This window comes from Streptomyces sp. NBC_00223, assembly GCF_036199905.1.
GTDB lineage: Bacteria > Actinomycetota > Actinomycetes > Streptomycetales > Streptomycetaceae > Actinacidiphila.
In genome coordinates this window covers 2526019-2583689 of record NZ_CP108109.1, presented here as the reverse complement: position 1 = coordinate 2583689, position 57671 = coordinate 2526019, and the positions used below count along the sequence as shown (strand labels likewise).

General features: G+C 73.3%; 40 protein-coding genes (2 of these 40 only partly in view). 15 read left to right on the top strand and 25 right to left on the bottom strand.

Translation table 11 applies throughout. The annotated features are described in order from the left end of the window. The 6 genes from OHA30_RS10765 to OHA30_RS10740 all read left to right on the top strand — a co-directional run. A protein-coding gene (locus OHA30_RS10765) for a dynamin family protein (RefSeq protein ID WP_328913595.1) crosses the window boundary here: on the top strand, window positions 1–1327 show its 3' portion. It extends 551 nt beyond the left edge of the window; 1327 of the gene's 1878 nt are visible here — the last part of the coding sequence; its start codon lies off the left edge, out of view; its stop codon occupies window positions 1325–1327. A gap of 124 nt (window positions 1328–1451) precedes the next feature. Beyond that, a complete protein-coding gene (locus tag OHA30_RS10760; protein WP_328913594.1) occupies window positions 1452–1877 on the top strand; it encodes a single-stranded DNA-binding protein in 426 nt (141 codons plus the stop codon). A 245-nt stretch (window positions 1878–2122) separates the two neighbouring features. Continuing rightward, on the top strand, window positions 2123–3541 hold the full coding sequence (locus tag OHA30_RS10755) for a Cys-Gln thioester bond-forming surface protein (protein WP_328913593.1): 1419 nt from the start codon (window positions 2123–2125) through the stop codon (window positions 3539–3541). Between the two features lie 189 nt (window positions 3542–3730). Continuing rightward, window positions 3731–5395 carry an energy-dependent translational throttle protein EttA gene (gene ettA, locus OHA30_RS10750; RefSeq protein WP_328913592.1) on the top strand — a complete coding sequence of 555 codons (1665 nt, stop codon included), beginning with the start codon at window positions 3731–3733 and terminating at the stop codon, window positions 5393–5395. Further along, window positions 5395–5814 (top strand): acyl-CoA thioesterase, encoded by a 420-nt coding sequence (locus tag OHA30_RS10745; RefSeq protein WP_328913591.1) that lies wholly within the window; start codon window positions 5395–5397, stop codon window positions 5812–5814. The genes ettA and OHA30_RS10745 overlap by 1 nt, the downstream gene beginning before the upstream one ends. Further along, complete coding sequence (locus tag OHA30_RS10740; RefSeq protein ID WP_328913590.1) at window positions 5811–6536, top strand: hypothetical protein; 726 nt, start codon at window positions 5811–5813, stop codon at window positions 6534–6536. Before OHA30_RS10745 ends, OHA30_RS10740 begins: the two co-directional genes overlap by 4 nt. A gap of 7 nt (window positions 6537–6543) precedes the next feature. Here the strand turns inward: OHA30_RS10740 and OHA30_RS10735 are convergent, their stop codons facing one another. From OHA30_RS10735 to OHA30_RS10720, 4 genes are all read right to left on the bottom strand, one after another. Beyond that, a complete protein-coding gene (locus tag OHA30_RS10735; RefSeq protein ID WP_328913589.1) occupies window positions 6544–7614 on the bottom strand; it encodes an ABC transporter ATP-binding protein in 1071 nt (356 codons plus the stop codon). After that, window positions 7611–10523, bottom strand: a complete 2913-nt coding sequence (locus tag OHA30_RS10730) for an ABC transporter permease (protein ID WP_328913588.1) — start codon at window positions 10521–10523, stop codon at window positions 7611–7613. The genes OHA30_RS10735 and OHA30_RS10730 overlap by 4 nt, the downstream gene beginning before the upstream one ends. 1 nt (window position 10524) lies before the next feature. After that, window positions 10525–13956 carry an ABC transporter permease gene (locus tag OHA30_RS10725; RefSeq protein WP_328913587.1) on the bottom strand — a complete coding sequence of 1144 codons (3432 nt, stop codon included), beginning with the start codon at window positions 13954–13956 and terminating at the stop codon, window positions 10525–10527. Between the two features lie 129 nt (window positions 13957–14085). Continuing rightward, complete coding sequence (locus tag OHA30_RS10720; protein ID WP_328913586.1) at window positions 14086–14490, bottom strand: globin; 405 nt, start codon at window positions 14488–14490, stop codon at window positions 14086–14088. 73 nt (window positions 14491–14563) lie between these two features. Here OHA30_RS10720 and OHA30_RS10715 point away from each other — a divergent pair, with 73 nt between their 5' ends. Next, entirely contained in the window at window positions 14564–15433 is an 870-nt protein-coding gene (locus OHA30_RS10715; protein ID WP_405785622.1) for a methyltransferase domain-containing protein, read from the top strand. 208 nt (window positions 15434–15641) lie between these two features. Here the strand turns inward: OHA30_RS10715 and OHA30_RS10710 are convergent, their stop codons facing one another. The 14 genes from OHA30_RS10710 to OHA30_RS10645 all read right to left on the bottom strand — a co-directional run bounded on the left by OHA30_RS10710 (window position 15642) and on the right by OHA30_RS10645 (window position 34248). Then, window positions 15642–16622: an FHA domain-containing protein gene (locus OHA30_RS10710; protein WP_328913585.1), complete on the bottom strand. Its 981-nt coding sequence runs from the start codon at window positions 16620–16622 to the stop codon at window positions 15642–15644. A gap of 77 nt (window positions 16623–16699) precedes the next feature. Then, window positions 16700–18028 (bottom strand): vWA domain-containing protein, encoded by a 1329-nt coding sequence (locus tag OHA30_RS10705; RefSeq protein ID WP_328913584.1) that lies wholly within the window; start codon window positions 18026–18028, stop codon window positions 16700–16702. A gap of 66 nt (window positions 18029–18094) precedes the next feature. Continuing rightward, complete coding sequence (locus OHA30_RS10700; protein ID WP_328913583.1) at window positions 18095–19300, bottom strand: protein phosphatase 2C domain-containing protein; 1206 nt, start codon at window positions 19298–19300, stop codon at window positions 18095–18097. A gap of 4 nt (window positions 19301–19304) precedes the next feature. Beyond that, on the bottom strand, window positions 19305–21779 hold the full coding sequence (locus OHA30_RS10695; protein WP_328917814.1) for a serine/threonine-protein kinase: 2475 nt from the start codon (window positions 21777–21779) through the stop codon (window positions 19305–19307). A gap of 174 nt (window positions 21780–21953) precedes the next feature. Next, on the bottom strand, window positions 21954–23243 hold the full coding sequence (locus tag OHA30_RS10690) for a hypothetical protein (protein ID WP_328913582.1): 1290 nt from the start codon (window positions 23241–23243) through the stop codon (window positions 21954–21956). A gap of 147 nt (window positions 23244–23390) precedes the next feature. Further along, window positions 23391–24392, bottom strand: a complete 1002-nt coding sequence (locus OHA30_RS10685) for a glutamate ABC transporter substrate-binding protein (RefSeq protein ID WP_328913581.1) — start codon at window positions 24390–24392, stop codon at window positions 23391–23393. 44 nt (window positions 24393–24436) lie between these two features. Beyond that, a complete protein-coding gene (locus OHA30_RS10680; protein ID WP_405785623.1) occupies window positions 24437–25849 on the bottom strand; it encodes a hypothetical protein in 1413 nt (470 codons plus the stop codon). A 306-nt stretch (window positions 25850–26155) separates the two neighbouring features. Then, window positions 26156–27220, bottom strand: coding sequence for an N-acetylglucosamine kinase (locus tag OHA30_RS10675; protein WP_328913580.1), 1065 nt, complete (start codon window positions 27218–27220; stop codon window positions 26156–26158). Continuing rightward, window positions 27211–28473 carry a 6-phospho-beta-glucosidase gene (locus OHA30_RS10670; RefSeq protein WP_328913579.1) on the bottom strand — a complete coding sequence of 421 codons (1263 nt, stop codon included), beginning with the start codon at window positions 28471–28473 and terminating at the stop codon, window positions 27211–27213. Before OHA30_RS10670 ends, OHA30_RS10675 begins: the two co-directional genes overlap by 10 nt. After that, entirely contained in the window at window positions 28470–29375 is a 906-nt protein-coding gene (locus OHA30_RS10665; protein ID WP_328913578.1) for a carbohydrate ABC transporter permease, read from the bottom strand. Before OHA30_RS10665 ends, OHA30_RS10670 begins: the two co-directional genes overlap by 4 nt. 7 nt (window positions 29376–29382) lie before the next feature. Then, window positions 29383–30330: a carbohydrate ABC transporter permease gene (locus OHA30_RS10660; protein WP_328913577.1), complete on the bottom strand. Its 948-nt coding sequence runs from the start codon at window positions 30328–30330 to the stop codon at window positions 29383–29385. Beyond that, complete coding sequence (locus OHA30_RS10655; protein WP_328913576.1) at window positions 30330–31661, bottom strand: ABC transporter substrate-binding protein; 1332 nt, start codon at window positions 31659–31661, stop codon at window positions 30330–30332. The genes OHA30_RS10660 and OHA30_RS10655 overlap by 1 nt, the downstream gene beginning before the upstream one ends. Before the next feature lie 156 nt (window positions 31662–31817). Next, a complete protein-coding gene (locus tag OHA30_RS10650) occupies window positions 31818–33029 on the bottom strand; it encodes an ROK family transcriptional regulator (RefSeq protein WP_328913575.1) in 1212 nt (403 codons plus the stop codon). Window positions 33030–33165: 136 nt separating this feature from the next. Next, on the bottom strand, window positions 33166–34248 hold the full coding sequence (locus tag OHA30_RS10645; protein ID WP_405785624.1) for a mechanosensitive ion channel family protein: 1083 nt from the start codon (window positions 34246–34248) through the stop codon (window positions 33166–33168). Window positions 34249–34520: 272 nt separating this feature from the next. On the opposite strand from OHA30_RS10645, the gene OHA30_RS10640 reads away from it, so the two are divergent. After that, window positions 34521–35057 carry an HNH endonuclease gene (locus OHA30_RS10640; protein ID WP_328913574.1) on the top strand — a complete coding sequence of 179 codons (537 nt, stop codon included), beginning with the start codon at window positions 34521–34523 and terminating at the stop codon, window positions 35055–35057. 49 nt (window positions 35058–35106) lie between these two features. Here OHA30_RS10640 and OHA30_RS10635 read toward each other — a convergent pair whose 3' ends face one another. Then, window positions 35107–38541, bottom strand: a complete 3435-nt coding sequence (locus OHA30_RS10635) for a beta-N-acetylglucosaminidase domain-containing protein (RefSeq protein WP_328913573.1) — start codon at window positions 38539–38541, stop codon at window positions 35107–35109. A gap of 289 nt (window positions 38542–38830) precedes the next feature. Here OHA30_RS10635 and pepN (OHA30_RS10630) point away from each other — a divergent pair, with 289 nt between their 5' ends. Beyond that, window positions 38831–41401 (top strand): aminopeptidase N, encoded by a 2571-nt coding sequence (gene pepN / locus OHA30_RS10630; RefSeq protein ID WP_328913572.1) that lies wholly within the window; start codon window positions 38831–38833, stop codon window positions 41399–41401. Window positions 41402–41690: 289 nt separating this feature from the next. Next, window positions 41691–43118 (top strand): alkaline phosphatase family protein, encoded by a 1428-nt coding sequence (locus OHA30_RS10625; protein WP_328913571.1) that lies wholly within the window; start codon window positions 41691–41693, stop codon window positions 43116–43118. Window positions 43119–43235: 117 nt separating this feature from the next. Here OHA30_RS10625 and OHA30_RS10620 read toward each other — a convergent pair whose 3' ends face one another. The 5 genes from OHA30_RS10620 to pepN (OHA30_RS10600) all read right to left on the bottom strand — a co-directional run bounded on the left by OHA30_RS10620 (window position 43236) and on the right by pepN (OHA30_RS10600) (window position 53164). Continuing rightward, on the bottom strand, window positions 43236–43469 hold the full coding sequence (locus OHA30_RS10620) for a hypothetical protein (RefSeq protein ID WP_328917811.1): 234 nt from the start codon (window positions 43467–43469) through the stop codon (window positions 43236–43238). Between the two features lie 54 nt (window positions 43470–43523). Beyond that, window positions 43524–45611, bottom strand: a complete 2088-nt coding sequence (gene malQ, locus OHA30_RS10615) for a 4-alpha-glucanotransferase (protein WP_328913570.1) — start codon at window positions 45609–45611, stop codon at window positions 43524–43526. Window positions 45612–45847: 236 nt separating this feature from the next. Then, window positions 45848–49210, bottom strand: a complete 3363-nt coding sequence (locus OHA30_RS10610) for a S8 family serine peptidase (RefSeq protein ID WP_328913569.1) — start codon at window positions 49208–49210, stop codon at window positions 45848–45850. A gap of 129 nt (window positions 49211–49339) precedes the next feature. Next, on the bottom strand, window positions 49340–50359 hold the full coding sequence (locus OHA30_RS10605) for a hypothetical protein (RefSeq protein ID WP_328913568.1): 1020 nt from the start codon (window positions 50357–50359) through the stop codon (window positions 49340–49342). A gap of 210 nt (window positions 50360–50569) precedes the next feature. Further along, complete coding sequence (gene pepN, locus OHA30_RS10600; RefSeq protein ID WP_328913567.1) at window positions 50570–53164, bottom strand: aminopeptidase N; 2595 nt, start codon at window positions 53162–53164, stop codon at window positions 50570–50572. 195 nt (window positions 53165–53359) lie between these two features. Here pepN (OHA30_RS10600) and OHA30_RS10595 point away from each other — a divergent pair, with 195 nt between their 5' ends. The 5 genes from OHA30_RS10595 to OHA30_RS10575 all read left to right on the top strand — a co-directional run bounded on the left by OHA30_RS10595 (window position 53360) and on the right by OHA30_RS10575 (window position 56933). Beyond that, window positions 53360–54001 (top strand): mycothiol-dependent nitroreductase Rv2466c family protein, encoded by a 642-nt coding sequence (locus OHA30_RS10595; protein WP_328913566.1) that lies wholly within the window; start codon window positions 53360–53362, stop codon window positions 53999–54001. Window positions 54002–54017: 16 nt separating this feature from the next. Next, the gene (locus OHA30_RS10590) at window positions 54018–54404 is read left to right on the top strand and encodes a VOC family protein (protein WP_328913565.1); all 387 of its coding nucleotides are present in this window, start codon (window positions 54018–54020) and stop codon (window positions 54402–54404) included. A 326-nt stretch (window positions 54405–54730) separates the two neighbouring features. Next, window positions 54731–55333 (top strand): biotin transporter BioY, encoded by a 603-nt coding sequence (locus OHA30_RS10585; RefSeq protein ID WP_328913564.1) that lies wholly within the window; start codon window positions 54731–54733, stop codon window positions 55331–55333. A 269-nt stretch (window positions 55334–55602) separates the two neighbouring features. After that, window positions 55603–56091 carry a ribose-5-phosphate isomerase gene (locus OHA30_RS10580; RefSeq protein WP_328913563.1) on the top strand — a complete coding sequence of 163 codons (489 nt, stop codon included), beginning with the start codon at window positions 55603–55605 and terminating at the stop codon, window positions 56089–56091. 8 nt (window positions 56092–56099) lie between these two features. Then, window positions 56100–56933: an Fpg/Nei family DNA glycosylase gene (locus OHA30_RS10575; RefSeq protein ID WP_328913562.1), complete on the top strand. Its 834-nt coding sequence runs from the start codon at window positions 56100–56102 to the stop codon at window positions 56931–56933. A gap of 18 nt (window positions 56934–56951) precedes the next feature. Here the strand turns inward: OHA30_RS10575 and OHA30_RS10570 are convergent, their stop codons facing one another. Then, a protein-coding gene (locus tag OHA30_RS10570; protein ID WP_328913561.1) for a GNAT family N-acetyltransferase crosses the window boundary here: on the bottom strand, window positions 56952–57671 show its 3' portion. 510 nt of this gene lie beyond the right edge of the window; the window shows 720 of its 1230 coding nt (coding positions 511–1230); its start codon lies beyond the right edge, outside the window — the gene reads right to left on this strand; the stop codon is at window positions 56952–56954.

Here is a 57671-nt window from a genome sequence, read left to right as displayed (position 1 = left end):
CCCCGACCACGACTCCGCCGCCACCGGTCACCGCGAGCAGGTGGACCGCCTGCTGCGGCTGGTGGACGTCGTCGTCTGGGTGCTGGACCCGGAGAAGTACGCCGACGCGGCACTGCACGAGCGCTATCTGCGCCCCCTGGCCGGGCACGCCGATGTGACCGTGCTGGTGCTCAATCAGGTCGACCGGCTGCCGGGGGACACGGCGGACCTGGTCCTCGACGACCTGCGACGGCTGCTCGACGAGGACGGACTCGCGGTCGGCGAGCACGGCGAGGACGGGGCCGTCGTGCTCGCCGCCTCCGCACTCACCGGGCAGGGCATGCCGGATCTGCGCTCCGTGCTGGGCCAGATCGTCACCGAGCACACCGCGGCCGGGCGGCGGCTGGCGGCCGATCTGGACCACACGGCGAGCAGACTCCAGCCTCTCTACGTCGGCGAGGGCGGTGCCGGGCTCACCGATCCGGCGCGCGAGGACTTCATCGACCGGCTCGCGGACGCGGTGGGAGCGGCCGGGGTCGGTCAGTCGGCCCAACGGGACTGGGGACGCGCCGCGCGGGACGCGTGCGGCACACCGTGGAGTCGACTGATCGGGGAACGGACCGCTCCGGCGCACTGTTCCCTTTTCGGCCGGAAAATGCCTAGTTCACCCGTTCGAGGGATCGATGGGAGGTCCGGAGCACTGCCCGCCGGGGCCGCCGCGAGGCGACCCGCCGGCCCGCCCGCAGCCCGGACAGGAGGAGAGCGGAACCGCCGGCCCGGCCCGGCCGGGACCGCGTCGCGGCCGGTGATCGACGAGGCGGTCCGCGGACTGACCGCCGACGCCGCCCGCGGACTGCCGGCCCCGTGGGCCCGGGCGGTCCGGGACGCGGCGCGGCGCGGCGGTGAGGGGCTGCCGGCGGCGCTGGACGGCGCGGTGGAGCGGGCCAGGCCCGGCGAGCCCGAGCCGCCCGGCTGGTGGTCCGTGGCCAGGGCCGTGCAGTGGCTGCTGATGGCGCTCGCGCTGGCGGGGGCGGTCTGTCTGACCGCGGTCGTGACGGACTGGATCGCCCTGCCCTGGTGGCCGCCGCTGGTCATGATCGCGGCGGGTGGGGCCGGCGGGCCGCTGGTCACGTGGATCTGCCGGATCGCCGCCCGCGGTCCCGCCCGGCGTTACGGACAGGCCGCCGAGCGGCGGCTGCGGGACGCGGCGGCGGACTGCGGCAGGGCCCGGATCCTTGAGCCGGTCGCCGCCGAGCTGATGCGGTACCGGGAAGTGCGTGAGCAGTACGCCGTCGTCGCCGGGTCCGCGCCACGGCGTTCCTGTCTGCCCGGTCACTCGTCCGAGTGACCGAGTTATCCACAAGCGACCGTTTTTCCACAGATTTCATTTTCCCGCTCTGCGGCTCCCGGAATTCCCGCACGATGTCATCAACGCGTTCCGCACGGGAGCGCGATTGACAGAGGAGTGCGTGATGAACGAGACCCTGGTGACCGTCGTAGGAAATGTCGCCACCGAGCCCGAGAGCCAGGTGACCGCGGCCGGTGTCACCTGCACCCGATTCCGGCTGGCCACCTCCTCGCGCCGCTGGGACACGGAGCGCGGGGCGTGGACGGACGGCGCGACGAGCTTCTACACGGTGCGCGCGTGGCGCAATATCGGCGTCAACGTCAAGGAATCCGTCGGTCTGGGTGAACCCCTCGTCGTCCAGGGGCGGCTGAGGATTCGCGAGGACGAGAAGGAGGGCCGCCGCCATGTCTCCCCGGAGATCGACGCGGTGGCCGTGGGACATGATCTCGCCCGCGGAGTGGCCCGATTCACCCGCGCGAGGTCGACCGGAGGCGCCGTGCCGGCGGAAGCGGCGGCTCCGCCACCGCCTCTGGCGGCCGCGGCGTCCTGAGTATCCGGAGTATCCGTATTCAGCGGTATTTCCCAGGAGGAAGCGAACCGGGGACTTATCGACAATCACGGAGACATGCCCGCCGCGGCATAACGATTGAGATTCGAAAACCGCGCACGGTGTCCTCGATGGTGAGTGTGTGACGCATGGTTTCTAGGATTTCGACGTTCGCACGCGCGGGGGCTCGGAAATGCAGGCGAGGCGACCCTCCTATCGACCGTATGCCTCGCCCGGAGGGGAAATACATGTTCAGGACCTACAGGCGGAGCGCTGCCCGCCTCGCGGCGGTCGGCATCGCGGCCGGCCTGCTCGCGACGGGCGCGCTGACCGGAGCGGTGTCAGCCGTCGCCGACGACGCGCCGTCGTCGAGCGGGGCGACAGCGACTCTCGACGGCCTTCAGAAAGACCTGTCCGACGGCTCCACCTACATCGAGAACGGCGTCAAGCACCCGGAACCCGCCGGACTGTTCAAGATGACCCTCGACGGCGGGGGCAGCATCCTCACCTACTGCATCGACTTCCACAACTCGACGCAGTCGAAGGCGAGTTACCAGGAAGTGCCGTGGAGCGCGACCTCGCTCTACGGGCCCGACCGGGACAAGGACAACGCGGGCAAGATCACCTGGATACTCCAGCACTCCTTCCCGCAGGTCAGCGACCTCAAGGCGCTGGCGGAGACGGCCGGGACCGATCCGCTGACCGAGAAGACCGCGGCGGCGGGCACCCAGGTCGCCATCTGGCGCTACTCGGACAACATGAACATCACGGCCAATGACCCGGCCGCCGAACAGCTCGCCGAGTACCTCTACAAGTCCGCGGTCGTCGTGGCCGAGCCCGCGCCCTCGCTGACGCTGGACCCGGCCGCCGTCTCCGGCAAGTCCGGCGACCGGCTCGGCCCGGTGACCGTGCACACCAACGCGGACTCCGCGCAGGTGTCGCTGGCCTCCGACGCGCCTTCCGGCGTGAAGCTGACCGACGCCGACGGCCAGCCCGTCACCACGGTCAAGGACGGCGCGAAGCTGTACTTCGACGTGGCCGCGGGCACCGAGGACGGCAGCACCTCCGTGGACGTCACCGCCACCACCGCCGTGCCGGTCGGCCGCGCCTTCACCGGCGTGGGCAACAACAAGGCCAGCCAGACCCAGATCCTCGCGGGCTCCGAGTCCACCCCGGTGAGCGCCTCCGCGACCGTGTCGTGGGCCAAGAAGGGCCCGATACCGGCGCTGTCCGCCGAGGTCGTGTGCGCCAAGAACGGCGTGGACGTCACGGCGGCCAACGAGGGCGACGAGGACTTCACCTTCCAGCTGGAGGGCAAGGAGTACACCGTCGCGCCGGGCAAGTCGCAGACGATCACGGTCCCCGTCGCGGAGGACCAGAAGTACAAGATCGACATCGAGCTGCCCGACAAGTCGGTGAAGACCTTCGAAGGCGTGCTGGACTGCAAGACGGCCGCCACGCCCGCCCCCAGCACCCCCGCGGCCTCGACCCCGCCGGCCAACCAGCCCAGCCCGGCCACCTCGGGCGGCAGCGGCGACAACCTCGCCGAGACCGGTAGCAGCAGCGCCACCCCGCTGATCGCGGGCATAGCGGTAGCCCTCGTCGTGGTCGGCGGCGGCGCGGCCTTCTTCTTCCGCCGCAAGAAGAGTTCCGCCGTCTCGGAGTAACTCCGTCATCCGGGCCACCCCGCCCGCCCCGCCCCGGTCCGCCGGGGCGGGGGCCGGGTCCCGACGCGCCCGCGCCGCGCGCCGGGACCCATTCGCCCGGGTGGGTGGACGTACGGCAAGATGGGGTGTATCTGCCCTCACGCGGCGGAGCCGCACATTGGCCCTTCTCGATCTGCCGGACGGTTTCTCTTGGCTGAGTACATCTACACGATGCGCAAGACGCGTAAGGCGCACGGCGACAAGGTCATCCTCGATGACGTGACGCTGAGCTTCCTGCCGGGCGCGAAGATCGGTGTGGTCGGCCCCAACGGTGCCGGTAAGTCCACGGTGCTGAAGATCATGGCGGGGCTCGAGCAGCCGTCGAACGGTGACGCGTTCCTGTCGCCGGGCTACAGCGTCGGGATGCTGCTGCAGGAGCCGCCGCTGGACGAGTCCAAGACGGTGCTGGAGAACGTGCAGGACGGCGTCGCGGAGATCAAGGCGAAGCTGGACCGGTTCAACGAGATCGCCGAGCTGATGGCGACCGACTACTCCGACGCGCTGCTCGACGAGATGGGCCAGCTCCAGGAGCAGCTGGACCACGCCAACGCCTGGGACCTGGACGCGCAGCTGGAGCAGGCCATGGACGCGCTGGGCTGCCCGCCCGGTGACTGGCAGGTGACCACGCTGTCCGGCGGTGAGCGGCGCCGGGTCGCGCTGTGCAAGCTGCTGCTCGAAGCGCCCGACCTGCTGCTGCTCGACGAGCCCACCAACCACTTGGACGCCGAGTCCGTGCAGTGGCTGGAGCAGCACCTGGCGAAGTACCCCGGCACCGTCGTCGCCGTCACCCACGACCGGTACTTCCTGGACAACGTGGCGCAGTGGATCCTGGAGCTCGACCGCGGCCGGGCGATCCCGTACGAGGGCAACTACTCCACCTACCTGGAGAACAAGGCGTCCCGGCTCAAGGTCGAGGGCCAGAAGGACGCCAAGCGGGCCAAGCGGCTCCGCGAGGAGCTGGAGTGGGTCCGCTCCAACGCCAAGGGGCGGCAGGCCAAGTCGAAGGCCCGACTGGCCCGCTACGAGGAGATGGCGGCCGAGGCCGACAAGATGCGGAAGCTGGACTTCGAGGAGATCCAGATCCCGCCGGGCCCGCGGCTGGGTTCCATCGTGGTCGAGGTCGAGCACCTGGGCAAGGCGTTCGGTGACAAGGTGCTGATCGAGGACCTGTCGTTCACCCTGCCGCGCAACGGCATCGTGGGCGTCATCGGCCCCAACGGCGCCGGCAAGACCACCCTGTTCAAGATGCTGCAGGGGCTGGAGGAGCCGGACTCCGGCAGCATCAAGGTCGGCGAGACCGTGAAGATCTCGTACGTCGACCAGGGCCGGTCCAACATCGACGCGAAGAAGACGCTGTGGGAGGTCGTCTCGGACGGCCTGGACTACATCAACGTCGGCCAGGTCGAGATGCCGTCGCGGGCGTATGTGTCGGCGTTCGGTTTCAAGGGCCCGGACCAGCAGAAGCCCGCCGGGGTGCTCTCCGGCGGTGAGCGCAACCGTCTCAACCTCGCGCTCACCCTCAAGCAGGGCGGCAACCTGCTGCTCCTCGACGAGCCGACCAACGACCTCGACGTGGAGACGCTCTCCTCGCTGGAGAACGCGCTGCTGGAGTTCCCCGGCGCGGCTGTGGTCGTCTCCCACGACCGCTGGTTCCTGGACCGGGTGGCGACGCACATCCTCGCGTACGAGGGCGACTCCAAGTGGTTCTGGTTCGAGGGCAACTTCGAGTCCTACGAGAAGAACAAGGTCGAGCGGCTCGGTCCCGACGCGTCCCGGCCGCACCGCGCCACCTACAAGAAGCTGACCCGCGGCTGATGGCCCGCCACATCTTCCGCTGCCCGCTGCGCTGGGCGGACATGGACGCCTTCGGGCACGTCAACAACGTGGTCTTCCTGCGGTATCTGGAGGAGGCGCGGATCGACTTCATGTTCCGCCTGGCGCCGGGTGAGGGAAGCGCGTCGTTCACGGGCGGCTCGGTGGTGGCCCGGCACGAGATCGACTACTTGCGCCCGCTGGTGCACCGGCACGAGCCGGTCACCATCGAGACGTGGGTGGCCGACATCACCGCGGCGTCCATGACCGTGAACTACGAGGTCAGGGACGAGGAGATCGTGTACGCGCGGGCGGCCACGGTCGTGGTGCCGTACAACCTCGAAAAGCAGCGGCCGCGGCGGATCACGGCGGAGGAGAAGGCGTTTCTGGAGGAGTACCGGGACGAGGCCGTGGCCGCATGAGCGTGCGGCTCGGTTTCGCCGAGGGACCGGGCGGGGCGGGGGCGGGGGAGGCGGAACTCGCCGCCTTCCTCGGCCGGCTGGTCCGCTGGGACAAGGCCGCGGTGGTCCGGCTCAGGTCCGCCGAGGGGGAGGACGCGCTCGGCGTCTTCGGGCACCCGCCCTTCGGCGGTGTGCTGGCCATCAAGAGCATGGCGCTGCGCGGCGGCGGCATAGCCGAGACGGTGGACGCGACGGTCTCCGCCGGGGAGTTGCTGGAGGCGGTCGCCGCGGCCGCGGACGGCGGGGAGTTCACCGTGCCGGGGTCCGTCACCGGCGGCGCCTGGGCCGGAGTGCTGCCGCCGAGGTCCGGCTGGCTGCGGATCGCCGAGCTGGACGCGGCCGCGGTACGGGCGACGGCGGCCGGGACGGTGGCCGAGTTCCGGGCCCGCACCGAGGCGCTGGTGCCCGAGCGGCGTACCCGGGCCGAGTTGGACGCGCTCGCCGAGGAGCTGTGGCGTCGCCCGCTGCCCGCGAGCGCGCCCGGGGTGACGCTGCGGGTGGTGCACGCCGCCCACGCGCTCGGTTTCCTGCCCGCGCCCACCAGGGAGCCGGCCGAGAGCGGCGCGGCCGAGACGGTCGTACTGCTGTCCGCGGGCCCATGGGTGCGGCTCCGTACCGGATACGGGTCGGTGGCCGTACGGAGTGCGTCGGCGGCCGGCGGACTGATGGTGACCCCGGCGTGAGCGGGGTTCACCCCGTCGGTCCGGCGTCCCCCTCCGGGCGGTCGGGCCAGACACCGATGTGGTCCGTCTCCAGCTCCAGCAGCACCCGGGAGCGGATGTCGAGGGCGTCGGTGTAGTCGCGGGGGAGCTGGAGCCGGCCCGCGCGGTCCACGGTGACGTACTCCCGGGCCACCACGGACTCCTGTCCGTGCTCGTCGACCTCGGTACGGCGGACGACCTCGGAGGCGGTGCGGCCGTCGCGGATGGCGACCGTACGGCGTACGGCGTTGGCGACGGCGTGGTCGTGGGTGACCACGACGACCGTGGTGCCCAGCTCCTCGTTCGCGGTGCGGAAGGACGCGAAGACCTGCTCGCCGGTGGCGGAGTCGAGTTCGCCGGTCGGTTCGTCGGCGAGGATGACGGACGGGTTGTTGGCGAGGGCGACGGCGATGGCGGCCCGCTGCTGCTCGCCGCCGGACATCTGGCCGGGGCGCCGGTCGTGGCAGTGGCCGACGCCCAGCATGGTCAGCAGTTCGGTGGCACGGGCGGCCCGCTGCCGTTTCGCGCGCGGGCCGCCGCCGCTGCCGGACAACTGCATGGGCAGGACGACGTTCTGCGCGGCGGTCAGATACGGCAGGAGGTTGCGGGCGGTCTGCTGCCACACGAAGCCGACGACCTCGCGGCGGTAGCGCAGACGGGACTTGGCGTCCATGGCCAGCAGGTCGTAGCCCCCGACGGAGGCGGCGCCCGCGGTGGGCACGTCGAGTCCGGCCAGGATGTTCAGCAGCGTGGACTTGCCGCTGCCGGACGCGCCGACCAGGGCCATCAGCTCGCTTTGCCCGACGAGCAGGTCGAGTCCCTGGAGCGCCTGCACCTCGACGCCGTCGGCGGTGAAGATCCGTACCAGGCGGTCGCAGCTGATCAGGGCGTCCTGGCCGTACGCGGGCCGGTCCCGCCGTTCCGCGGCGCGCCGCTCCAGCTCGGCGAGGCTACGTACGGTCCCGCTCCCGCTGCCCGCGCCACCCGCGCCCGCGCCACCCGCGCCCGACGGCCCGGAACCGCCGGAGGCCCTCTTCACCGACGCGTCGCTGTCGCTCATACCCGGTCCCCCGCTCTCAGTTCCGTGCTCTCACGCCGTCGTCCGCTCACCCACACCTGTGCCAGCAGGACCACGCAGGCCAGTATCAGCAGGCCGGCGGAGGGGAGGGCAAGGGACCAGGGGTCCGCTCGCAGACCCAGGCCGAAGTCGACCGGGGCCAGAGCACGCGGACCGGTGCCGAAGGTCAGGGCACGCAGATCCACCCCCGGCCCCAGCAGCGGCACCACCGCCAGACCGACCAGCACACCGCCGACCGACGCGAGCAGCGCCTGCGGCAGCATCTCCAGCAGCACCAGACCGCGCGACTGCCCGCGCGTCATGCCCATCGTGCGCAGCCGGGCCAGCAGCGTCGCCCGTTGCGGCGCCGCCTGGAGCAGCGAGAGCAGCAGCGCCAGCGCGCTGTACGCCGCCCCGGCCGCGACCGCCGCCAGATAGATCCCGCGCGCGCCGTGCTGCAACGGGCTGTCGGACATCGACGCCCGCTGCTCGCCGCGCAGCAGCACCGTCGCAAAGGCCGTGCTGTGGGCGCCGACGGTGTGCAGCGCCTTGGCGTCGATCTTCGCGCCGGGCGCGGCCATCGCCAGCAGCGTCGTCGGCTCGGTGTACTGCGGGAAGGCCGCCGCCTCCGGGTGCCGCGCGTTCAGCTGGGCCGCCGAGACGAGCACGAACTCGCTGCCCGGCGCCGCCGGAGTCGTCGCCACCACGCCGACCGGACGCACATCGGATGCCCCGACTCCCGTGTCGATCAGCGTCGTTCGCCCGGCCAGCGCGTGGGCGAGCTTCGGTGACAGCACGGCGGGCAGCGGCCCGTGCCCGTCGTCACCGGTGAAGGCCGAGCCGGGGAAGGAGGGCAGCCCGATCGCCCGGGTGAGCTTCGCGTACGCCACCGGGTCGACGATCACCAGCGAGTACGGCATGCCGAAGACGGCGTTCGCGCTGTTCGGCTCGACGCGGGCCGTGACGACCTGCCCGACCCCCGGCACCTTCCGCACCTGGCCGGGCAGTTGCCTGGCGAGGGCGCCCTGCGCGTCGATCCGGGCGTCCGCGCCCACCGTGGCGACGGCCGCCCGGTCCCGTCCGTGGTCCGTCCCCGCCAGCACCGAGCCGCCGAAGGACGCCACGGTCAGCGCGACCAGCATGGCGAGGAGCGGCAGTTGACCCGTGGCGGGGGCCCGTCCCGCGCGGGCGAGCCCGAGGTGCGCGACGGCGCCGGTCAGCCGCGCCGCCGGTCGACCCAGCAGCCGCAGCGGCACAGGAAAGACCCGCAGCAGCACCAGCGCGGCGGCCACCGCGACCAGGACGGGAGCCGCGGCCAGGAACGGGTCCGAGCCCCCGTCGCCCGTCCCACGCCGCCGCAGCGCCAGCACCGTGCCCACCACCAGCACGGTGACGGTCAGTTCGGCGACCAGGCGCCGCCGTGAGGGACGGGCCGCGACCAGGTCCTCCCGTTCCGCCGGCCGGGGCCGCCGTACCGCCCAGGCGGCTCGCAGCGGCAGCGCGAGCGCCGCGACGGCCGTGACCGCCGCGCCCAGGCACACGGGGAGCAGCAACCGTTCGGTCGGCAGCAGCGCGAGCGCCAGCGCGGTGCCGGCGAGCCCGCCGGGCACGGCGGCCGCCGCGGTCTCGCCCGCCAGCCGCCGCAGGATTCCGCGCAGCGACCCGCCGCGCGAGCGCAGCAGAGCGATCTCGCCGCGCCGGCGCTCGGCGGCGAGCCCGCCCGCCATCAGCAGCACCGCGAGGGCCGTGGTGCCGACGCCGACCGCCGCGACCAGCACCATCGGTGCGACGGCCCGGCGGTCCTTGGCGAAGGCGTCGAGCACCGTGCCGACCCCGGCCTCCGTGCGCACCCCCGGGTCGGCCTTGCGCAGGGCGACCGAGGCGGGGCCGGTGTCGAGGGACGACAACTCCTCCTGGAGCGCCGGCACGTCGTGCGCGGCCAGCCGCGAGACGTCCAGCGGGTGATGCCAGTACAGGGACGTGTCCACGCCCAGCACCGGCATCGAGACGGCGGTCGTACGGTCCACCAGCAGCGTGAAGTGCCAGTACGTCTTGGGCTCTCCGCCCGGCGGGGTCGGCGGGCGGTCGAGGGTGGGCGAGAGGAGGTCGGCGTCCTCGTTCCAGTAGACCGAGTCCGGGTCGAGGGGCGCGACGACGCCCGAGACCCGTACGGTCAGCGGCTGCGCCCCCGCGCCGTACAGATGTACTTCCTGGCCGATTCTGAGGTGCAGCACCTTCGCGGTCCGCTCGGTGACCGCGCCTTCGAGCAGGGCCGTCGGCTGATCGGCCACCGGCACCGCGTGCGGCAGCCGCCCGGCCACCACCCGGGTGTGCGCGGCCAGTCCGGCCTGGGCGACCAGATCGGCCCCGGGGTTGTGCGGGGAGGTGTGCGGGAGCTCCGGGTCGGGCACCTCGGACTCGGCGGTCGTCCGCACCCCGTAGACGGCCTCGTCCTGGCTCAGCCGGATCGGCGGCCGGACGAGCTTGCGGAAGTCGCGTTCCACCTGGTCGACGGCGTCGGGCGCCAGCGGGCCGGGCGACGAGGGGTCCGCGTCGGGCTCGTAGGACGCCAGCAGGCTGATCCCCCGGTCGCGCGGACTCGCGTCCTGGACGGCGTGCCGCAGCGCGGTGTCCTCGTAACGGTCCACGGCTCGCGGCAGGGCCGCGGCGAGGAAGGCGGTGGCCAGCACCAGCGCGAAGGTCGCGAGCGCGGCGGCGGGCGCGGCCCGCAGTCTGACCCGTACCCACGCCAGGCCGGCGCCGTCGCGCGAATCCTCGGCCCCGGGCCCCTCGGCCCCGGGCCCCTCGGCCCCGGGCCCGGCGACCCCGGCAGACCCCACCCCTGACCCCACCCCTGACCCCGCCCCGGACACGGCCCCCACCCCGTCCACCGGCTCGGCGGTCTCCGCCATCTCAGTCCTCCCCCTGGCGCCGCAGCGCCGCCGCCGGATCGCCGCGCCCGGCCGCCGTCATCAGCACCACGAGCAGGGGCGCGATCAGCACCACCGCGAGCAGTTCCGTGAGGCGCCCGACGGGCAGTTCGACCAGCAGGACCGGCACCGGCCGGTCGGCCTGCGCGGTCAGTACGATCAGCGGCGTCACCAACCGGGTCAGCAGTGCGCCCAGACCCACCCCGACGACCAGCGAGATCAGTACCAGCAGCCCCTGCTCGGCGGCGATCATCCGGGCCAGCTTGCGGCGCGGAGCGCCCAGCGCCCGAAGCACCGCGAGTTCCGCCTCGCGTTCCCTCATCGCGCCCGCCGAGGACACCGCGAAGCCCACCGCGGCCAGCAGCGCCGCCGCCACGACCGCCGCGGGCAGCGCCGACCGGGGGCCCGCGCCCAGCGGGTCGGCCCGCAGTCCGGCCGCCGTCTCGTCCGTGACGAGCACCGTGTCGATGTCCGTACGGGCGCGCAGCGCCGCCGCCACCTTCGCCGTGTCGCCCGGGTGGGCGGCCACCCACCACTCGGTGGGTTGCAGCGACCGCGCGCCCTTGGCCTCCAGCGCCCGGTCCACGGCCCGCAGGTCGAGCAGCAGCGCGCCCGCGTCCTTGCCCTTCCCGCTCGCGTCGGCCGGGTCGGCGCCGGAAGCGCCCGTGATCAGGTCGTCGCCGGTGCCGGGGATGCCGCGTACCGCCGCGGTGACGCGGACGTCGCTCTGCACGCCGCCCAGCTCCACCCGTACGGTGTCGCCGACCTTCGCGCCGACCGCCCGCAGATACGCGTCGGTGGCGACGGCCGAGAGCGGGGGAGCGGAGGGGGCCTTGGCGCGGATCCGTACGGTCGCCGACGGCGGCTGCTGGTAGGCGGAGGGGCCGAGGGAGAGGGAGCCGGTGCGGTAGGACACGGTCAGCAGCGCGCCGCCGCCGGTGCGCGGGGCGGTGACGGACGGGGCGGTGAGGTCCGGGATGTCGCTCAGCGAGGGGTCGTCGAGGGCCGTGGCGGCGGTCCAGGGCGCGTCGGGGTGCGCGGGGCGCAGCGGTGTCTCGGTGCCGTCCGCCGAGGTCACCCGGGCCGAGGCGATCGTCAGCACCTGGGCGCCCGCCCGCGTCGGCAGTGTGTACGAGGCGTCGACGCGCACCAGCCGCAGCGGTCCGGCGGGCCCGCCGCCCGAGGAGCCGGTCTGCGAGGCGAGGTCGAGTACGAGCGGGTGCGGGGCGCCGTCCGCCGGCAGGTCACCGAGGGCGAACGCGTACACCACGCCCCTGGCGTCGACGAGCGTCGCGACCAGATGGTCGGCCCCGACGCCCTGGGTCCCCGCCGACCCGCCCGCCGAGGAGCCGCCCCCCGGCGACCCCGGCGACCCCGCCGGCCCCGCCGGCCCCGCGTCGGCCCGCAGGACCGCCGTGAACGTCACCCGCCCGGCCCCGCCCGGCAGCGCGAAGCCCTCCGCGTCCGGCCCCGCCCGCAGCGGCTTGAGCAGGTCGGTCAGCGGCCGGCCGTCGGTCAGGTCGGAGCGGAAGCGCATGGCCCGGTCCGCCTGCCCGGTGTCGATGACCAGCGCGGTGGCATGCCGATCCTGGGTGAGCGAAAGCGGCTCACGGGCGGCGGGCGCGGCCGCGGCGACCCCCGGGACGGCGGCGAAGATCCCGGCCTGGCCGAAGGGCGGTGTCGTCATCCCCGTCACCCGGAGATCCGCGCCGACCGCGTACGCCGCCTGGTCGCGCTGCGAACGGTCCCAGCTCGCGCCCTGCCCGATCGCGAACATGCCCATCGCCACGGCCAGCACCAGCAGCAGCGCGGCGCCCGCGCCCCGCCGGGGCCGCCGCGACAGCTGCCACCCGGCCAGCGCCAGCGCCAGCCCCCTGCCGCGCGCGGCCCGCCGCTCCCCGAGCCGGGCCGCCAGTGGCAGCAGTCGCAGCACCAGGACGGTCCCGGCCAGCAGGCACAGCGCGGGCGCGGCCACCAGCACCGGGTCCACCCCGAGGCCGCCCGAGGTGTTCGCGCTCAGCGCGCCGCCGCCGGTCGCCCGCCGCCGCAACTGCCAGTACGCGACCGCGGCGATCACCACCAGAGCGAGGTCGGCGCCCGCCTGGAGCGGCCCCGGCAGCGACCCGCGCCGGGAGCGGGAGGCGCGCTCGGCCGCGTAGGAGCCGCCGGCCCGCAGGGCGGGCACGATCACCGCGAAGGCGCAGGCCAGCGCGGCGCAGGCGGCGACCGGCCAGGCGGCGCCGCGGCTCGCGCCGTCCAGACGCACCCCGGTGCGCGCCATCGCGCCGGTTCCGGCCAGCAGCCGGGTGAGCGGCCCCGCGAGCAGCGGCGCGACCAGCGCGGCGGGCACCGCGAGCAGCAGCGCCTCCCCGGCGGCCAGCCGCGCCACCCCGGCCCGTGAACCGCCGCGGGCCCGCAGCAGCGAGGTCTCCCCGGCCCGTTCCTCGGCGAGCAGTTGGGCGACGAGCAGCAGTGCGAAGCCCGCCAGGATCACCAGTTGCAGCGCGCCGATCAGCAGTGTGGACCGGGTGACGAGCAGGCTGCGGCGCAACCCGTCGAGCAGCGTGGGCAGTTCGCTGGCCGGCTGGGTCACCGAGGTCACCCGGTCGTTCCGCAGGTTCTCCAGGGTCTGCCGCACCCCGCTCTCCAGCGCGTCCATCCGTCCGGCCGTGACCGTACGGAAGTCGCCCGCGGCCTGCCAGGACATCGCGGCGGGCGGCACCCGGCCGGAGCCGAAGGTGCCGTCGTCGACCAGCATCGGCCCGTAGGTGGTGAAGGCCACGGTGTGCACACCGCGCCCGCCGAGCGGGTCGAGGTGCCAGTACGGTGCCGCGGGGTCGGCCGGGTGGTAGACGCCGGTGACGCGGACCCGCAGACCCGGGCCGCCCAGCCGGTCGGTCAGCGCGATCACGTCGCCGGGCGCCACCTTGAGGGCCACCGCGGCCACGGCGGGGATCGCCGCCCGCACCTCGGCCGAGCCCGGCGCCGCGGCGGTCGGCCAGTCGCCCGCGGTGAGCGTCACCCGGGAGCGGTCGAATGCGGCCAGCAGCGTCAGATCGGGGTCGCCGTTCCGCGCCGCGCCCGCGGGCCGCAGTGCGAGCGGCAGCCCGTAGGGCCCCGATCTGGTGCTGGCGTCGACCCGGGCGGGCAGCCCGGCGAAGGAGCCGTCGAGCGTACGGCGTACGGCCGCGTCCAGGGCCTTGGCGTCGTGGCCGCTCACGTCGTCGGCCGTCACCTCGACGGTCGCGCGGTCGGCGGCCTGGTGCTGGAGCGTACGGCGCAGGGCCGCGTCGCCCGTCGCGCCGGTGAAGGCGGTGAAGGTGGCCAGCACGCAGGTGGTGAGCATGACGGTGAGCAGAGCCGCGGTGAGCAGCAGCCGGTGGGCGCGGACACGCAGCAGTACGAATCCGGTCACCGGTGGTCCCCCGTCCTCGTGCTGAACGGATGGTCTCAAACAGGGGAGCGACGCAGAACCGTGCCGGATGCGGTCGCAATGCGATCGTGACCGCCGCCGGGCGGACGGCGGCGGGCACGGGCGGGCGGGTCAGCCCGGGGTGTTGACCATCGAGGCCGCCGCGTACACGAGGTAGTCCCACAGCTGCTGCTCGTGTGCGGGGTCGAGCGCCAGTTCGTCCACGGCGTCGCGCATGTGGCGCAGCCAGGCGTCGTGCGCGGCCCGGTCGACCGTGAACGGCACGTGCCGCATCCGCAGCCGGGGGTGGCCGCGCTGCTCGCTGTAGGTGCGCGGGCCTCCCCAGTACTGCATGAGGAAGAGGGTCAGCCGCTCCTCGGCCGGGCCCAGGTCCTCCTCGGGGTACATCGCGCGCAGCTCGGGGTCGTCCGCGACGCCCTGGTAGAAGCGGTGCACCAGTCGGCGGAAGGTTTCCTCGCCGCCGACGAGGTCGTAGAACGTCTCCTGTTGCAGTGCGCCGCGCGGGGTCTCAGTCACCCCTCCATGGTCGCAGACGCGCCGACCGAGGTCCCCGGTCGTAGGACCGGGCCCGCTGACGCACGATGGAGGCATGGCGGAGTCGGGTCGCGAGGAGCGGTACCGGGCGGCGGCGAGGGTGCTGCGCGGCCGGATGGTGCGCCGGATCGTCGCGGGCGGCGGGCTGACCGACCCGGCCTGGCGGGCCGCCTTCGCGGAGGTGCCCAGGCATCTGTTCGTACTTGACTACGACCGCCCCGAGGACGCCCCCGACGTCCGCGACGGGCTGCGCAGGCTGGCGGGCGCCTACTCGGACCAGCCGATCGCCACCCGCGTGGTCGGCGGCGAACTGGTCTCCTCCAGCAGCCAGCCGTCCCTGATGGCCCTGATGTGCGAGGCACTGGACGTAGGGGAAGGCGGGCGGGTGCTGGAGATCGGCGCGGGCACCGGCTACAACGCGGCGCTGCTCGCCCATCGGCTCGGCCCGGACACGGTCACCACCGTGGACCTCGAACCGGAGATCACCGACGCGGCCCGCGCGCACCTGGAGGCGTACGGCACACCCGCCGCCCGCTCGGTCGCCGTGGTCACGGGGGACGGCGCCCTCGGACACCCGCCGCGCGCGCCGTACGACCGGATCATGGCGACCTGCGAGCTGCCGGCGATCCCGCCGGCCTGGCTGGAGCAGGTACGGCCGGGCGGGCTGGCCCTGGTGCCCTTCGCGACCGGTCTTGTCGCGCTGACCGTGCACGGGCCGGGCCGGGCGGAGGGCCGCTTCCTGCACACGCCCGCGTACTTCGTACCGCTGCGCGGCGCGTCCGCGTCGCCGGACCCGGTGGGCCACGGGTTCTTCCGCAGCGGCCGCGCGGACCGCGTCCGTTACGGCCTCACCGTGGACGGCCCCCGCCAGTGGATCTGGCTCGACGACCCGGAAGGCCCGGACACCTGGCCGGTGACCGGCTGACCCACGGCCCCGCGCCGGGCAACCGTCGCCCGCAGCCGGGCCGCGCCCGCAAGCCCGCGCGCCGGGCAACCGTAGCCCGCAGCCGGGCCGCGCCCCCGCAAGCCCCCGCGCCGGGCAACCGCCGACCGGACGGGCCCCGCCACCCGCGCCCCCGAAAGCCCCCGCGCAAGCCCCGCCACTCGGACCGGCCCCCCGCCGGAGGCGCCCCTCAGGCCCGCCTGATCCTGATCGTCGTCCACGCCCCCACGTGCACCCGGTCGCCCTCGTCCAGCGGCACCGGCGTGTACGGGCGGATCGGGTCCTCGCCGAGGTTGACCGTGGTGCCGTTGGTGGAGTCCTGGTCGACCACCGCCCAGCCGCCCTCCGGCTGCCGCACCAGCACGGCGTGCTGGTGCGAGACCCCCGGGTCCTCGGGGGAGCGGGACAGGTCGATGTCGGGTGCCTCGCCGGTGCTGTGTCTGCGGCGGCCGATGGTGATCCGGTTGCCGGTCAGCGGGAGTTCGATCTCGGGGGAGAAGGCCGGGAAGTACAGGCCCTGCGCGTCCGGGCCGCTGCGGGCCATCATCGCGGTGAAGTAGTCGCGGTCGGCGCCGACCACGGCGACCCACGTGGTGCCCCGGCCGGCGGCGGGCACCACCGTGGGATCGGCCACGTGGGCGCCGAGCACCGACGTGGGCGCGGCGGACACCGGCGCGGCCGGCGGCTGCGGCGGTACGGCCGCCGGCTTGACCGGGGCCGACGGCGGGTCCAGCAGGAAGTCCCCCGACCCCGAGGTGACCGTCACCGACTCCGAGGGCACCGGCTCGGCGGGCCGGTTGATCTGCGAGGGCCGGGAGCGCTGCGACTCGAACCGCTGGTACGGCGGAAAGCCCGGCGGCGGTACGGGCGGCGAGGCCGGTACGACCGTCGCCGAGTGCGTCCGGAAGTTGTAGCGGCACTCCTCGCAGAAGAGCGCCGCGCCCTCCCTCGGAGTGCCGCACTGCGGGCACAGCTCCGCCACCGAGGTCGCGTCGGGGTCGTAGCCGGGCGCGGCCGAGGAGGGCGGCGCCGAGACCGGTGAGGCCGAGGACGACGAGGCGGACGACGGCGGCCGCGTCCCGTACGTCGACGGGGGCGGCGCCATCCGCATGCCGCAGACCTCGCACCAGTCGTCGGTGCCTGACTGATGGCCGTTCGGACAAATCGGCATCGTGCCGGCTCCCCCTCCGCCCGCCGGGGCGGCTCCAAGGTCGTGCGCGAGTGCCGCGGGCACCGCGTGCCCGACGGCTACTTCTTCACGCGTACGGTCTTCGTCGACCGTGTCTCCAGGGTCATCGCGTCGGCGTCGGCGACCGCCTGCTTGAGCTTCACATTACCGTTCGCCGCGTCCACCACGTCGACGACCTTTGCCAGCAGCTTGGCGGTGTCCTCGTTGCCGGAGACGTTCGCCAGCTGCACCGCGCGGCCCAGCTTGGCCGTGGCGCTGTCCAGGTCACCGGCCTTGCGGGCGTCCAGGCCCTGCTGGATGACCTGGGCCAGCTCGGCCTGCCCGGTGTAGTGCGCGACCTGCGGGCTGATCCGCGTCGAGGCCACCATGTCGTCGGTCCACACCGCCCGTACCAGGCCCTGCGCGAGGACCTGCGAGGTGCCGTCGGGCTGCGGCAGCACCAGCGACAGCCGCGCGGCGAGCATCTCCTGCCCGATGCCGGCCGGGGGCACCCGGACGCTCACGTGGTAGTCGCGGGACTCGTCGCCCCACGAGCCCGTCGGGTAGTCGCCCGCCCTCGGACCGGCCTCGGTGCGGCGCGCGGTGAGGTCCTCGACGGTCGGCGCGACCTGCTTGACGAAGGTGATCCCGGAGCCCTGCGGGGTCCACAGCCGCAGCGCGACATCCGCGACCTCCTTGCCCATCGCGTTCTCCATCATCGACCGGAAGTCGGCCGCCAGGCCCGCCGGGTCGGCGACGATGTCGACCGAGCCGAGCAGCGCCGAGGCGATCCCGGTCAGCTCCTTGACCTCCCAGTCGGTGCCCACACCGCGCGCGTCACAGGTGAAGCGGCCCGCGGTGGCGTCCAGCGCGGCCCGCAGGTCCTCGGGCTTCTCGTGCTCGTTGCGGCCGTCGGTGAGCAGGATGCCGTGCCGTATCGGCACGTCGGCGGAGGCCAGCAGCCGGTCGGCGAGCCGCAGCCAGGTGCCGATGGCGGTACCGCCGCCCGCGGTGAGCTTGCGCAGCGCCAGCTTGGCCTGGGCCCGGGTGGCGTCGTCGGCGACGGCCAGCCCGCCGCCGCCCGGATAGACCTCGCGGGCCTGGTGGGTGCCCGCGACCACCGCGAAGGCGACGCCGTCGCGGATGGTGTCGATGGCGACGGCGGTGGCGTCCCGGGCGTTGCGCATCTTCGTCGGCGGATACTCCATCGAGCCCGAGCAGTCGACCATGATCACCACGCCCGCGCCCCCGACGGCCGGCCCCGGCAGCGGCCGCCCGCCCGAGGTGCCGCCACCGGTCGAGGTCACCGTGACGATCGCGTTGACATCGCGGCCGCCCTCGGGCAGGAACGCGTTCTGATACACGTCGACCGAGAACTGCGGCACATTCGACTTGGAAAGAATCGGCATCGCTTCTGCGCTCCTTAAAGCCCTCTCACAGCCCCGCCCCGCTTCGGCGGGAAGCCCCGGCGGGGGCTAGGCGGGTGGGAATCCTGCCCGGGCCGCGGTGGCCGGGAACGGCAGCACCGCGACCGTTACGTTGTCGTGGCCGCCGCCGTCCAGCGCCATCCCCAGCAGGGCGCGGGCGCTGTGCAGCGGCCGGGTACGGGCGTCGGCGGGCACGGCCTCGGCCATCTCCGCCGGCGACTCGGCGTAGTTCCACAGCCCGTCGGTGCACACCACGATCACCCCGGGGCCGTCCGGCTGGAAGGCCGCCACATGCGGATCGACCTCCACCGCGTCCGCGCCCAGCCAGCCGGTGATCGCGTGCGCCCGCTCGTCGGCGTACGCCTCCGCCTCGCTCATCAGCCCGGCCGAGACCATCCGCGCCGCCCAGGAGTCGTCCTCGGTCAGCCGCGCGGCGGGCAGCGCCCGGTCGTCGGGGATCCAGTACGCCCGGCTGTCTCCGATCCAGCCGACGGTGAACACCGGGCCGGTCACGACGGCGCTGACGCAGGTGCAGGCCGGGGCGTTGTGGTGCGGCGGGCTGCCGGGGGCGTCCTCCTCGTCGGCGAGCGCGGTCACCGCGTCGAAGGCGGCCATCAGCGCGCCGCGCATCGCCTCCTCGGCGCTCACGCCGCGCTCCAGGGCGCTCAGCAGCCAGTCGCCGCCCGCGGCGGCGGCCGCGGCCGAGGCGTCGTCCGGGCGGTAGGCGGTGGAGACGCCGTCGCAGACCACGGCGGCGAGCGCGTGCCCGCCGTCGGGGAGCGCGGCGCGGGACAGCGTGAAGGCGTCCTCGTTGCGGTGGTGGCGCAGCCCCCGGTCGCTGACCGCCCCGGCGCCCGCCAGCTCCTGCTCCTGGTGGTCGCGCTGCCGGGGCTGGGCGTGGCCGCAGTGCTCGCAGTAGCCGTCGTCGTCCACCCCGCCGACGCCGCACGCGACGCAGACGGGCCCGCCGGCTTCGGCCGCGCCCGCGCCCGCGCTCAGCACGAGGGTGTCGCCGCCCGCGGCCAGCGGCGGGGCGAGCACGAAGGAACTGGTCGAGTCGGCGTCGTCGGCGCCGCTGTCGGCAGGGGTGTCCGCGCGCGGTCCGGCCGGGCCCGGGGGAGCGGCCGTCGGGGGAGCCACGGAGGCCCCCAGATCCTGGCCGCAGCGCCCGCAGAAGCGGTCGTCGTGTTCCAGCGGCTCCGCGCAGGCGGGACACGTGTGCCCCGAAGGCGCGGACTCGGGCAGTGGTGGCATCTTGTTACACCCACGTCCGGGGGCGGAAGCGGTTGGCGCGCTCCACCAGTTCGATCCTCGTACTGCCCTGCTGGGCCAGCCGGGCCAGCACCCGGTACGCGCGCTCCAGCCCGAAGCGCAGCTCGCGTTCATCCAGTTGGGCGCCGAGCAGACGCGGCGCGCCGGCCGACGGGGGCTGTCCCGCCCGCCCCGCGAGCACCCAGTCCAGGGCGCCGCCCAGCACCTCCGTGGCCAGCGTCTCGCGCCGGTCGGGGTCGAGCCCCTGCCGTTGCAGATCCTCCACCTGCTGGGCGGCGGCGTGCAGATCGGGCAGCAGCGGCTCGTTCGGCGCCCGGTCGCGCAGCCGCGATCTGACCGCCGCGACCCGCGCGGCCGTGTAGTGGATGGACGACTCGGGCACCGACTCCAGCGCCCGTACCGCGCCCGGCCGGTCGCCCGACCGCAGCAGCACCCGGGCCAGCCCGAACGCCGCGCTCACATAGCTGTGGTCGGTCGTCCACACCAGCCGGTAGTACTCGGCCGCGTTGTCCAGCTGGCCCAGCACCTCGGCGCAGACGCCCAGCGCCAGCTTCGGCGCGGGTTCGCCCGGGAAGGCGTCGTAGACCGCGTCGAAGCTGAGCGCCGCCGTCTCGTGGTCGCCCGCGCACAGCCCGGCCAGACCCCGGTGCCAGACCACCCGCCAGTCCTCCAGCTCGTCGTCGGCCAGCGACCGCAGCACCTGTCCGGCGCCCGCGGTGTCGCCCAGCTCCAGCAGGGCCCGCAGCTCGCGCAGCCGCTTCTCGACCGAGTCGACCGGCGCCGACCGCAGCGCCGCGACCAGTTCGACGGGCGCGGCGGCCGAAAGACCCGCGAGGAAGCCCGCGTTGGGGTCCCCGGGATCGACATGCGGTACGGGCAGGGCGAGTACGGCCGCCGCCGCGTCGAGCCGGGAGACGACCGGCGTGGACGGGCCCCAGCCGGCCCCCGGGCCGGCGCCGGCCGGGAGGGCCGGGGCCGGCGCGCCGCCGCGCCCGAGGGCCTTCCGCCCAGGCGCGCGGTTCGCGCCGAGCGCCGAGGCGTCACCGGCCGGCGGCCGGACCAGCTCGGTGTCCACGACCCGCAGTTCGGGACCGAAGAGGGTGGAAAGGGCCGGTCGGGGCTGGCCCGACTCCAGGGCGACGACCTCGCGCAGCACCCCCAGCAGCTGGTCCGACATCTCCTCGGCGGACGCGAACCGCTTGCCCGGGTCGGGGTCGGTGGCCCGCACCAGCAGCCGGTAGAAGGACTCGTACCGCGAGAACACCTCGATGTTGCCCGGGTCGGGCAGGCTGTCCACGAACACGTTCGTGTAGCCCTGGAAGTCGAAGGTCAGCACGGCCAGGGTGCGGGCGACCGTGTAGAGGTCGGAGGCGACCGACGGGCCGACCTCGGCGACCTCCGGCGCCTGGTAGCCGACCGTGCCGTAGATCGCCGACTCGGCGTCGTCCATCCGGCGGACCGCGCCCATGTCGATGAGTTCGAGCCGGTCCTCGGTCTGGATCGCGTTGTCCACCTTGAAGTCGCAGTAGAGCAGGTTGCGGCTGTGCAGATGGCCCAGGGCCTCCAGCGCCTCGATGGCGAAGGCGATGGCCTGCGCGACCGGCAGCGGGGACCGCTTGCCGTCGGGCGTACGGCGCTCGTTGGCGATCTCCTTGAGCGACTTGCCGCCGACGTAGGCCATCACTATGTAGCCGTCGAGCGTGCCCGTGCGCTGGTCGAGGTGCTCGACGAAGTTGTAGATCCGCACGATGTTGGGGTGCTCGATCTCCGCCAGGAACCGCCGCTCGGAGACCGCCGCGGCCAGCGCGTCCTCGTCCCCGGTGTCCAGCAGGCCCTTGAGCACCACCCAGCGGTCGGAGACCGCGCGGTCCACCGCCAGATAGATCCAGCCGAGCCCGCCGTGCGCCAGGCACCCCACCACGTCGTACTGCCCGTGCACCACGTCGCCGGACCGCAGCTTGGGCGTGAAGGAGTACGGGTGCCCGCACTTGGTGCAGTAGCCCTCGGTACGGCCCGGCCGGTCGCCGCGACTGCGGCCCACTGGGGCGCCGCAGTCGCTCCTGCTGCAGTACCGCTTGCGCTCGGGCACCTCGGGGTTGGCCAGTACCGCGGCCTGCGGATCGGGCCGAGGCACCGGCGGTACGGCCACCAGGCCCGCGCCCAGCTTGCCGCGCGAGGGGCCGCTGCCGCTGCCGCGGGTGCTGCGCACCGACACCGAACGGCCGGTCGAGGCCCCGGCCAGCGACTGGGACAGCCGCCCGGAGACCGAACGGCGGGACGCCTGCGAGGTGGACCGCGACGAACGCGAGGACCGGCTCGAACCGCTGGACCGCCCGGAGTCCGCGCCGGAGCGGGCCGACGGTACGGCCGGTGCCGGTGCCGGTGCCGGTGCCACGGCCACCGCGGCGGCCGGCAGCGGGGCGAGACCGCAGGTGTCGCAGTACAGCTCGCCGCCGCCCATGTCCTCCAAGGTCCCGTCACAGCCGGGCCGTTGGCACTTGCTCACGGTCTCCCCCTCAGCCTTCCCCTGCCGAACCGCTGGTCCTGCCCGTCACGCCGGTTTCCGTCGCGCCGATCCCCGGCCCGCCCATGACCCCGCCCATGACCCGGCTCGTGTCCATGCCGCCGGCGCCCTTCACGCGGGCCCCCGGCGGTCCATCGGCGCGCGCGGCGTGCCGAGGTCCGCGACCGCCTGCTGATAGCGCCGTACCGTGCGCTCCGCGGCGGCCAGGTCGCAGGGCGCGCTCCACAGCAGCCGCCGCGCCTGGTCGTACCGCTCGATGAGCACCGGGTCCTCGGCCAGGCCCAGCCGGGCCACCTTCGCCCGGTAGGCGTCCAGCCGGCCGCGCAGCTCGGCCCGTACCGCCAGCGGCGCGGTCACCGCGGTCAGCGAGTCCCTGGCCCGCAGCAGCTCGTCGTCCGCGTCCTCCTCCAGGCTGTCCAGCAGCGGGGACAGCCGGTGCCACCGGGTGTCCCGGGCGAACTCCTCGGCCGCCGCGAGCCGTTCGTGCAGCGCCGCCGCCGGACCGCTCACCGCGGGCACGTCCGAGGCGAGGATCTTCGACAGCACCTCGACCCGGGCGCTGCGCGCCTCGGTCAGGGTGCGGTCCGCCCGCGAGAGCACATCGCGCAGCCGCTTGAGCCGGTGCTCGGCGTCGTCCCGCACATGCAGCACGGCCTCCACCTCGCGGCGGATGTCCTCCAGCCGCCGGCCCGCCTCCTCGTAGCGCGAGGTGTCCGGGCGGCCGGGCGCCGGCTCGGCCCGCCAGAAGGCCAGCGGATCGGAGACGGTCCGCTCCCGCAGCGCCGTCAACTCCCCGATCAGCTGCTCCAGATCGTCCCCGGCCGGATGCGCGCCCGGCCGCACCCCCACCGAGTGGGCCAGCGAGCGCACCCGCTGGGTCTCGGCGGCCAGCAGATCTATCCGGGCGGGCAGCGCCGACCAGACGGAGTCGGCGGCCGAGACGGTCTCCATGGCCTGGTCGTACCAGGTGTTCATCCGCCGCAGCACCTCCTCCAGACTCAACCGCTCGGTCAGCCGGGCCGGACCGGTCAGCGAGCGGGCGCCGTCCGGCAGGTCCGCGCCCGAGACCGTGACACCCTCGCCGCGCAACAGCTCGGTGAGCCGGCCCAGTTCGGTCTGGGTCGGCCAGCGGCGGCGGGCCCGCAGCTCACGGGCGCCGTTCAGGGCGTCGGTGTACGCCTCGAAGTGCGTCCACAGCGCGGTGATCGCCGTGTCGGTCGCCGCCCAGCGCTCCTTGGTGACACCGGTCAGCTCCGCGCCTTCGAGCAGCCTGCGGCCCGAGTGGTCCTGGAGGGCGAGCAGCGACGACTCGACGGCCTCGTGCTCGGCGCCGAGCCGCGCCAGAGCACGGTCCACGTCCTCCCGGCCCATCACCGGTCCGGCTGGTCCCGCGACCGCCATCACACCCTCTTCCCGTGCGTCCGTCGTCCGCTGCTGCCACGGCTCCTACGTGTTCCACGCCTTCCGCGTCCGGTACGTCTCGCGTCACGTGTGCTGCGTACCGCTGTGTGTTCACCCTTGTGCCGGTGCTCACCTGTACGTCGGTGTTCACTTGTACTTCGGCTCGGGCGGCCCGCCGATCCCCGGCAGATCCGCGGCGAGCCACTTGTCGTAACTGCGCATCCACGGGCTCGTGGAACCGCCCGCCCGGTAGGCGTTCAGCACCTGATTGACCCTGCGTACCAGATCCTGGTCCGCGAGGTTCATGGCCACACCGTACGGCTCCTCGGTGACCGGTTCGCCCACCAGATGCACCGACGGGTCCTGCGCGGCCTGCCCCGCGGCCAGCGCGTTGTCGGTGAACACCGCGTCGGCCAGGCCGAGTTGGAGCCGCACCAGACAGTCCAGCTGATTGGGTACGGTGATGTACTTCGCGCCGAGTGACGCGGCGCCCTTCTCCTTGTCCTTCAGCCTGGCCTCACCGGTCGAACCGGTCGCCGTGCAGATCGTCCGGCCCTTGAGCGAACGGTCGTAGCCCGTGACGGCCGAGGACCTGGGGGCCAGGATCTGCTGCCCGGCCTCGAAGTACGCGGTGGAGAAGGCGACTTCCTTGATCCGCTCGCAGTTGACGGTCATCGTGCGGACCACCATGTCGACCTTGTGCTGCTGGATCATGGCGACGCGCTGGGCGGTCGGCACGGTCAGATACTGCACCTTGGACGGGTCGCCGAGGATGTCCTGCGCGATGGCCCGCACGATGTCGATGTCGAAACCGGCGATCCGGCCCGTCGCCGGGTCGCGGAAGCCCCACAGATAGCTGTTCTGGTCCACCCCGACCACCAGCCGGTCGCGGTCCCTGATGCGCTGCACCGCCGCGCCGTCCGTCGTACCCGACGCCGGGTCGAGACTGGCCTCCGGGTCCCGGCAACTGTCCTGCTTGTCAAGCGAGTCCAGCGCCGACGCGTAGTTCGCCCGCGTCGTCGAGGACCCGGAGCTCCCCGGCGTCGCGCCCCCGTGATCGCCCAGCGGGGTCAGCGCCGCGGTGACGGCCAGCGCGCAGGCCGCCGCCATCGCCGCGACCCCGCCCCACCCGCGCAGTCCGGCGCCCATCGCAACTCCCCTCCGGGGTCCACCCGTTCCGTTCCGCACGCCGCTCACCGGTACTCCGAAAGACGGCGCCCGATGCCGAGCAGCGCGCCCGCCGCCGCCAGCACGGCCAGCAGCCCGGCGCCGTACGGCAGCAGCGACAGCGCGCCCCGGCCGCTGTTCGCGGCCTTGCGGAACTCGTCCTGCTCGTGCCCGACCGCCTGCTCCAGGCTCGCGTCGACCTTGTCGAAGCACTGCCCGGTCGTCTCGGTCACCGTCCTGCCGTGGCTGTCCTTGCCGCCGATCACCTCGGCGACCGCCGTGGTGTAGTCCCCGCCGTCGTCACTGGCCCGGGCCGTGGTGTGCCGGCCGCGCCAGGCCCGCACCCCCTGGATCGCGGCGTTCACCGGGGCCCGGCCCGCCTCGTTGTCGGCCAGCGCCAGCGCCTGCGCCAGCTCACCGCCCACACCCTTGGGGTCCTCGCCCGCCAGATCCGTCATGCCCTTGGCGAAGTTGGTCTCGTACGAGTCACCGGAACCGCGCGCCACCAGCGTCAGATTCTCGTCACCGCGGGCCTGGAGCACCCCGATCCGCGCGTTGTTGAGCACCTGCATCGACTTCGCGCCGTGCGCGTACGAGTCGGACAGCTGGCTGCGGGCCAGCGTGTGCCCGGCCACCAGCCACAGCAGGACCACCGCGCAGGCCGCGCTGGCGGCCAGCAGACCCTGGTTGAACACCCGGTTGGTACGCCGGTAGTGCCGCCGCTGCGCCCACACCAGCGCGCCCAGCGCGAGCAGACCCAGCGCCCAGGCCGCGTACGGCAGCGCCTTCGCCCGGCCGTAGTCGTGGCCCAGCCGCTCGGTCTCCGCCTGGTAGAGCTTGTCGGCCGCGTCCAGCAGACCGCCGTCCATCCGCATCTGCTCGTCGGCGTACCGCAGATACGCGCCGCCCAGCGGCAGGCCCTGCCGGTTGTCGGCCTGGGCGGTCGCCACCCACTGGGTGTAGGAGGGCAGTTGGCGGTTGAGCGAGGCGATCTGCTCGGCGGCCTCGGCGGAGCCCTGGCTGTTCGCCGCGGCCTCCGTGATCAGCCTCGCGGCGGTGTCGATGTCCTTCTGGTACCGGTCCGAGGCGCTCTTCGGCTCCTGACCGCCGACCAGGAAGCCGCCCGCGACGGTCGCGTCGGCGTCCGCGAGGGAGCGGTAGATCTCGGCGGCCTTCGCGCTCAGCGGCTCGCTGTGGTGCACGACGTTGTCCGCGGCGGCCGCGCGGTCGGCGACCTGCCACGCGGTGACCGCGCCGAACGCCACGACCAGGACCGCGAGCACGGCACCGATCAGACGCAGCCGGCCCGGCTCGGTGGTGGCCGCGGCGCGCAGCCGCTCGGCCGACTCCACCCAGGCCCGGCGGCGCGCCCCGCGCTGTTCGGGCAGCGCGACGGCCGGCCCCTGTATGTCCGGGCCCCCTGTCGGCGTATGCGTCACATACCCTCCCCCACCACCGAACCACCGCGTCCGCGGAAGTCACGCTCTCAGCGAGCAGTATGGCTGCCGCCGGCCGCAACACTCCACACCGGTTCGGCGATGCGGTGCGGCCCCCACCCGCCACCACGCCGCGCGCACCCGCGCGGTTCCCCGCCCGCGCCCCGAATGTCCCGCACGCGGTCGCGCCGCCACCCGGAGGGCGGCGGGTGGCGGCGCGGGCCGTACGGCGGACGCGCGGGGCGGGCCCGGCGACCGCGCGCAAGCCCCCGCCGGCGGCCCGGGGGAGCGGGCCGGGCCGGAAGGGGCCTACGCGTAGTGGGCGCGCAGCGCCGCGTGCGCGGCCGGCGGCGCCGCCGTGTGGTCGAGGCCCAGCAGCGCGGCGCCCAGCACCGGCGGCGCCGTCACCACATGGGGACGGGCCTTCGGCGCCCGAGCCGCCAGCCGCTCGGTCACCGCCGCCATCAGATACGGGTTCCGCGCCGCCATCACCCCGCCGCCGAGCACGACGTCCGCCGGCTCCTCCAGCAGCCCGAGCCGGCCCAGCGCGACCGACGCCAGCGCCACGATCTCCTCGGCCTGCCGGTCGAGAATCGACCTGGCCACCGCGTCCCCGGCGTCCGAGGCCGCGAAGAGCACCGGCGTCAGCTCGTATCTGCGGGCCGCCGGTATGCGCTCCAGATGCAGCGCCTCGATGAGCCCGTACATCGAGTCAAGACCGAAGTGCGCCGGCAGCGCCGTCGCCAGCGCGGTCGGCTCACCGCGCCCGTCCTCCGCGCGGGCGGCGAACCACAGGGCCTCCTCCGCGAGGCCCGAACCGCCGCCCCAGTCACCGGAGATCTTCCCGATGGCCGGGAAGCGCGCGGTACGCCCGTCCGGCAGCATGCCGACGCAGTTGATCCCCGCGCCGCACACCACCGCGACGCCCCGAGGCTCGTCCACCCCCGCCCGCAGTATCGCGAACGTGTCGTTGGCGACCCATGTCGTACGCGCCCAGCCGCGCGCGTGCACGGCCTGCTGGAGCTGCTCCTCCTCGACCGGCAGATCCGCGTTGGCCAGGCACGCCGAGGTGTGCTCGACCAGCGGCCGGCCGCCGCCCGCGGGCAGCCCCGCGTCGGCGGCCGCGCGCGCGACGATGCGGGCGACCTCCCCGACGGCCGTGTCGATCCCGACGACCGGCGGCTGGAACCCGCCGCCGCGGGCGGTGCCGAGCACCGTCCCGTCGGCGGCGACCAGCGCGACGTCGGTCTTGCTGTTGCCCGCGTCGACGGCGAGGACACCGCCGGGTACGAGCGGTTCCGGCTCGCTCGCGGGCGGGCGGCCCTGATGGGGATCGCTCCCGGGCGGGCGGCCCGGGGGGAGAGTCACGCCCACGCCAGGTGCTCCCGGTTGTGGGCGATCAGACGGTCGGTCAGCGCCTCCGCGTACTCGAACTGCCCGACCAGCGGGTGCGCCAGCAGCGCCTTGAACACCCGGTCCCGGCCGCCGCGCAGTGCCGCCTCCAGGGCCAGGTCCTCGTACGCCGTCACGTTCGCGATCAGCCCCGCGTACAGCGGGTCGAGCGGCGCGACCGGCAGCGGCGCGGTGCCGGTGCCGTCCACCACGGCCGGCACCTCGATCACCGCGTCGTCCGCGAGGAACGGCAGGGTGCCGTTGTTGTACGTGTTGACGACCTGGACGTCGCCGGTGTTCCGCAGCAGCGAGGAGGCCAGGGCCACCGCCGCCTCGGAGTAGAAGGCGCCGCCGCGCTTGGACAGCAGCTCCGGCTTCTCGTCGAGCGCCGGGTCGCCGTACATCTCCAGCAGCTGCTTCTCCATCGCGGCGACCTCCGCGGCCCGCGACGGCTTGGTGCCCAGCTCGCGTACGACCTCGTCGTGGGCGTAGTAGTAGCGCAGGTAGTACGACGGCACGACGCCGAGCCGGTCGAGCACCGCGCGCGGCAGGTGCAGGTCCGCGGCGATGTCGTCGCCGTGGTCGGCCAGCAGCTTGGGCAGGACGTCCTCGCCGGTCGGCCCGCCCAGCCGGACCCCGCGCTCCCAGGTGAGGTGGTTGAGCCCCACGTGGTCGAGGTGCACCTGCTCGGGGGTCACGTCCAGCAGCTTGGCGAACTTGCGCTGGAAGCCGATCGCCACGTTGCACAGGCCGACCGACTTGTGCCCGGCCTGGAGCAGCGCGCGGGTGACGATGCCGACGGGGTTGGTGAAGTCGATGATCCACGCGTCGGGCGCGGCCCTGCGCACCCGCTCGGCGATGTCGAGCACGACGGGAACCGTGCGCAGCGCCTTGGCGAGGCCGCCCGCGCCGGTGGTCTCCTGGCCGACGCAGCCGCACTCCAGCGGCCATGTCTCGTCCTGGTCGCGCGCGGCCTGTCCGCCGATCCGCAGCTGGAGCAGGACGGCGTCGGCGCCCTCCACCCCCGCTTCCAGGTCGTCGGTGGTCACGATGCGCCCGGGGTGCCCCTGCTTGGCGAAGATCCGCCGGGCCAGCCCCCCGACCAGCTCCAGCCGGTCGGCGGCCGGATCGACCAGCACCAGTTCCTCGACCGGCAGCGTGTCCCGCAACCGCGCGAACCCGTCGATCAGTTCGGGTGTATACGTGGACCCACCGCCCACGACTGCCAGTTTCATCCCTTGACTCCAGTAAGGGTCACGCCTTCGATGAAGGCCTTTTGCGCGAAGAAGAAGACCACGATCACCGGGGCCATCACGAGAACGGTGGCCGCCATGGTCAGATTCCAGTTGGTGTGGTGTGCGCCCTTGAAGGACTCCAATCCGTAACTGAGGGTCCACGCCGCCGTGTTGGAGCTGGCGTAGATCTGCGGGCCGAAGTAGTCGTTCCAGCAGTAGAAGAACTGGAAGAGGGCGACCGCGGCGATGGCCGGCTTGATCATCGGGATGATGACCTTGAGCAGCGTGCGCAGTTCGCCGCAGCCGTCGACCCGGGCGGCCTCGGTGTACTCCTTCGGGATCGTCAGCAGGAACTGCCGCAGCAGGAAGATGGTGAACGCGTCGCCGAACGCCATCGGGATGATCAGCGGCCACAGCGTGCCGTCCATCCCCATCTGCTTGGTCCAGAACAGGTACATCGGGATGATGACCACCTGCGGCGGCAGCATCATCGTCGAGATCACCAGGACCATGATCAGATTACGGCCGCGGAAGCGGAACTTCGCCAGCGCGTACGCCACCGGCAGTGAGGACACCACGGTCAGCACCGTGCCGGAGACCGCGTAGACCAGGGTGTTGCGCCACCAGGTCAGAAAGCCGGGGGTGTCCCAGACCGTGCGGAAGTTGGACCAGTGCCAGGGGTGCGGCCACAGGTCGCGGGTGAGCGCCTGGTTGTCGCTCATCACCGCGGTGAGGAAGACGAAGACGAACGGCAGCACGAAGAACGCGGCCGCGGCGATCCCCAGGGAGTGCACGGCGATCCAGTGCAGCCACTCCTTGCGCCGCGCGGTGCGCCGGGCGCGCTGGTCGATGCCGGGTGCGGCGGGGGCCGGCGCGGGCGGGGCGAGAGTCGTATGGGTCATGGGAAAATCAGTCCTCCGCCGACAGGAAGCCGTTGCGGCGGCGCATCAGCAGGGCCGTGAACGCCATCGCCAGGACGAAGAGCACGAGCGCGATGACGCACGCGGAGCCGTAGTCGAAGCGCTGGAAGCCCCGTTCGTAGACGAGCTGCGGCAGGGTCAGGGTCGACTTGTCGGGGTAGCCGGGCTCGAACTGCTGGCCCGAGTTGCCGATGATGCCGGAGGCGACCTTCCCGGCGACCAGTGGCTGTGTGTAGTACTGCATCGTCTGGATGACCCCGGTGACCACCGCGAACATCACGATCGGCGAGATGTTGGGCAGTGTGACGTACCGGAAGCGGGTCCAGGCGCCGGCGCCGTCCAGCTCGGCGGCCTCGTACTGCTCCTTGGGCACGTCGAGCAGCGCGGCCATGAAGATGACCATCAGGTCGCCGATGCCCCACACGGCCAGGATGGTCAGCGCGGGCTTGGACCAGTGCGGGTCGGTGAACCAGCCGGGGGTCGGGATGCCGATCCCGCCGAGTATGTGGTTCACCGGCCCGGTACCGGGGTTGAGCAGGAAGACGAACGCCATGGTGGCGGCGACCGGCGGGGCCAGGTACGGCAGGTAGAAGGCCGTACGGAAGAAGCCCGCGCCTGTCTTGATCTTGGTGATCAGCAGCCCGATGCCCAGGCCGAAGATCACCCGCAGGGTCACCATCACCACGACCAGCCACAGCGTGTTGCGCAGCGCGGGCCAGAAGAAGGGGTAGTCGTTGAAGACGTAGGACCAGTTCTTGCCGCCGGTCCATGTCGGCGGGTTGATCCCGTCGTAGTGCATGAACGAGAAGTAGACGGTGGACAGCAGCGGGTAGGCGAAGAAGACGCTGAAGCCGATGATCCACGGGGACAGGAAGGCGAGGTTGCGGAGCGCGGCCTTGCGGCGCTTGGCTCTCAGCAGGGGGTGGACGGCGCTCATCACTTGGCCTGCGCGATGTCCTTGTCGACCTGTGCGTCGACGCCCTGCAGACCGGTGGTGAGGTCCTTGGACTTGCCGGCCTCGTAGGCGTAGCCGAAGTCCTGGAGGGTGAGCTGGTAGGCGCCGCCGTTGATGCTGGGCGGGGTGGTGGTGCTGTTCGCGTTCTGGGCGATGTCGATGAAGATGCGGAAGCCGGGGTCGGCGTCCAGCTTCGGCGACTTGAGCGCTTCCAGCGTGGAGGGCACGTTGTGGATCGCGTTGGCGAAGGAGACCACGGCGTCGGTGTCGGTGGTCATGAACTTCACCAGTTCCCAGGCCGCGTTCTTCTTGGCGCTGTTGTTGGCGATGCCGATGATCGTGCCGGACAGATAGCCCTTGCCGTAGGTGCTCTCCTGGTCGTCGGGGACCGGGAAGGGCGCCACTCCGAGGTCGTCCATCCCGGCGTCCTTGGCCATGCCGAGCCGCCACTCGCCGTCCATGCCCATGGCCACCTGGCCGGTCTGGAGCGGGTTCTTGGCGCCGAACTCGTCACCGAAGGTGTTGCGGTACTTCTCCAGCTTCTTGAAGCCGCCGAGCGACTTGACCATGTCCTGCTGCCAGTTGAACATCGCGGCGAAGCCGGGGTCCTTGGCGACCTGGGACTTGCCGTCGGCGTCGAAGTACTTCACTCCCCACTGCGCGGCCATGTGCGTGGTGGTGGACTCGTAGCCGTGGAAGTTCGGCATGAAGCCGAGCTGGGAGTACGAGTCCCCGCTGCTCCTGGTCAGCTTGACCGCGTCGGCCTTGAACTCGGAGAGCGTCTTGGGCGGGCCGCTGATCCCGGCCTCGGCGAACTCCTTCTTGTTGTAGTACAGGCCGTACGCGTCGCCGAGCAGCGGCAGGGTGCAGCGCTGTCCCTGGTACTGGGTGTACTCCAGCATCGGCTTGGGGAAGGTGGTCTCCGGGTCGATGGCGTCCTTCTTGAGGAAGGAGGACAGATCGGCGAGGGCGTTGGAGGAGCAGAACTTGCCGACGTTGTCGGTGGTGAAGGAGGAGACCACGTCGGGGGCCTTGTCGCCGCCGGCCCGCAGCGCCTGGTTGATCTTGTCGTCGGTGATGTTGCTCTGCACCTTGACGTGGATGTTGGGGTGCGCCTTCTCGAAGCGGGCGACGTTGTCGTTGATCGCCTTCAGCTCGTTGGGGGCGGTCCAGCCGTGCCAGAAGGTGATGGTGACGTCCTTGGTGGCGTCGTCGCTGGCCGTGGTCGAGCTCTGGCCCGTACACGCGCTCGCGAGCAGGGAAATCGCGGCAGCGGACGCCACCGCGGCGGCTGCTTTCGTCAGACGGGACACTGCGCTTTACCTCCGGGATCAAGGGGTACGAGGGTGTGGCGGGGTGTACGGGGGTGTGCTGGAGCGTGCTTGGGGTGTGCGGTGCCGTCACGACGGCGGGGGAGGATGCCGTCGCGTTCGGCCGGGCGGTGGACCGGGGGGTCCGGGGGCAGGGGGTCAGCGGGAGGTGTCGAACACCTCGTCGCGGGTGGTGGCGAGCGCGCTCTCCAGCGCGCCGCTCAGTACGGGGTGGCGCTGTACGGCGCCGAGCACCAGCCGGGGCCGGGGTACGGCCAGTTCGGCCAGTTCGGACTGGATCAGCGCCCGCAGGGGTTCCCCGCCGGCGACGGTCACCTCACCGGAGAGAACGATGAGTTCGGGGTCGAGCACGGCGACGAGCGAGGCGAGGCCGATGGCGGTGCCGGTGGCGCAGCGGGCGAGCAGTTCGGCGTGGGCGCCGTCCTCCTCGTGCCGCGCGGCGGCGTCGGTGAGCAGTTGCGCGGCGGCGTCCTGCTGGGTGCCTGCCGGGACGGTGATGCCGAGTTCCCGGGCGATCCGCACGACGGCGTTGCAGCCGGCGAGCTCCTGGAAGCCGCCGTTGTTGGCCTTGGTGACGTTGCGGACCAGCGGGGTGCCGGGCACCGGCAGGAAGCCGACCTCGCCGGCGCCGCCGGTGCGTCCGCGGTGCAGCCGGCCCCCTATCACCAGGGCGGCGCCGATGCCCTCCTCGTTCCAGAGCAGCACGAAGTCGTCGTGGCCCCGGGCCGCGCCGATCCGCTGTTCGGCGACCGCGGCGAGGTTCACGTCGTTGTCGTACTCCAGCGGCATCGGCAGGGCCGCGGCGAACTCGTCGAGCAGGCTGGCGGAGTGCCATCCGGGCAGATGGCTGGCGTAGCGCAGCCGTCCGGTGCTCGGGTCGAAGGCGCCGGGGGTGCCGATGACCACTCGGTGCAGATCGGTCCGGCTGATCCCGGCGGCCTTGACGGCTCCGTCGAGCGCCTCGACGACCTGCTCGACGGCGGTGCCGGCCCGGCGGTGCGGGGTGAGCAGCTTGAAGGTGCCGACGGTACGGCCGGTGATGTCGGCGACCGCGGCCCTGATCCGGTCGGTGTTGACATCGAGCCCGGCGACATGGGCGGCCGCCGGGTTGACGGAGTAGAGCTGGGCGTTGGGGCCGGGGCGGCCGGCGGTGGTGCCGGTGGCCAGGACGAGTCCGGCGGCTTCGAGCCTGGCCAGCAGCTGGGAGGCCGTGGGCTTGGACAGGCCGGTGAGCTTGCCGATCCGGGTGCGGGAGAGCGTGCCGTGCTCCAGGAGGAGGTCGAGCGCGGCGCGGTCGTTCATGGCGCGCAGTACGCGCGGCGTTCCAGGGGTGCCAGCCATGCGCGCCATCCTCCCTCAGTTCACTGTTAGGAAAGTTTCCTATTGGCAAAACGAAAGGTAGGCCCGTTATCGGCGGAGCGTCAAGAGGAGTCACCGGTCCTTCGGCCAAGTCGTTACCAACCCGGCCGGAGGAGTACGCCGGCGGTCAGTTCTCGCCGGCGGCCGGCGGGGGAGCGGACGGGCGGGCCTCGGCAGCCGGCTCGGCGGCGGCCGGGGCGCCCGCGGAGCCCCGCCCGTGCCCCTGCGCGGGCACCTGACCCGGCGCCTGCTCCTCGGCGTCCTCGGCCGAGGGCTCGCGGGCCGCCGTGGCGGCGGTCGCGCCCCCGGTGATCACGATGCCCGCCTCCTCGAACGCCTGCTTGATCCGCCAGCGCAGCTCCCGCTCCACCGCGGACGCCTGGCCGGGCGTGGTCCTGGCCTGCGCCCGGATCACCACCGAGTCCGCGTTCACCGACTCCAGGCCCAGCACCTTGACCGGCTCCCAGAGCCGCTCGTCCCAGGGGTCCTCCTTGGCCAGGGCCTCGGCCGCCGCCGTGATCACCGACCGGGCCCGCTCCAGGTCCTCGCCGCTGCCCACCTGCACGTCCACCACGGCCGTCGCCCAGCCCTGGCTGAGGTTGCCGATCCGCTTGACCTCGCCGTTGCGCACGTACCAGATCTCGCCGTTCTCGCCGCGCAGCTTGGTCACCCGCAGGCCGACCTCCACCACCGTGCCACTGGCCACCCCGGCGTCGATCACGTCCCCGACGCCGTACTGGTCCTCCAGGATCATGAAGACGCCGGACAGGAAGTCCGTGACCAGGTTCCGAGCGCCGAAGCCGATCGCCACTCCGGCCACCCCGGCGCTGGCCAGCAGCGGCGCCAGATTGATCCGCAGCACCGACAGCACGGTCAGCGCGGCCGTGCCCAGGATGAGGAAGGACGCGACGCTCCTGAGCACCGAGCCGATCGCCTCGCTGCGCTGCTTGCGCCGCTCGGCGTTGACCAGCAGCCCGCCGAGCGTGGTGTTCGCCGCGGCCTCCGCGCCCCGGTTCATCCGGTCGATGAGCCGGCTGATGGTCCGCCGGACCACCGAGCGCAGCACGACCGCTATGGCCACGATGAGCAGGATGCGCAGCCCCGCGTTGAGCCAGTCGGCCCAGTTCTCGTCCACCCAGCTGCCGGCCTGGGCGGCCGAGCGCGGCACGCTGTCGAGGGGTGTGTCGGCACTGGGCGTCGCGCTGGACACGGGCGGGGACCTCCGTAGGGCGTGGAACGAGCTTCCAATCTAGCCGCCGGACGTTCCTCTCCCCGGCCTCTCCCGGCCCGCGTTCACCCGGGCGGAACGCCCGCCGCGCCGGGGATACGAGGGGCGGTACGGGCCCCGCGCGGGCCGGTGTGCCGCAAAACACCCTCGGTCCGTTACCCGGGCATGGTGGCGCGCCGGACCGCCTTCCGGAGAGACTTGACGCAGATCGTCCCGGCGCGAGCCACGCGCCGCCGGCGTTAAAGGAGGCATCCGTGCCGCATGTCCTGGTCCTGAACGCGTCGTACGAGCCGCTCGGCGTCGTACCGCTCCGCCGTGCGCTTGTCCTCGTGCTCAACAACAAGGCCGTGTGCCTAGAGGAATCCGGCGCCTATCTGCACAGCGAGACCACGGCGCTGCCCGCGCCAAGTGTGGTGAAACTCACCAAATTCGTCCGGGTGCCCTTTCGTGGCACCGTGCCTCTCACCCGCCGAGCACTCTTCGCCCGCGACGGCGGCAAGTGCGCGTACTGCGGAGCCGCCGCCACCAGCGTCGACCACGTCATCCCGCGCAGCCGCGGCGGACAGCACGCCTGGGACAACGTGGTGGCGGCGTGCAGACGCTGCAACCACGTGAAGGCGGACCGCCATGTGGCCGAGCTGGGCTGGCGGCTGCGCCATCAACCGGCCCCGCCGTCCGGGCTCGCCTGGCGGATCATCGGGACCGGTCACCGGGACCCGCGCTGGTTGCCATACCTGCAACCTTTCGGCGCGGACGACGCCCTGGCCCGGATCGACGGCATATCAGCCTGAGATCCGGGCTTTCGTGTGTCACGGGGTGCTTCGCGGCCTGCGCGCGAGGTCACCCCGCGGCCGCGTACGCCTGAATGCCGTACAGCGAGTAGCCGTACTTGGTGGCCCGGCGCACCCCCTGCACCCGCAGGAAGCGGGTGTCGGCGGGGGAGTCGAGCCACACGGTCTCGTGGCCCCCGCCGCCGGCGGTGACGCTCGCCGCGGTCCGCCAGGTCACGCCGTCCGCCGAGGTCCGCACGTCGTAGGCCGCGGCGTAGGCGTCCTGCCAGCTCAGCTCCACCCGGCCCACCTTCGCCGGGGCGGCCAGCTCGACCTGCACCCAGGCGTCGTCCTCGACGGGTGAGGACCAGCGGGTCGCCGGATCGCCGTCGGTCACGTGCGCGGCGGGGAAGTCGGCCGTCTCGTTCCCGGACGAGGTCGCCCACCCGCCGGGCACGAGGTCCGGCCCGCCGGTACGCGGATGCGTGCGTACGGTGACCCGCCGCTCGACGGTCCTGCCGTCCACGGTGACGCGGACCGGGACGGAGTACGTGCCGGGGGCGGTGCCCGCGGGTACCGCGATCCGCAGCGGTACGGCGGTGGTGGCGCCTCGGCGCAGGGCGGCCGAGGCGGGGACCGTCACCCGCAGCGGCTTCGGCACGTCGTCGGCCGTGACGGCGGCCGTGGTGTCGCGGGGCAGTCCGGAGGCGACCCCGAGGGTCACGGTGGCCGCCGGGCCGCCGGCCTCGGCGTCCACCTCCGGCCGGTCGGCCGTCACCCGGGGCGCGTCCGCGAACCACGGCACGACCTCGCGCACCCCGTCACCGTCCGAGAGCCGTACGGCGTCGGCCCGCACCCCGGCGGGCAGCTCCGTCCAGCCGCCGTCCAGGACCCCGATCCGGCGCCAGCCGCCGTCGGCCAGACGGACGTCGACGGAGACGGGCGCGGGCGCGGGGTGCTCCCCGGGCTCCGGATGGGCGGCCGGCGGGGTCTCGGCGTCCGGCGGTCCCGGCGGGGGACCGCCGTCGGTGAGGTCGGCGGCGGTCCGCCCGGTGGTCGCGACCGTCACGGTGTCCAGCACCCGGGCGCCGCCGAAGTCGACGGTCACCGGGCCTGGCCCGGCGCCCGTGGACAGGTCGCCGTCCACCACCGCGGCGGCGTGTGCGCCGCCGGTGGCCGTGGGGGCGGCCGCGCCGGTCAGGGCCACGGCGAACTCCCTTACGGTCACCGCGCCCGGCTGGGTGCCGGTTGCGCGCAGCCGCACCTGGCGGGCCCGGGTGCCCTCGGGGAGGGTCGCGGTGATCACCGCCCGGTCGTGGTAGACGCCGATACGCCGCCAGCCGGTGCCGTCGTCGGCGATCTCCAGGACCGCGTCGTGCAGGAAGTCGTCGGAGCCGCTGCCGTCGCCCATGGTGATCCGCACCGAGCCGACCGGCCGCGACGTGCCGAGGTCGACCCCGAAGGAGTCGTCCGGCTGCGGCGGGGCGTCGCTGGACCAGGCGGTGGTGTCCTTGCCGTCGACCATCGCGGACGGGTCGGTGCCGTGCCCGGAGGACATCGTGGTCGTGGCGGTGCGGCCGTCCGCGCGCAGCCCGCTCCAGGCGTCGCCGTCGTCCACCGCGCGGGACAGGAAGCCGTCGAGGGTCTGCTCGCCGACCGTGGCGGTGCCCTGGGCCAGCGCGCCGCGGTCCCGGTCCAGCGCCTGCCGGGCCCGCCACGCGGCGGTGTCGTCGCCCCGCGCCTGGGCCATCAGCATGTCGAGGGCGTGCCCGCCCGCCGAGCCGTAGCGCGACAGACGGTCGAGCCAGGGCCGTACCTCGTCGCCGAAGGTGCCGTCCGCCAGGCCGCCGAGGGCCGTGGGGGAGGTGCGCATGACCGTGAAGGCGGACCGCAGCTTCTGCTCGGCGGCGGTGAGCCGGGCCGGGTCCGCGCCGTCCAGCGCGGACCCGAACTCCTCGATCGGCGGCCGCAGATAGGCCGACTCCTCGCCGCCGAGCGCGGACGACGTCTCGTTCCCGGCGAGCGCGCCCAGCGCCGCGCGGGCGGCCGGGTCGCCGCCCGCCAGGTCGTCGATCGCGGCCCGCCAGGACGCCGCCGGGTCGTAACCCCGGGGATTCCAGGCGAAGTCGGCCGCCGTGAAGAGCGGAACGCGCGACGCGGTCGGCTGCTGCATCGCGCTCGCCAGCAGCCCGGCGGAGACCGTCGCGACGGCGGGCTCACGGCCGGTGTAGGGGCCGAGGAAGAGCCGGCCGGGCGCGAAGTCGTTGACCGGGTAGTTGTCGACGGTCAGCAGCGGGTGCCGCAACGCGGCCTTGGCGCCCGCCACTTGGGCGCCGGTGATGGTCGCGGGCAGCACCCCGACGCCGGTCCAGGCCACTTCGACCGCCGGATCGAGCGCCTTGGCCAGCGCGGTCCGGTACGGGGTCGGGCCGTCCTGGTAGAACTCGGTGGGCAGCAGGGAGAGTTCGGGCGCGTCGGCGCCGTACCGGTCGGCGAGGTAGGCGGCCGTCGCGTTGGCCGTGCTCGCCTGCGCGCGGGCGGCCGCGTCCGGGCCGGTGCCGAAGCGGGCCGCGTCCGCGCCGCAGTGCCACTCGCTGTAGCTCACGTCCTGGAACTGGAGTTGGAACGCCCGCACGCCCAGCGCCCACATCGCGTCGAGCTTGCGCTCCAGCGCGCGCTGGTCGTCCCGTGAGGAGAAGCACATCGCCTGTCCCGGCGCGACGGCCCAGGCGAGCGTGACATGGTCCTGCTGGGCCCGCCGGGCCAGCGCGCGGAAGTCGGCCCGCTGACCGGCCGGGTAGGGCTCGCGCCACTGCGCCTGGCGGTAGGGGTCGTCGCCCGGCGCGTACAGAAAGCGGTTCTGCTTGGTGCGGGCCAGGAAGTCCAGCTGGGCCAGCCGCTGGGACTGGGTCCACGGCACGCCGTAGAAGCCCTCCGTGACGCCGCGCACGGGGGCGGTGGGCCAGTCCCTGACCACGACGGCGGCGAAGCCCTTCTCGCCGTTCTTGCCGTCCTCGCCGTTCTCGGTGGTCGTGAGCTGACGGAGGGTCTGGGCGGCGTGGAAGAGGCCGTCGTCGCCGACCCCGTCCATGGCGATCACGGCGCCGCTGACGGCCAGCCGGTAGCCGCCCGCCGGCAGGTCGCCCGTGGCGGGGGCGCCGAGCCCGGCGAGCGGACCGGCGGCCGCGGTGCCCAGATAGACGGCCAGACCGGGGCCCGGGGTGTGCGCCCGTGTGACCGTGCCCGCGCCCGCGGCGCGCAGCGCGTCCTCGACGACGTCGAGCGCGTACGGGTCGGGGTTGTCGGCCGGGTCCGTCACGAGCGTGACCCGCGGGGTGACCCGGGCGAAGTCGCCCTGCGCGCGCAGGGACTGGGGCTTGGGCCACACGGCCGGAGCCGTGGAGCCCTGCTCGGTCGGCGAGGTGGCGCCGGCCGGGTGCGTCGCGGGGCTCTGGTCCGCGAGAGCGGGCGCCTGACCGAGCCAGCCGCCGAAGACGGTGGCCATGACTGCTACGGCGGAGGTCCTGCGCAGCACGGTGTCCCTTCCGGTGGGGCGGCGAAGGCGGAACGCGAGCCCATCACTCGGGTCCCGTGCGTGTCAACGTCGGACGGCCTCGGCGTCGACGAATGTGCCGGTGACGGCGGGCGCGGGACCCGCGGACGCCGGCCCACCGGTACCGGCGGGCGGGCGCGGTGGGAAAACGGAACCCGCGGAGCGGGCGCGCGGCGCGGGGGAAGGGGGCGCGTGCGAGGATGGGCGTCTCACCAGGCGAGAAGAGAAGGAGTGGCCCGCCGTGGCTGGTACGAACCTCACGCGCGAGGAGGCGCAGGAGCGTGCGCGCCTTCTGAGCGTGGACGCTTACACGATCGAGCTCGACCTGAGCGGCGCCCAGGACGGAGGTACGTTCCGCTCGGAGACGACCGTGCGGTTCGACGTCCGGGAAGCGGGATCGACCTTCATCGACCTGGTCGCGCCCACTGTGCGCGAGATCGTGCTGAACGGTGAGCCGCTCGACCCCGCGGACGTCTTCGCGGACTCCAGGATCGCGCTGACGTCCCTGCGGGCGGGCGGAAACGAGCTGCGGGTCGTCGCCGAGTGCGCGTACACGAACACCGGTGAGGGCCTGCACCGGTTCGTCGACCCGGTCGACAAGCAGGCATATCTGTACACGCAGTTCGAAGTACCGGACGCCCGGCGGGTCTTCGCCGCCTTCGAACAGCCCGATCTCAAGGCGACCTTCGCGTTCACCGTGAAGGCCCCCGTCGGCTGGACCGTCGTCTCCAACTCGCCCACCCCCGAGCCCCCGGCCGACGGTGTGTGGGTCTTCGAGCCGACCCCGCGCATCTCGACGTACATCACCGCGCTGATCGTCGGCCCGTACGCCTCGGTGCACAGCAGCTGGGAGGGCGACGGCCGCAGCGTACCGCTCGGCGTCTACTGCCGGCCCTCGCTCGCCGAGCACCTGGACGCGGAGGAGATCTTCGCGGTGACCCGGCAGGGCTTCGACTGGTTCGAGGAGAAGTTCGGCTGCGCCTACCCGTTCGCCAAGTACGACCAGCTGTTCGTCCCGGAGTTCAACGCGGGCGCGATGGAGAACGCGGGCGCGGTCACCATCCGCGACCAGTACGTCTTCCGCTCGAAGGTCACCGACGCCGCGTACGAGGCGCGCGCGGAGACGATCCTGCACGAGCTGGCGCACATGTGGTTCGGCGACCTGGTCACCATGGAGTGGTGGAACGACCTGTGGCTGAACGAGTCGTTCGCCACCTACACCTCGATCGCCTGCCAGGCGTCCGCCGCCGGCTCGAAGTGGCCGCACGCCTGGACGACCTTCGCCAACTCGATGAAGACCTGGGCGTACCGGCAGGACCAGCTGCCGTCCACCCACCCGATCATGGCGGAGATCAACGACCTGGACGACGTGCTCGTCAACTTCGACGGGATCACGTACGCCAAGGGCGCGTCCGTGCTCAAGCAGCTCGTCGCGTACGTCGGCCAGGACGAGTTCTTCGCGGGCGTGCAGGCGTACTTCCGGCGGCACGCGTGGGGGAACACCCGGCTGCCCGACCTGCTGGGCGCGCTGGAGGAGACCTCCGGGCGCGATCTGCGGACCTGGTCGAAGGCGTGGCTGGAGACCGCCGGGATCAATGTGCTGCGCCCGGAGCTGACGGTGGACGCGGACGGGGTCGTCACCTCCTTCGCCGTACGCCAGGAGGCCCCTGACCTGCCCGTCGGCGCCAAGGGCGTGGCCGTGCTGCGGCCGCACCGGATCGCGGTGGGCGCCTACGACCTCACCGAGGGCCGGCTGGTCCGCACCCGCCGGGTCGAGCTGGACGTGGACGGCGCCCTGACCGAGGTGCCGGAGTTCGCCGGGACCCGCAGGCCCGATGTGATCCTGCTCAACGACGACGACCTGTCGTACGCGAAGGTGCGGCTCGACGAGCGGTCGCTCGCCGTGGTCCGCGACCACGTGGGGGACTTCACCGAGTCGCTGCCGCGCGCGCTGATCTGGGCGGCCGCCTGGGACATGACCCGCGACGGTGAGCTGGCCGCCCGCGACTATCTGGACCTGGTGCTGCACGGCATCGGTAAGGAGACCGACATCGGCGTGGTGCAGTCCCTGCACCGCCAGGCCAAGCTGGCGCTGGAGATGTACGCGGACCCGGCGTGGCGGGAGACCGGGCTCGCCCGCTGGACCGAGGCGGCGCTCCGGGAGCTGACGGCCGCCGCCCCCGGCAGCGACCACCAGCTCGCCTGGGCCCGGGCGTTCGCGCTGACCGCCCGTACCCCCGAGCAGCTGGACATCCTCGCCGGACTGCTGGACGGCGGCGTGTCGTACGAGGGCCTGACCGTGGACACCGATCTGCGCTGGGCGCTGCTGACCCGGCTGGCCGCGACCGGCCGGGCCGGCGAGGAGGCGATCGACGCGGAGCTCGTACGCGACCCGACCTCGGCCGGCGAGGAGCACGCGGCGGCCGCGCGGGCGGCCCGGCCGAGCGCGGAGGCCAAGGCTGAGGTGTGGGCCTCGGTGGTGGAGCACGAGAAGCTGCCGAACGCCGTGCAGGAAGCCGTCATCCACGGCTTCGCGCAGGCCGACCAGCGTGAACTGCTCGCCCCCTACACCGAGCGCTACTTCGCGGCGGTCAAGCAGGTGTGGGACTCGCGCAGCTACGAGATGGCCCAGCAGGTCGTGGTCGGGCTCTACCCCTCGCTCCAGGTCTCGCAGGCCACGCTGGACGCCACCGACGCCTGGCTGGCGAGCTCCGAGCCGGCTCCGGCGCTGCGCCGGCTGGTCGTGGAGTCCCGCTCCGGTGTGGAGCGCGCGCTGAAGGCCCGGGCCGCGGACGCGGCGGCCGCGGGCTGAGTCCGCGAGGCAGGACGTACGGCGGTGCCCCGGGTGTGATCACCCGGGGCACTGTTGCGTCCCGGCCCGCCGTACGTCCAGCCGGATGATCTTGAGCGCGGCTCCGCGGTCCGCCGGGCGCGTCGGTCGTGGCGACTCGGCCGGAGGCTGCACTGTGTGCTCAACCACTCTTTGCACATTGGCCACTTGTTCACCTGGAACCTCCATCGCCCCACGCCCGACCCCCGGGAAGGTGCCAGGGGGCCCGACAGCCGCGCCCCCGGACCCGACAGCTCAAGGAGGAACGTTCATGGCCGAGTTGACGCGACGCAGGCTCCTCGGATCGGCGGCGGGTGCCGTCGGCGGCGCCGCGGCGCTGTCCCTGCTGCCGCCCAGCGTGCAGAAGGCCGTCGCGGCCGGTCCGCCCCGCCGCGGCTCGATCCGCGACATCGAGCACGTCGTGCTGCTGATGCAGGAGAACCGTTCGTTCGACCACTACTTCGGCACGCTCTCGGGCGTCCGCGGCTTCGGCGACCCGCAGGCGCGGATCCTGTCCACCGGGCGTTCGGTCTTCTACCAGCCCGACGACGTCAACCCCGAGGGCTATCTGCTCCCCTTCCATCTGGACACCACGAGCAGCAGCGCCCAGGCCATCCCCTCCACCAGCCACGCCTGGGCCGTGCAGCACCGGGCCTGGAACAACGGCGAGATGGACCAGTGGCTGCCCGCGCACCGCGCCGCTGACGGCGCCAACGGCCCCTATGTGATGGGCTACTACACCCGCGAGGACATCCCCTTCCAGTTCGCCCTCGCCGAGACCTTCACCATCTGCGACCACTACTTCTCCTCGGTGATGGGTCCCACCTGGCCCAACCGGCTGTATTGGATGACCGCGAGCATTGACGCCGCGGGCACCCTGGGCGGCCCGATCACCAACAACACCGCTCCGACGCCGTACCGCTGGACCACCTACGCCGAACGGCTCCAGGCGGCGGGCGTCAGCTGGAAGGTCTACCAGCAGGAGGACGACTACGGCTGCAACGTCCTGGAGCGCTTCCAGAGCTTCAAGGACGCCCAGCCCGGGTCGCAGCTGTACGAGCGCGGGGTGCGCCCGCAGCCCGAGGGCACCTTCGAGGACGACGCACGCAACGACCGGCTGCCGGCGGTCTCCTGGATCATGCCGACCAGCTACCAGTCGGAGCACCCCGACTATCTGCCCGCCGCCGGAGCGGACTTCGTGGCCCAGAAGATCGAGGCCATCGCGGCCAACCCGAAGGTGTGGGCCAAGACCGCGTTCATCCTCAGCTACGACGAGAACGACGGCCTCTTCGACCATGTCGTCCCGCCCAACCCCAAGGAGGGCACCCCGGACGAGTATGTGCAGGGGCTGCCGATCGGCGGCGGCTTCCGGGTCCCGGCGATCATCGTCTCGCCGTGGACGGTCGGCGGCTGGGTGGCGAGCGAGACCTTCGACCACACCTCGGCGCTGCGCTTCCTCGAACACTTCACCGGTGTCGAGGAGCCCAACATCAGCCAGTGGCGGCGGCGTACGTTCGGCGATCTGACCTCGGCGTTCCGCTTCTCGGACGCCCGGCCGCTGCCGCCGCGGCTGCCGGAGGACACGGCCGACCAGCTGGCCAGGGCGAAGGAGGAGGTCGCGACGCTGCCGAAGCCGGCCCTGCCGGGGGCCGAACAGCGCTTCCCCCGCCAGGAGTACGGCGACCGCCCGCACACATAGCGTTCCCGGGCGCCCTCCGCCCCCGCTTCGCCGGCGCCGTCCGGTTCCGGGCAGCACTGAGCCCCCGCCGCGCCCGGTCGGACGGCGCTTCGGGGGCTGGGCCGGTGAGGCGGAGCCTCAGTCGTGCGTCCTGTGGGACTTGTCGGTCACCATGATCACGCCCGCGATGATCCCGAACAGGACCAGCGGGCAGGCCACGAACAGCCCGAGCGTCTGGATGACACTGAGGCCGGAACCCGGGTCGTCGCCGTCGTCGCGGGCCAGCGCGAACGCGGGGGACGACACCAGCAGCATCATCGTCGTAGCGGCGGTGACGACCCCGGCGCGTACGGCCTTCTTGTTGAGCTTCATGTCCACGCGCTCAATGTAGTGACCGCCCTCGCGGGCCGCGCGGCCGGGGGTGCTTTACGGGTGCCGGGCGCGCTGCCGGGAGGCGCCGCCACCGGGGGACAGCGCCCGCCGCACCTCGTCCGCCAGCGCGTGCAGCCGGGGCGAGGCGGCCAGCTGCTCCAGCGTGAGCGGTGTCCCGTCGCGCCCGGCCACCGGCAGCCGCCAGTTCGGGTACTCGTCCGAGGTGCCCGGCAGATTCTGCGGGCGGCGGTCGCCGACCGCGTCCGGCAGCCACACACCCACCATCCGGGCCGGGGTACGGGCCAGGAACCGGTGCACGGCCTTGACCACCGCCTCCTCGTCCGCCGAGCCCTCCGGCAGCAGCCCGAGCCGGCAGAGCAGCGCGATCCACTCGGCGACCTCGGCGGCGGCCGCGGTCTCCTCCTCGCGCAGCGGGCGGGTCAGCAGGCCCAGCCGGTGGCGCAGCTCGACATGCTCGCCGGTCAGCCGCGCGGCGGTGCTCGGCAGGTCGTGGGTGGTCGCCGTGGCCAGACAGGACTCCCGCCAGGCGGCGGGCGGCAGCGGACGGGGGTCGGCGCAGTCGTACCGCCGCTCGAACCACAGCACGGACGTGCCGAGGATGCCCCGGTCGGTCAGCTCCTCGCGGACCCCCGGCTCCACCGTGCCCAGGTCCTCGCCGATGACGACCGCCCCGGCCTCGTACGCCTCCAGGGCCAGCAGGCCGAGCATCGCCTCCGCGTCGTAGCGGACGTACGCGCCCTCGGTCGGCGGGCGGCCCTCGGGCACCCACCACAGCCGGAACAGGCCCATGACGTGGTCGATCCGCAGGCCCCCCGCGTGCCGCAGCATCCGGGAGATCAGATCGCGGTAGGGGGCGTACCCGGCGGCGGCCAGCGCGTCCGGGCGCCACGGCGGCAGCCCCCAGTCCTGGCCGCGCGAGTTGAACGCGTCCGGCGGCGCGCCGATCGACATCCCGCCCGCCAGCACATGCTGCATCGACCAGGCGTCCGAGCCGGAGGGGTGCACGCCCACGGCGAGGTCGTGCACGATGCCGACCGGCATGCCCGCGTCACGCGCGGACTGCTGGGCCGTGCCGAGCTGGCTGTCGGTCAGCCAGGTCAGCCAGCAGTGGAAGTCCACCCGGTCGAGGTACTCCCGGCGGGCGCGGGCCACCTGCGGGGAGCGCGGGTCGCGCAGCCCCGCGGGCCAGGAACGCCAGTCGGTGCCGTGGATCTCGGCCAGCGCCGACCAGGTGGCGTGGTCGTCCAGCGCCTGGCCCTGCGCGGCCAGGAAGTCGGCGTACGCGGCCCGGCGGCCGGGGCTCAGCGGCACCTCGCGCAGCAGCGCCAGCGCCTCGGCCTTGAGCGCCCACACCGCGTCGCGGTCGATCAGCGCCTCCTTGAGCAGCACATTGTCCCGCAGCGCGGCGGCCCGGCTCAGCAGCCGCGCGACCCGCTCACGGGCCCCGGGCGGCAGATACGCGAACTCCGGGATCTCCTCGACCCGCAGATACACCGGGTCAGGGAAGCGGCGCGAGGACGGGCGGTACGGCGACGGGTCGGTGGGGCTGCCGGGCACGGCCGCGTGCAGCGGGTTGATCTGCACGAAGCCCGCGCCCAGGGTGCGGCCGGACCAGGCGGCGAGGTCGGCCAGGTCGGCGAGGTCGCCCATGCCCCAGGAGCGGCTGGAGAGCGTCGAGTAGAGCTGCGCCATGAAGCCGAAGGTCCGGGCGGGCGGGCCGGGCAGGGACGTCGGGGCGACGACGAGGTCGCCGCGCGCGGTACGGCCGTCCGGGGTCTCGGCGCGCAGCGCGTAGCGGCCGGGGACGTCCGGGACGTCCGGCAGCGGGACGCCGACCGAGGTCTCGACGGTGAGCCGGGTGCCGGCGGGCAGGGCGGGGAGCGCGTCGGCCAGGGTACGGCGGCCCGGCCGCACCACCGTGCACGGCGGGAGCAGGCGCTCGGCCGCGCGGGCGTCGTACGCGGCCAGGGCGTCCCGGACCGCGCGGGGGGTGGAGGCGTCCACGCCCAGGGCGGCGAGCACGGCCACGACGGTGTCGTCGGGGACGGGGTGCTCCGCGGTGGGGGTGGGGCGGTGGGTGAGGTCTACGCCGTACAGCGCGGCGAGCCGTACGCGGTCCATCGGGGCCTCCGGGGTCGCAGGGGTGCGAATGAGGACTACCCCGTGCGGTCCCGCCCCTACCTCGGCCACCCTTGCGCGGGGCGCCCGCTCCGGGGGAGGGCGGCGCGCATGCCGTCGCCGCCCGTCCGCGCCCGGCCCGCGGTGGGAGCGCCGGCGGAACAAACGCGGGGCGGACGCTCGGGAAGAGCGCCCGCCCCGCGGTTCAGCACACGGTCCCGCTCATGGAACCGTCCCGCTTAGGGAACGGCCCTGGTGATCAGCACACTGCCGGTGCCCGCCACCGAGCCCTGCGCGTCCAGGAGCCGCACCTGGCCGAAGAGCTGCCGGCCGGCGGGCGCCGGGCCGGAGGCCAGCACGGACGCCGAGACCTGCGCGCGGGCGCCCTGGGCCAGCTTCACCTTCGCCGTCTCGTCCACCGTGACCTGGCCGAGGGCCGAGGAGTAGTACACGTCCTCGTAGGAGTAGGTGGTGGTGCCGGCCGGCACCGAGTAGGCGTTGACCAGGAAGGTGTACTCACCCGGGGCCGGGTTCGACAGGCTGACCGACTCGTCGGAGCCGCCGCCCGCGGACTGCGCCACGAGCACGTCGTCCCGGTACACGTACAGATCGAGGTCGGCCGCGGTGTCGGAGGGCGAACCGATCGAGACGTCCAGACGTGAGACACCCGTCGGCAGCGTCACCTGCGTGACCTGCGTGTCGTCCTCCGCGATCGTCGGAGTGGCGTCGACGGCCGAGCCCAGCGGCCCGCCCTTCAACGTGCCCTGGAGCCCGGCGAACCGATTGGTGACCTGCCAGTCGACGGGCGTCGGCGTGCCGATCTTCGCCTCGTCCAGGGTCCGCACGGCCGGGTCGAAGGCCACGCCCAGCAGCGAGACCGTCAGCTTGTACGGGTTGTCGAGCTGCGCCGAGGTGCGGCGCGCCTCGACGTCGATCTCCCACACGCCCGGCAGCGGATCGGTGTAGTAGCGCACATCGGGCCGGCAGACGTTCGCCGGGTTGGTGTAGTTCGGGTAGCAGTCACTGGTCTGCGTCGAGTCCATCGGCACGCCGTACGGGTGCAGCGCGATGAACCGGGTCTGGCTGCCCGCCTTCAGACCGCTCATCGCGACCTCCAGCGAGGTGACGCCGGCCGGCACGGTCACGAAGTACGCCGTCGTCAGATTCCGTACGGCCGTACCGGAGCGGCTCAGCGTGTACGAGGGCCCGGCGACCGGCGCGGAGACGATCACGGTCACCGGGATCTGCGTGTCGGTGCCGCGGGTCAGCGGGTCGTCCAGGTTCAGCAGCGCGCTGTGCACCCCGGCGGTCCGCGGCTTGGCGGTGATCCGCACGGTCACGCCCTTGCCCAGCGGCAGCTTGACCAGCGGTCCGCCCTCGACCTTGAAGGTGCCGTCGTTGTGCGCCCAGGTCAGCGTCTGGAGCTGCGCGGCGGCGGCGCCCCCGGTACGGGTGACGGTCACGCTGTACGTGCGCTGCTGACCGGTCTTCAGCCCGCCCTCGCGGTCGTACACACCGGTGCCGTACCCGGGGGTCTGGAGGTAGCTCGACAAGGTGGTGTCCACCGGGGCCTTCACGGTGTACGTGTCGGCGGAGACACCGCGCTTGAGCAGGTCCCAGGCCGGGCCGACCGCGATGAGGCCGGCGCCCTGGTCGACGGTGTGGAAACCGGCGATCGGGCGCGCGGTGCTGGTCAGCGCGGTCCGCAACTGCGCCGGGCGGACGGTGAGACGGTTCGCCTTGGCCGCCGAGAGCAGCAGCGCCGAGGCGCCCGCGACCTGCGGGGAGGCCATCGAGGTGCCCTGGAGCAGCGCGTACCCGGGCGGCAGGTCGTAGCCCGCCTCCTTCACCGGCGCGCCGGGCTCCCAGGTCGGTACGGCGTTGACGGACGCGCCGGGCGCGGTGAGGACCGGGGCGAGGCCGCCGTCCTCACGCGGGCCGCGCGCCGAGAAGGGCATCACCGAGTAGGCGGCGGACGTCTGCGAGCCGTAGTCCGCGGCCCAGGTCTCCTTGGAGATGGACGCGGCGACGCTCAGTACGTGGTCGGCCAGTCCGGGGTCGCTGATGGTGTTGACGCCGGCGCCGTCGTTGCCCGCGGAGTTCACCAGCTGGACGCCGTAGGTGTCGACGAGCTGGGTGTAGAGCCGGTCGCGGGCGCTGGCGCCGTCGTTGAGCGAACCGAGGCCGCCGATCGAGAGGTTGACGACATCGACGTGCCGGTTGACGACCAGGTCGATCATGCCCTCGGTCAGCGCCACGCTGGTGCAGCCGGTACTGAAGGCGCAGGCGCGGGCGGAGACGATCTTCGCGCCGGGCGCGGCGCCGTTCATCTTGCCGCCGAACAGCCCGTTGGCGGCGGTGATGCCCGCCACGTGGGTGCCGTGCTCGGACTGCACGAGGCCGATGTTGACGAAGTCCGCGGTCTGACCGACCCAGGTCCCGCCGTACGGGTCCATGGGCACGTTCTTGCGGATCTCGATGGTGAACGGGATCGACTCCGAGATCGCGGTCTTCGGGTCGTCGGTGCCGAAGTGGCCGATCTGGAAGCCGTCCTTGTACGGCTTCATCGCGGTGTCGTCGGTGAAGTCGCCGTTGTTGTTCAGGTCGACCCGTACGGTCCCCTTGGCCGGGTCGTACAGCACGCCCCACACGTCGGTGGTGTCGCCGTCGCGGTTGAGGTCGCCGTTCATGTCGCCGCCGATGGTGGCGGATTCGGCGAAGGTGCTGAACTTGTACGAGCCCTCGGGCGCGGTCCAGGTGCGGCCGGACACGGTGAAGTGGGGGCCGGAGACCGCGGTGACCATCGGCCGCCAGGTGGCGTCGCCGTCGATGATCGGGTCGGTCTCGGTCACCCAGTCGACGATCTTGCGCTCGCCCGTGGTGGTCTTCTGGAGCGCCGGGTGCCCGACGTCCACGCCGGTGTCGAGGACGCCGACGGTGATCCCGCGGCCGTCGTAGGCCGGGTGGTTCTTGACGAAGTCCACCGCGCCGGTCTCGAAGGACGGCTGGTACGGGTTCTTCGCCGGGGTGTTCCGGTCCGGCCCGGGGTAGGTCGTGGTGTGCCCCGGCCGCTGACCGCCGAAGGTCGCGGGGGCGTCGGACGCCGGGACCGGGTCGTCCAGGGTGATCTCCTGCTTGAGGTCGATCGCCAGCACCTGGGGGAGCTTCTGGGCCGCGGTGAGCGCCGAATCCGCCTTGCCGGTGGGCACGGTGGCGCGTACGTAGCCGAGCTGGTCGTACGTCATGCCGATGCCGGCGCCCCGCTCGCGCAGTTTGGAGACGACCTGCGCGGTGTCGCCCGGGGTCGTGGCGACCATGAAGGTGACGCTCTGGTCGTGGTCGGCCTTGGCCTGGGCCAGCAGTGCGGCGTCGGCCGAACCGAGCTTGTCGGACGCGTCCTTGGCGGGCGCGCCCTGGCCCGGGCCGTCGGCCGGGGCACCGCCGCCGGCGCCGGGGGTACCGGTCGGGGCGGTGAGGGGGGAGGAGGGCGCCTGGTCGGCGACCGCGAGCGCGGGCCCGGCGGCCGTCAGCGCGGCGACCAGACCCGCGGCCAGCGCGAGGCGGGCCGCGTGTCTCTTCCCGGATATGTGAACGAGTGGCATGGGCATCCTTGTTCGGACGGTCGGGGTCTGTTCGAAGCGCGGAACCGTATGACCGTTCACAATGAAGGAATGGGCAGGTCTTTGGGAAGTTTTTGACCTTCTCGTGGGGCGGCTGTGGCAGGAATCCGCTCAGCGGGGGGTGACCACCACATAGGCGGCGGGCGTCCGGCCGGCCGAGCCGGACAGCGCCGCCCGTACCACGGCCGCCTGCTGCTCCACGGCGCTCCACAGCTTCGCCGGGGTCAGGTAGAGCACGGTGATGCCCAGCGTCTCCAGGCGCTCGCGCTGCCGGGCCCTGGCCACCCACACCAGGTCGTCGTCGGTCCGGTCGTCGTCGGCGTGCGGATCGGCGGCGACGGCCACCGCCACCGCGTGCTCGGGCCAGTAGGCGTCCACCCCGCCCAGCGGCGGCCCGCCCGGCAGGTCCAGTTCGACGTTCCACACCGGGTCGGGCAGACCGTGGCCGCGGACCATCGTGTAGAGCCGCTGCTCGGCCATCGCCCGGTCCTCGGCCCGCAGCACGTCCAACGCCCGCCGCACGTACGGCCGTTCCAGCAGCCCGGCGGCCTCCAGCTCGCGCAGTACGGCCGAGGCGTCGCAGTGCCCGCCGCGCAACGCCTCGGCGAAGAGCACCCGTACGGTGTCCAGGTCGTCCAACTCCGCGACCGCGTCGGCCAGGGCGCGGGCGACCGGGGCGCAGGGCAGCCCGCAGACGTCCTGCGGGCGGGGCAGTTCGCGCACCCGGTGGATGCTGACGTCCCCGGCGTCGCGCAGCCGGCGCTGCCGGGCCACCAGCACATCGATCCGGGGGAGTCCGGTCAGCGGCGGCACACAGGAGAAGCGGTGGAGGGCGAGCGCGGCGAGGCCCGTCACCATCGCCTCCCGGCCGCCGCCGACCGGGCCGTGCGCGCCCGGGTCGCGGCCGGCGTAGAGCAGCGCGGCCCGCACCCGTTCCTCACTGCTGGGCGGGCCCGGATGCAGCAGCATGACCTGCGGGAGCAGTTGCCGCCAGGGACCGCCGGGCCGGCAGCGCTCGGCGATGAGGGCCGGCGCCAGCCCGTACTCGCGCAACTGGCGGACCGTCACGACGCTGTCGTGGGTGCGGGCGGGACGGTCCGGGGTGCAGGGGGTGAGGCTGTTCGCGTTCATGGCCAGGAGCTTCCCGCCATGGAGGCGGTCACTAACCGTTGTTACGGATTCGTCGACATAAACGGACAACACGGGGCTAAAGTTCACGCGTTCGGATGCCGAGTCCGCTTCGTTCACCCACTTGAGTGACGACACACCCTGCCACCTGGGCTCTTCCACGACAGCGGGTGCCGCCCCCGGCAAGGGGCGGCACCCATGGGCGCGAGCCGGTCAGCGCCCCGCGTCGCACGCCTGGGCGCGCAGCGCCCGGGACAGGTCGTCACGGCTCTCAAGGACCAGCCGCCGCAGCGCGGGGGCCGCGTCGGCGCGGTCCGCCAGCCACGCGTCGGCGGCCTCCAGCGTCTCGGGCCGGTCCTGGAGCGACGGGAAGAGCCCGCGGACGACCGCCATCCCGATCTCGATCGAACGCGACTCCCACAGCCCCTCGATCACCGCGAAGTACGGCCGCGCGTAGGGCGCGGTCAGCTCCTGCTGACCTGGCTGGGCGAAGCCCGCGATGGTCGCCTCCACCAGCGCGTTGGACAGCGCGTCGGACTCCACCACGGCCGCCCACGCCGCCGCCTTCACCTCGGCCGACGGCCGCGCCGCCAGGCAGCGCACCTCGTGCCGGTGCCCGGACGCCGTGTCGTCCCTGGCCCGTTCGGCCGCGATCACCGAGGCGTCCGCGACGCCCTCGGCGGTCAGCGTCTCCAGGAACGTCCAGCGCAGCTCCTGGTCCACCTCCAGCCCGTCGATCTTCGCCGTACCCTCCACCAGGCCCTGGAGCAGCTGGAGATCGGCCGCGGAGGACGCCACCGCGGCGAGGAAGCGGGCCCACGCCAGCTGGTGACCGCTGCCCGGCTCTGCCAGCCGCAGTTCGCCCAGCGCGCCCTCGGCCAGCCCGCGCCCGGCCTCCGCGCGCGCCTGTGGCGCCACGTAGTGGGTCAGCGCCGAGCGGGCCTGCGTGTGCAGCGACTGGAGCACCCCGATGTCGGACTCCTGCCCGGCGAACCGCAGCACCAGCGCCAGGTAGTCGCGGGCCGGCATCAGCCCGTCCCTGGTCATGTTCCACACCGCCGACCAGGCCAGCGCCCGTGCCATCGGGTCGGCCAGGTCGCCCAGCCGCTCGTGCAGGGTGTCGAGCGACGCCTCGTCGAAGCGGATCTTGCAGTACGTCAGATCGTCGTCGTTGACCAGGATCAGATCAGGACGGGGCTGCCCGGTCAGCTCCGTGACCACCGTGCCGGCCCCGGACACGTCCGTCTCGGCCCGCGCGTACCGCTCCAGGGCGCCGTCCGCGCCGCGCCGGTACAGGCCCACCGCGACCCGGTGCGGGCGCAGTTCGGGGTGGGACGGGTCCGCGGTCTGGGCCACCGTCAGTTCGGTGATCCGGTCCTCGGCGTCGTACACCGCCTGCGGAGTCAGCGAGTTGACGCCCGCGGTCTCCAGCCAGGCCCGCGACCAGGCGGCCATGTCCCGGCCCGAGGTCTCGGCCAGCACCGACAGCAGGTCGCCGAGCGTGGTGTTGCCGTAGGCGTTGCGCTTGAAGTAGCGCCTGGCCGCTTCGAGGAAGTCGTCCCGCCCGACGTAGGCGACGAGCTGCTTGAGGACGGCGGCGCCCTTGGAGTACGTGATGCCGTCGAAGTTGAGCTTGGCGTCCTCCAGGTCGCGGATGTCGGCGACCACCGGGTGCGTGGAGGGCAGCTGGTCGGCCCGGTAGGCCCACGCCTTGCGGCGGTTGGCGAAGGTGATCCACCCCTCGGTGAACTCGGTCGCCTCCACCTGCGCGAAGGCGCCCATGAAGTCCGCGAAGGACTCCTTGAGCCACAGGTCGTCCCACCACCGCATCGTCACCAGGTCGCCGAACCACATGTGCGCCATCTCGTGCAGGATGACGTTCGCCCGGTGCTCGTACGACGTCCGGGTGACCTTGCCGCGGAAGACGTACTCCTCCCGGAAGGTCACACACCCCGGGTTCTCCATCGCGCCGAGGTTGTACTCCGGCACGAACGCCTGGTCGTACTTCCCGAACGGGTACGGGTAGTCGAAGTGGTCGTGGAAGAAGTCCAGGCCCTGCTTGGTCACCGCGAAGATCGCGTCGGCGTCGAAGTGCTTGGCCAGCGATCTGCGGCACAGCGCGGACAGCGGCACCTCCAGCGCCGCCCCCTCGGCCTGCTCCCGCGTGTAGTGGTCGTGCTCGACGTGGTACGGGCCCGCGACGACCGCCGTGATGTACGTGGAGATCGGCCGCGTCGGCAGGAAGCGGACCGTGGCGCCGCCGCCGTCGGCCGCCGCGGGCTCGCCGTCGCGCTCGGCGTTGCCGATCACCGTCCAGCCCTCGGGCGCGGTCACCCGGAAGGTGAACGGGGCCTTGAGGTCCGGCTGTTCGAAGTTCGCGAAGACCCGGCGGGCGTCGGCCGGCTCGTACTGCGTGTAGAGGTAGACCTCACCGTCCTCGGGGTCCTCGAAGCGGTGCAGGCCCTCGCCGGTCCGGCTGTAGGCGCACCGCGCGTCGACCTCGAGCGTGTTGCGCTCGGCGAGGCCGTCCAGCGCGATCCGGGCGCCGTCGAAGACGGCCGCCGGGTCGAGGTCGCGGCCGTTGAGCCGTACCGAGGTGACCTCCGGCGCCACCAGGTCCGCGAAGGACGAGGCGCCGGGGCGTGAGCAGCGGAAGTCGATCACCGTCGTGGAGCGGAACGTGCGGGTCCCGCCGTCGGGCGCGGGACCGAGGGCGGACCGTACGTCCAGCGCCACGTCGTACCGCTCGACGGACAGGATCGCGGCCCGCTCACGGGCCTCCTCGCGGCTCAGATTCTCGCCGGGCACGGGCGACTCCTTTGTCTTCCCCTGGGGTGGACGCGCTGGATCGCAGCGCCCTCGCATCCTCCCACGGGGGTACGGACGGGGCTGCGGGGAATGCGCGGGGCGGGGCGGTGCGTTCCACGTCACGGGCACTCCTAGCCCATGCCCCGAACGGGCCGGTACGACTTTTTTCGCACGAGTTCGCACGAGGAGTACGCAGTGACCTCCACCGCTCCCGAGAAGACCCCAGCCGACTTCTGGTTCGACCCGCTCTGCCCCTGGGCGTGGATGACCTCCCGCTGGATGCTGGAGGTCGAGAAGGTGCGCCCGGTCGACGTCCACTGGCACGTGATGAGCCTCGCGGTGCTCAACGAGGACAAGCTGGACACGCTGCCCGAGGAGTACGCGACCTTCCTGCGCGACGCCTTCGGGCCGGTCCGCGTCGTGGTCGCCGCGCAGGAGCTGCACGGCGACGAGTACGTCGGCAAGCTCTACACCGCGCTCGGCACCCGTTTCCACAACGAGAGCCTGCCGAAGACGCGCGAGACCATCGTGGCCGCCCTTGAGGAGGTCGGCCTGCCCGCCGACCTGGCCGACTACGCCGACTCCGACGCGTACGACACGCAGCTGCGCGCCTCCCACAAGGAGGGCATCGACAAGGTGGGCCAGGACGTCGGCACGCCCGTCATCGCCGTCCCCGGCCCCGACGGCGAGGAGATCGCCTTCTTCGGTCCCGTCGTCACCCCGACCCCGCGCGGCGACCAGGCCGCCCGGCTCTGGGACGGCACCCTGCTGGTCGCCTCGGTCCCCGGCTTCTACGAGATCAAGCGCTCGCGCACCGCCGGCCCCAGCTTCGACTGAGAGCGACCGCTTCCGCATGCCGCACCTCGGCCTGACGGCTCTCGTCGTCCGCGACTACGACGAGGCCATCGCCTACTACACCCACGCCCTCGGCTTCGAGCTGTGCGAGGACAGCCCGCGCGGCGACGGCACCCGCTGGGTGACCGTCGCCCCGCCGGGCTCCCGCGAGACCGGTCTGCTGCTGGCCCGCGCCGCGACTCCCGAACAGGCGGCCAGGGTCGGCGACCAGACCGGCGGCCGGGTCGGTCTCTTCCTCAACACCGACGACTTCGACCGCGACTACACCCGGATGGTCGCCGCCGGGGTCGTCTTCGAGGAGGAGCCGCGCTACGAGCCGTACGGCGCGGTCGTGGTCTTCCGGGACCTGTACGGGAATCGGTGGGACCTCATCCAGCCGGTGTGAGGGCTCCGCGCGGCCGGCGGCCCCGGCCGCGTCCGGGTTGGTGGAACCCCACAGCCGGATGGGGAGCGTGAGAACAGCGGGGCGGACGGGTACGCGTCCGCCCCGCGTCGGCTCGCCAAACGTGATGTCGCTCACTCGACCTGCCGAAACGCGGCCCGTTCGGCGGGCGTTCGGATCGGTGTGCAGGGCACGGACCGGGTGCGGAACGGACACGGAAGTCTCCAAGGAGCGCGGCACGGCTTTGTTGGAGTCCTACGGCGAAGCGCCGCGGGTCGCTGGGTTAGCGTCACGGTGTCCCCGACCACCCTCACCCTCGCGGAGTCCCGATGAGCACCGCTTCACCCGCCGTCACACCCGCCGCCGGTTCCGTACTCGCCGACCTGCTGCCCGCCTCCTCCGTCACCCGGGCCCGGCTGCGCGACGCGGCCCTGGTGCTCGGCGGCGCCGCACTCACCGGGCTGGCCGCCCAGCTCTCCGTGCCGGTGCCCGGCTCGCCCGTGCCCGTCACCGGACAGACCTTCGCCGCGCTGCTGGTCGGCACGGCGCTGGGCACCCGCCGCGGTGTGGCCGCCCTGGGGCTGTACGCGGCCGCGGGTGTGGCCGGGATGCCGTGGTTCGCGGAGGGCTCCTCCGGCTGGTCGATGCCGAGCTTCGGCTACATCCTCGGCATGCTCGTCGCCTCCGGCGTGGTCGGCGCGCTGGCCCGGCGCGGCGGCGACCGCACGGTGCTGCGGACGGCCGGTGTCATGGTGATCGGCTCGCTGATCATCTACGCGATCGGCGTCCCGTACCTGGCCCACTCCGCCCATCTGTCCGCGAGCCAGGCACTCTCCCTCGGCCTCAAGCCGTACCTCCTGGGCGACGCCCTCAAGGCCGCCCTGGCCATGGGCGCCCTCCCGGCAGCCTGGCGCCTCGCGGGCCACAAATAACCAACGACGCCCGGGCGGGCATACGCTTTTCAGCCCGCCCGGCGTTTGAGGGCAGTCCCAGCCCGGCCGGCGTTTGAGGGCAGTCCCAGCCCGGCCGGCGTTTGAGGGCAGTCCCAGCCCGGCCGGCGCTTGAGGCCAGAACCAGCCCGCCCGGCGTTTGAGGGCAGAAGCGCGCGCCGCGCCGGGCGTCGTACCCCTCAGCCCGTCCGGCGCCTGAGGACAGCGGGCCCCCGCCCCGAGGGCCACCCCGCCCATGAAAGACTGACCGCATGCGCGTGTACCTCGGCTCCGACCATGCCGGCTTCGACCTCAAGGCCCACCTCGTGGAATGGCTCGCCGCCAACGGCCACGAACCCGTCGACTGCGGCGCCCACATCTACGACGCCGTGGACGACTACCCCCCCTTCTGCCTCCGCGCAGCCGAACGCACCGCCGCCGACCCCGGCGCCCTCGGCATCGTCATCGGCGGCTCGGGCAACGGCGAGCAGATCGCCGCGAACAAGGTCAAGGGCGTACGCGCCGCGCTCGCCTGGAGCGAGGAGACCGCCTCCCTGGCCCGCGAGCACAACGACGCGAACGTCCTGAGCATCGGCGGCCGGATGCACACCGTGGACGAGGCGACGAAGTTCGTCGAGATCTTCCTCGCCACCCCGTACTCGCACGCGGAGCGCCACCAGCGCCGTATCGACATGCTCGCCGGCTACGAGGCCACCGGTGAGCTGCCCCCGATCCCGGCGCACCACCCCCAGCAGGACTGACCCGGCCGATGCCCGAGGGTCACACGATCCACCGGCTGGCCGAGGACTGTCTGGACCGTTTCGCCGGGCGGCCGGTACGGGTGAGCAGCCCGCAGGGGAAGTTCTCGGACAGCGCGGCGCTGCTCGACGGCTCCGTGCTGGACGGGGTGGACGCGCACGGCAAGCACCTCTTCCTCGGTTTCACCGCGTCGGGCTGGGTCCACATCCACCTCGGTCTGTTCGGCAAGGTCGCGTTCGGCACCCCCGCCGCGCAGCCGCCCACCGACACCGTACGGCTGCGGCTCATCGGCGGGCGGCTCGACGAGCATGTGATGGATCTGCGCGGTCCCACGACCTGCCGGCTGCTCACCGAGCCGGAGAAGGCGGCCATACACGACCGGCTCGGCCCGGACCCGCTGCGGCCCGGCGACGACCCCGGACGCGCCTACGCCCGGATCTCCCGCTCCCGGGTCCCGGTCGCCACGCTGCTGATGGACCAGAAGGTGATCGCGGGCGTCGGCAACGTCTACCGCGCCGAGGTGCTCTTCCGGCACGGCGTCGACCCCTTCCTGCCGGGCCGCGCGCTGACCCGCCCGGTGTGGGACGCGATGTGGACGGACCTGGTGGCGCTGATGCGCGAGGGCGTGCGCAACAACCGGATCGACACGGTCCGCCCGGAGCACGAGCCCGAGGCGATGGGCCGCCCGCCGCGCCGGGACGACCACGGCGGCGAGGTCTACGTCTACCGGCGCACCGGGCAGCCGTGCCTGATCTGTACGACCCCCGTCCGCACCCAGCCCCTGGCGGCCCGCAACCTCTTCTGGTGCCCCACCTGCCAACCCCCCTCGCCCTACGCGCCCTGAGCCCGCCCCGAGGGCCCGTCAGAAGCCGTGGGGGAGCCAGGGCTCGATGTCGGTGCGGAAGGCCGCGGACGTCTCCGCCAGTGCGCCGGGGCGCAGTTCGCGGACGGTGCCCGCGCCCGCCATCGCGCGCAGCGAGAAGCCGCCGAGGTACGCCGCCCCCAACTCCTTCGCGGACAGCGCCAGATCCGCCGGATCGGACGTCCGCTCGCAGCTCGCCCCCTTCGCGTCGCCGCTCAGCCGCCAACGCCCCGCGTTCCAGGGGCAGAACGCGTCCTCGACCTCCAACACCACGTCCACCGGCGTGGTGTAGGTCCGCGCCGCCAGCGCCGCGCCCACGTCCACCAGACGTACGTGCAGTCCGTCGCGGAAGGCGAAGCCGCAGCGGCGGAGGTCCGAGACCAGGTGCAGCAGCGGGTCGTCCGCCGGGCGGTTGTGGAACGAGACCTTGGCGGTGAGGTCGATGGACGTCAGATAACGCCACAGCGCCGCGTACGTCGCCGGATCGAGTGCTTCCACGTCGCGCAGCTTGACGTCGCCGTCCGGGCCGAGGGGGCTCCACTCCGACTGCACCGCGTACCGCGCGTACCCCCGTGTCTCGCCGTCCACCTCCGCCAGCGCGCACAGCAGCGGGCCCGCGCCGTCGCGCTGGCCCGGCGGGTCGAGCAGCGGCTGTGTCTCCCAGCCCGGCTGCCGGGCCAGCATGCCGGGGCGGCCGGCGACCAGCCGTGAGTAGATCCC

What these genes read in the sequence shown, in the direction of transcription:
- OHA30_RS10760 (WP_328913594.1), top strand. Translation starts at nt 1,452, where the DNA reads ATGAACGAGACCCTGGTGACCGTCGTAGGAAATGTCGCCACCGAGCCC.
- OHA30_RS10755 (WP_328913593.1), top strand. Translation starts at nt 2,123, where the DNA reads ATGTTCAGGACCTACAGGCGGAGCGCTGCCCGCCTCGCGGCGGTCGGC.
- OHA30_RS10745 (WP_328913591.1), top strand. Translation starts at nt 5,395, where the DNA reads ATGGCCCGCCACATCTTCCGCTGCCCGCTGCGCTGGGCGGACATGGAC.
- OHA30_RS10740 (WP_328913590.1), top strand. Translation starts at nt 5,811, where the DNA reads ATGAGCGTGCGGCTCGGTTTCGCCGAGGGACCGGGCGGGGCGGGGGCG.
- OHA30_RS10735 (WP_328913589.1), bottom strand. Translation starts at nt 7,614, where the DNA reads ATGAGCGACAGCGACGCGTCGGTGAAGAGGGCCTCCGGCGGTTCCGGG.
- OHA30_RS10730 (WP_328913588.1), bottom strand. Translation starts at nt 10,523, where the DNA reads ATGGCGGAGACCGCCGAGCCGGTGGACGGGGTGGGGGCCGTGTCCGGG.
- OHA30_RS10715 (WP_405785622.1), top strand. Translation starts at nt 14,564, where the DNA reads ATGGCGGAGTCGGGTCGCGAGGAGCGGTACCGGGCGGCGGCGAGGGTG.
- OHA30_RS10710 (WP_328913585.1), bottom strand. Translation starts at nt 16,622, where the DNA reads ATGCCGATTTGTCCGAACGGCCATCAGTCAGGCACCGACGACTGGTGC.
- OHA30_RS10705 (WP_328913584.1), bottom strand. Translation starts at nt 18,028, where the DNA reads ATGCCGATTCTTTCCAAGTCGAATGTGCCGCAGTTCTCGGTCGACGTG.
- OHA30_RS10700 (WP_328913583.1), bottom strand. Translation starts at nt 19,300, where the DNA reads ATGCCACCACTGCCCGAGTCCGCGCCTTCGGGGCACACGTGTCCCGCC.
- OHA30_RS10695 (WP_328917814.1), bottom strand. Translation starts at nt 21,779, where the DNA reads ATGGGCGGCGGCGAGCTGTACTGCGACACCTGCGGTCTCGCCCCGCTG.
- OHA30_RS10690 (WP_328913582.1), bottom strand. Translation starts at nt 23,243, where the DNA reads ATGGCGGTCGCGGGACCAGCCGGACCGGTGATGGGCCGGGAGGACGTG.
- OHA30_RS10685 (WP_328913581.1), bottom strand. Translation starts at nt 24,392, where the DNA reads ATGGGCGCCGGACTGCGCGGGTGGGGCGGGGTCGCGGCGATGGCGGCG.
- OHA30_RS10670 (WP_328913579.1), bottom strand. Translation starts at nt 28,473, where the DNA reads ATGAAACTGGCAGTCGTGGGCGGTGGGTCCACGTATACACCCGAACTG.
- OHA30_RS10665 (WP_328913578.1), bottom strand. Translation starts at nt 29,375, where the DNA reads ATGACCCATACGACTCTCGCCCCGCCCGCGCCGGCCCCCGCCGCACCC.
- OHA30_RS10660 (WP_328913577.1), bottom strand. Translation starts at nt 30,330, where the DNA reads ATGAGCGCCGTCCACCCCCTGCTGAGAGCCAAGCGCCGCAAGGCCGCG.
- OHA30_RS10650 (WP_328913575.1), bottom strand. Translation starts at nt 33,029, where the DNA reads ATGGCGCGCATGGCTGGCACCCCTGGAACGCCGCGCGTACTGCGCGCC.
- OHA30_RS10635 (WP_328913573.1), bottom strand. Translation starts at nt 38,541, where the DNA reads ATGGCCACCGTCTTCGGCGGCTGGCTCGGTCAGGCGCCCGCTCTCGCG.
- OHA30_RS10625 (WP_328913571.1), top strand. Translation starts at nt 41,691, where the DNA reads ATGGCCGAGTTGACGCGACGCAGGCTCCTCGGATCGGCGGCGGGTGCC.
- OHA30_RS10620 (WP_328917811.1), bottom strand. Translation starts at nt 43,469, where the DNA reads ATGAAGCTCAACAAGAAGGCCGTACGCGCCGGGGTCGTCACCGCCGCT.
- malQ (WP_328913570.1), bottom strand. Translation starts at nt 45,611, where the DNA reads ATGGACCGCGTACGGCTCGCCGCGCTGTACGGCGTAGACCTCACCCAC.
- OHA30_RS10610 (WP_328913569.1), bottom strand. Translation starts at nt 49,210, where the DNA reads ATGCCACTCGTTCACATATCCGGGAAGAGACACGCGGCCCGCCTCGCG.
- OHA30_RS10605 (WP_328913568.1), bottom strand. Translation starts at nt 50,359, where the DNA reads ATGAACGCGAACAGCCTCACCCCCTGCACCCCGGACCGTCCCGCCCGC.
- OHA30_RS10590 (WP_328913565.1), top strand. Translation starts at nt 54,018, where the DNA reads ATGCCGCACCTCGGCCTGACGGCTCTCGTCGTCCGCGACTACGACGAG.
- OHA30_RS10585 (WP_328913564.1), top strand. Translation starts at nt 54,731, where the DNA reads ATGAGCACCGCTTCACCCGCCGTCACACCCGCCGCCGGTTCCGTACTC.
- OHA30_RS10580 (WP_328913563.1), top strand. Translation starts at nt 55,603, where the DNA reads ATGCGCGTGTACCTCGGCTCCGACCATGCCGGCTTCGACCTCAAGGCC.
- OHA30_RS10575 (WP_328913562.1), top strand. Translation starts at nt 56,100, where the DNA reads ATGCCCGAGGGTCACACGATCCACCGGCTGGCCGAGGACTGTCTGGAC.